The sequence below is a fragment of the Streptomyces abyssomicinicus genome, assembly GCF_008974245.1.
Lineage (GTDB): Bacteria > Actinomycetota > Actinomycetes > Streptomycetales > Streptomycetaceae > Streptomyces > Streptomyces abyssomicinicus.
This window is the reverse complement of record NZ_BBZI01000005.1, coordinates 1-56,375: the sequence shown is the minus strand read 5'-3', so window position 1 is coordinate 56,375 and position 56,375 is coordinate 1. Positions and strand designations below refer to the sequence as shown.

Sequence of the window (56,375 nt, the reverse complement as noted above, 5' to 3'; positions counted from 1 at the left end):
GCGGAGGATGTGGTCTGGCTCCGCGACCAGGAATCGTTCCCCGCCGCCGCCCGGATCGCGGCCGTGTCCGTGGCCCGGCGCATCGGCTTCGACGAACAGCGCTGTGCCGAGGTCGCCCTCGCGGTCAGCGAGGCGGCGACCAACCTGCGCCGGCACGCCGTCGACGGCGCGCTCCTGCTGCGCGTGGTGCGGACCCGGCACGACGCCGGCGTCGAGTTCGTGACGACGGACGCGGGCCCGGGCATGGCCGACGTGGCGCGCTCCCTGACCGACGGGACCTCCACGGCGGGCACCCTCGGGATCGGCCTCGGAGCGATATCCCGGCTCGCCGACACCTTCCGGCTGCACTCGCTGCCGGGGCGCGGGACCGTCCTGACGGCGCGCTTCTGGACCAAGGACGCGGGCCGGGGGCAGGCCGCCTCGGCGGCCCCGCTGGTCGAGGGCCTGACCCGCGCGATCACCGGCGAGGAGGTGTGCGGGGACTCGTGGGCGGCCCGCCTGGTCGGCACGCCCACGGCCGGGTCCAGTACCGCGGGTTCGCTGCCGGCCGACACCGCCGCCGAGGCCAGGTCCGATTCCTCCCGTGGCGTCCTGGGCTGGGCGGAACTCACCGGCCTGCGGCCCCCGCCGGAACACGCCCGCGCGCTCCCCGACCGGCTGACCGCGTACCGCGGCGGCCCGGACGCCGACGGGCGGGCGCTGATGGTCATGTGCTGCGACGGCCTGGGACACGGGCCGCTCGCCGGACGTGCCTCGCAGGCCGCGGTGACGGCCTTCCGCGCCTCGAAGGCGGAGGACCCGGCGGCGATGCTCGCCGACCTCCACAGGGCGCTGCGCGGCAGCCGCGGCGGAGCCGTCGCCGTGGCGCGGATCGAACCGGCCTCCCGGAGCGTGTACTTCTGCGGCGTGGGGAACATCAGCTCCTTCGTCGTCGACCCCGCCACCGGGGTCCGCCGGTCGCTGGTGTCCGCGCCCGGCATCGTCGGGCACCAGATGCCCACCCTGCGGACGGTCCGCCAGGACCTTCCGCCGGACGGCGCCGTGATCATGCACTCGGACGGTCTCACCGAACGCTGGCAGGCCTCGGACATGCCCGGGTTCCTCGACCACACCCCGCTGGTGGCCGCCGCCCAGCTGCTGCGCGAGGCGGGCGTCCGCCGCGACGACGCGGGCGTCGTCGTGGCGAAGGGGTCGTGGTGAGCATGGCCGCGGCGTGCGGGGCGGTGCCACTGGTGTCGCTCTCCCTCACCACCGAACAGGACGTCTTCGTGCTGCGCCGCAGCGGCAAGACGGCGGCCGAGGCGCTCGGCGTGGAGCCGCAGGACCAGATCCGGCTGGCGACCGCGCTGAGCGAACTGGGCCGTGACCTGGTGGGCTCCAGCGAGCTGTCCGTCTCCTTCGCGCTGGTGGGCGAGGGGCGCCAGAGCCTGCGGTTCACCCTGCTGTGGACGGACGGTCCCGGTCCCGGCGAGGAGGCGCTGCTCGCGGCGTCCCGGCTGGTGACGGTGGAGCACGCCAGGGTGGAGCGCACCGTCGTCATCGAGCAGCCGCTCGGGGCGCGGGCGCCGTCGGCCGAGGTCGTCGCGCGGACGCGGGAGGTGCTCCGGACCCACAAGGGGGCGACCGCCGTGGAGGACGCGCGCGCCCAGACGGTCGATCTCATAGCGGCGCTGGAGGAGTCGCGGGCGCAGCGGGAGGAACTGCGCCGCCTCAACGCGGAGCTGGAGGAGACCAACCGCGGGGTGATGGCCCTGTACTCCGAGCTCTCCGAGGAACTCGAGGAGACCAACCGGGGCGTGGTCGCCCTGTACGCCGAACTCGACGAGAAGTCGCGTCAGTTGCGGGAGGCGAGCGAGGCCAAGACCCGATTCTGGGCCAACGTCAGCCACGAGCTGCGCACCCCGGTGAACGCCGTGGTGGGCCTGGCGCGGCTGCTGCTGGAGTTCGACGTGGAGCGGCTCAACGAGGAGCAGCACCGGCAGGTGTCGCTGATCTCCGCCTCGGGTTCCACGCTGCTGGCGCTCGTGGACGAACTGCTGGACGTCGCCAAGGCCGAATCGGGCCGGCTGGAGCCCAGCTTCGGGCCGGTCGACCTGAGGGCGCTGCTCGGGCAGTTGCGGGGCACCCTGGGCGGGTACGCCCGGCACGGCGACGCGGAACTGGTCGTGGCGGAGCCGGAGATGGAGATCGTCAGCGACGACGTGATGCTCACCCGGGTCCTGCGCAACCTGCTCTCCAACGCGCTGAAGTTCACCGAGGCCGGCACGGTGCGGCTGGACGTCGCCACCGAGGCCGGGGACGGGGACGGGGACGGGAACGGCCAGGTGGTGTTCACCGTGACGGACACCGGCGTGGGCATACCCGAGGAGGAACAGCAGCAGATCTTCGAGGAGTTCTACCAGGTCCGGGGTCCGCACCAGCGGGGCCGTTCGGGCACCGGCCTCGGCCTGCCCTACGCGCGCCGGCTGACCGAGCTGCTGGGCGGCACGCTCAGCCTGACCAGCACGCCGGGGACGGGCACCCGGGTCACCGTGCGCCTGCCGTTGGACCCCCGCCGCGAGGAGCCCGGCGCGGCGGGCGGCCCGCTGGTCACCGTCCTGGTGACCGTCGACGACGACGACGTCTTCCGCGCGAGGATCCGGCCGCTGCTCGACCAGCTGGCGGAGCGGGTCGTGGAGGTGGACCGGGGCGACCGGGCGAGCCGGGCGGTCCGCGAGGAGCGGCCGGACGCGGTCCTCCTCGATCTGAACATGCCGGACGTGGACGGGTACGCGGTGCTGGGGGAACTCGCCGCGGACCCTGATCTCAGCGGCATCCCGGTGGTCGTCATCACCTCGGCGTCCCGGGACGGCCTGGACCACGAGCGGCTCCGCCACGCGCGGGCGGTGCTCGACAAGTCGGCCCTGTCGCTGTCGCAGCTGACGGCGGCCTTCGCGGGACGCGTGACACACGTGGTACAGGGGGCGAGCAGGAAGGATCCACGGCCGTGAGCCCCTGTCTCCAGCAGGACAGCGCCGTCGCCAAGGTGATGGTGCTCGACGACAACGACACCAAGCGGTACATCATCAGCAGCTGGCTGCGCCGGGCCGGCCACACGGTGGTGGAGGCCGCCGACGGCGCGGAGGGCCTGGCCCTGCTCGCCGGTTCCCCCGACGGGGAGCTGCCGGAGCTGGCGGTCGTCGACGTGAAGCTGCCCGACATGAGCGGTTTCGAGGTCTGCGAGCAGATCAAGGCGGACCCGCGGACCGCCTCGCTGCCGGTCATCCACATCTCGGCGCACGCCATCGAGGTGAGCGACCGCACCCAGGGCCTGCACCGGGGCGCGGACGCCTACCTCACGGACCCGATCGCCCCGGACGAGCTGCTGGCGACGGTCACCGCCGCGCTGCGCTACGCCCGGGCCCGCCGCCGCGCGGAGCGGCTCGCGGCGCGGGTGGCGGCGCTGAACAGCAGCACCCTGGCGGTCTACGGGGCGAAGGACGGCTGCTCGTTCGCCGAGGCGGCCGCGACCGGCGCGGCCACCTTGATGCAGTCGCCCGCGGTCGCGGTCGCCCTGAGCCCGGACAACAGCACCCTGCACATCGCCGCCGCGGCCCGGAACACGGAGCAGGGGGCGGCCCCGGCCGGCGTCGTCGCGCCGGTGAAGGTGTTCCGGTCGGAGCCGCGGCTGCTGGACCTGCTGGCCGGCCGGGTCCTCGGGGACGGCACCGGCACCGCCACCGTGCTGCTGTCCGCCGCCGAGTGGCGCGGCACGGTCTGCCGCGCGGACGGCGCCGAGGCCGACGTGTTCGCGGGCGAGGTCGCCCTGATCCTGGCCCGCACCAAGAAGGGCAGGCCCCCGGTCGCGCTCGCCGTGGACGGCGAGGCCCTCGCCCGGGTGGACGACCGTGATCTGCTCTCGCAGCTCGCCCAGGCCTGCGCGCTGGCGCTGGAGGCCCTGCGCTCGCGCAGCGAGGAGCACGCGCTGGTGCTCACCCTCCAGCGCACCTTCCTGCCGGACCGGCTTCCGGAGGTGGCCGGTGTGGACCTGGCGGTGCGCTACGAGCCGGCGGCCGACGACTCGGAGATCGGCGGCGACTTCTACGAGGTCATCGAGACCCCGGCCGGTCTGCTGCTGGCCATCGGCGACGTGGCGGGGCACTCCCTGAAGGCGGCGATGATCATGGGCGAGGTCCGGCACGCGTTGCGCGCCTACGCCATCGAGGGCCACGACCCGCGCACCCTGCTGGACCGGCTGGACGCCCTGCTGACCCGGCTGCGGCCGGCGATCACGGTCACCGTCTGCCTGGTCCTGGTGGAGCCCGGTGCGCGGCGCATCCAGGTCGCCAACGCCGGTCACATACCGCCTCTGCTGCGCTGTCCGGACGGCTCGACCCGCTACCTGACCGAGCACGGTCCCCTGCTGGGCCTGAACGTGCGGCATCCTCCGGCCACCGCCCACGACGTGCCGGAGGGAGCCACCCTCCTGATGCTCACCGACGGCCTGATCGAGGTCCCGGGAGTGGACCTCGGTGACAGCCTCGCCGCGCTCCAGGCCACCCTCGCCGACGCGCCCGGCGAGATCGGGGACCTGTGCGACCTGCTGCTGGAGCGGTACGGCAGGGAGAAGACGGACGACATCGCCCTCCTCGCGGCCCGCCTGAACGGGACGCCGGACACCGCCACCGCGGCCTGACGGGCAGCACCGGCCCGATGGGCACGGCCTGACGGACGGGTCGGCCCCGGTCAGGCGCCGCCGCGTTCGCGCCTGCGCCGCCGCAGCACGACCAGGAGGTCGAGCGCCGCCAGCAGGGCGATCAGCGCGCACACCACGGTGGTCCCGACCAGGGTGCCCCGGGTGGGGCTCTCCCCCGGGTCGGCGTCCGCCGCCCAGAGGGCGAAGTGGACGGTCAGCGCGACGAAGACCGGGACGAAGACGGCGGACAGGACCAGCCGCAGCCCGAGGGCGCTGCGCGCGGTGACCGGTTCCGTGCCCGTCCGGGGGGAACGGCGGCCGATCATCCCCGAGTTCCGCCGCGTCGTGGGCTCTGTGCCGGCACGGTCGCGCGGGCCGTCGCGGCGGGGGCCACTGCCGCGGGACCCGTCGCGGCGGGGGTCTTCGCGGCGGGACTCGTCGTCGCCGGTCATGACCTGTGTTCGCTCAGTATGCCGACGACCTCGTCGTCGCCGACCTGCTCGAAGTCCTCGTACCAGAGGCCGACCGCCTGGAAGTCCGTGGGCTGCCGGAGGCAGACCACGTCGTCGGCCTCGGAGCGCAGCGCGGAGACGGCCTCGGGCGCGCCGACGGGGACCGCGAGGATCAGCCGGGCGGGTTCACGGCGGCGCAGGTGGCGCAGGGCCGCGCGCGCGGTGACGCCGGTGGCCAGGCCGTCGTCGACCAGGAGCACGGTGCGGTGCTGGACGTCGGGCAGGGAGCGGTCGCCCCGGTAGAGCAGGGTGCGGCGTCTCAGTTCCTCCCGCTCACGGGCCACGTCCGGCGCGAGCCGTTCCTCGCTCAGTCCGAGCATCTCCAGGGACGCCCGGTCGAAGAGGGGCGGGTCGTCGCCCACGACGGCGCCGACGCCCACCTCGGGACGGCCCGGCAGGCCGATCTTCCGTACGACGAGGACGTCCAGCGGCGCCCCCAGTGCCCGGGTGACCTCGGCGGCCACCGGCACGCCGCCGCGGGGCAGGGCGAGCACGACGGGCTCGAAGAGTTCGCCTTCGGAGGCCCACTCCATCATCCGCAGGCCGAGTTCCTGGCCGGCTTCCCGGCGGTTGTGGAATCGCATGACGTGAGGTCTGCCTTTCCCTCGGTGGCGGTGGTCGGGCCCCGGGTGGTCCGGGTTCCGTGCCGGCCGGCGCCCGAAACGGCCCGCGCCCGGTCCGGCCCGCGCGGCCTCACCCGGCGGGCGGCCGGTGGTCCGTGAGGTGCTCCTGGAACCAGCCGGCGGCGGCCCGGGTGACCTCTTCCAGCGCTCCGGGCTCGGGGAAAAGATGGGTGGCGCCGGGGACGACGTGGATCCCGTGGACGGCCCGCAGCCGCCCGGCCGCCTGCCGGTTGAGGTCGAGGACGGTTCCGTCGTCGCCGCCCACCACGAGCAGGACCGGTGCGGTGACCTGGGCCAGGGCGTCACCGGCGAGGTCCGGCCGGCCGCCCCGGGAGACCACCGCGGCGACCCGTCCGGGCCGTTCGGCGGCCGCCACCAGGGCGGCCGCCGCCCCGGTGCTCGCCCCGAACAGGCCCACCGGCAGGTCCGCCGTGTCCGTCCGGGCCCCCAGCAGGTCGACGGCGTCGGCCAGCCGCCCGGCCAGCAGGGCGATGTCGAAGCGGAGCCGGGCGGTGGCGGTGTCCTCGAGTTCCTCGGCCGGCGTCAGCAGGTCCATCAGCAGCGTCCCGAACCCGGCCCCGCGCAGTCCCTCGGCGACCGCGCGGTTGCGGGGACTGTGGCGTGAGCTGCCGCTGCCGTGCGCGAAGAGGACGACGCCGCGGGCGTCGGGCGGGACGGCGAGATCACCGTCCAGCCGCACGCCCCCCGAGGGGACCTCGACGGATTCGGCCACCATGCCCGCTCATCTCCTCAGGCCGTCCGGCGCCCGGGGAGCGGGGCGGACCGCACCGGCCTCTCCCCCGGGCTCTGTCGTTCCTCCGGGTAGCCCGCGGGCCGTGGGGTCAATCGCCGCGCGCCGCCGGTGACTCCCCGGGCCCGGCCGGTGGCCCGGCGTTCGGGCCGCCAGGTCGCCACCAGCGCGCCGGCCAGCAGCAGCTCGGCGAGGTCCCCGCCGTAGTACATGATCTCGCCGCCCTGCCGGAGCTGGACGGCCGGAGCGTCGACCTGGACGTGGAACCCGCCGTAGAGGGCCTGGGAGACGAGGGCGTGCGCGGCGATCGCGACGCCGAGCCAGACCAGGCGGGCCCGCACGCCGGGGCGGGCGGGCGCCGGGTCGGGCCCGGCGATCACGTGGGCGAACAGGCAGCCGGAGGCGAGGAAGTGCAGGTGCAGCAGCCGGTGGCCGGCCGGGTGCGCCGTGGCCGCCTCGTACAGCGGGGTGAAGTAGACCAGCGCCAGCGTGCCCGTGCCGAGCAGGAGGGCCACCGCGGGGTGGGTCACCACCCGGACGGGCGGGCTGTGCAGTACGGCGGTCAGCCGGCGGGCGTGGGGTGCGGGGAGCGCGCGCAGCAGGAGGGTGGCCGGCGCGGCCAGCACCAGTGCGAGCGGCGCGTACATGCCGATGATCAGGTGCTGGGTCATGTGCGCGCGGAAGTCGGAGTGCGCGGCCGGTCCCAGCGGCGGCAGCAGCGCCAGGGCGAGCAGCGCGAGTCCGCCGAGGAACGACGCCGAGCGCCGGACGTTCCAGCCCTGGACGGGGTTGCGGCGCCGGGCCCGCCGCACGGCGAGCAGATAGCCGCAGGCGAGCGCGGCCAGGACGAGGACGGTGAGCGCCGGCTCCAGCAGGCTGGGGGCGCCGCCGCCGTGGTGGTGCTGCCCGTGGTCCATCAGGCGCGGCCTCCGGCGGCCCGCGCGGCACCGCGCGGGGCGCTCGGGTCGAAGGGACGGCCACCGCGCCGCAGCAGGTGGCCGGCGGTCACGAGCAGGACGCCGAGCACCAGGAAGCCGGCGTCCCACCACGCCTGGTGCTCACCGGAACGGACGTGGTGGATGCCGAGGATCTGATGGTTCAGCAGGCCCTCGACGATGTTGAACAGGCCCCAGCCGGACAGCACCCAGCCCCACAGCACCCGCGAGGTCCACACCGCCCGCCGCTCGTGCGTCACCCTCCCGTAGAGGACGGCCAGGCCCGCCAGGACCAGGACCCAGCACAGCGCGTGGAAGAAGCCGTCCCAGACCGTGTTCATCTCCAGACCCGGAACGGTCCTCGGGTCGTAGTACCTGACGCCGATGCGGTCGTGGTCGGTGCTGCTGAGCAGGTGGTGCCACTGGAGGATCTGGTGCAGGAGGATCCCGTCCACGAACCCTCCGAGTCCCGCCCCCAGCAGGATTCCCGGCAGCCGGAGGCTGCTGGGTGTCGCGGCGTGCGGCCGCGCGTCGTCTTCCGGGGCCATGGGTGTTTTCCGTCCGTTCCGTCGTCCGGGCGTGACCGGCGCTCCGGACACGGCTTCCCTCCCGGTCTTCTGCGAATCTCCCGCCCGCGCCCGGCGACCCGGACGGCCCAACTGCGCACGCGTCGGGGCGGACCTGCGGTGAGAGTGGGTCCATGGCAGACAACGGTGAGCGGCGACGCGCCTCGGCCACGGCCACCCGGCGCGCGCCGCGGGAACGCAAGGTCCGCACCGCGGCCGACGCGGCGCGATGTGCCGCCGACGGCCTGGCGGAACTCGTCCATCACCCCCAGGAAGGCGTGTCGGCGGTCCGCAGGACCGAGGACGGCGGCTGGACCGTCGTGCTGGACGTGCTGGAACTGGCCCGCATCCCCGACACCACCAGCCTGCTCGCGTCCTACGAGGTGGAACTGGACGCCGGGGGCCGGATGCTCCAGTACTGCCGCACCGCTCGCTACCGGCGCGGGGGCGCCGACCAGTAGGCGGCCGTACCCCCTTCCGAGAGGAACGCCACATGACCGTCGTGACCCCGTCCCCGTACGCCGACGAACTCGCCTGTGTACCGCGCGCGGGCACCCTCTACGACGTCCTGGACCTGATCCTCGACCGCGGCATGGTCATCGACGTCTTCGTCCGCGTCTCCCTGGTGGGCATCGAGATCATCAAGATCGACGCCCGGATCGTCGTGGCGAGCGTCGACACCTACCTGCGGTTCGCCGAGGCCTGCAACCGGCTCGACCTGGAGCGCACCTCGCGCAGCAAGACCGTGCCGGAACTCTTCGGCGGCGGCGGGGCGGTGGGCAGGACGGCCGCGAAGGCGGGCGCGCGCAAGGCGGGGCGGTCCCTCGGCGACAAGGTGCGCGGGGTCCTCGGAACCGACGGTGAGCAGGACCGCGACGACCGGGACGACCGGGACGCCGGGTACGCGGGGGACGAGCTCGGCGAGGAGGAGTACGCGTACGAGGAGAGCCCTCGGCCGCAGCGGCGCCGCCGGCCGGAGGAGGGCCGCCGCCGGCCGACGGGCGCCTCCAGGGACCGCGACCGCGGCCGCGATCGTGACCGCGACCGTGACCGTGACCGCGACCGCGACCGGCCGCGTGCCCGGCGCCGTTCGGAGGACTGACCGTGGCCACCGCACCCTTCGCGCCCCCCTCCCGGTCCTCCGCCGCCGGAGCGCCGGCCGGCACCGGGCCCCTCTACGTCTACGGCATCGCCCCGGCCGGCGTCCCGGTTCCCCTCGCCCGGGGTGTGGACGGCGCCGAGGTCCGGCTGCTGACCTCCTCGGGGCTGTCCGCCGCGGTCTCCGCGGCCCCCGCCGAGATCCGGGCCCGCCGCCGGCATCTGCTGGCGCACCAGACGGTGCTCGGCGAACTGGCCCGGCAGGGCCCGGTCCTGCCCATGCGGTTCGCCGTGCTCGCCCAGGACCAGGACACGCTTGCGTCGTACCTGCGGGAGCAACGTTGCCATTTCGAGGCGCAGTTGGACCGGATCCAGGGCTGCGTCGAGATGAATGTCAAGGGCACGACGGTGCCCGGCTGCTTCGAGGACCTGGTCCGCCGCGACGACAAGCTGCGGGCGCTGGCCCGGCGGACCCGCCGCCGTCCCGACTACGACGCCAACGTCCGGCTGGGCGAGGCGCTGTCCCGCGCGGTCACCAGGGAGGCGGAGCGCGCGGCGCGCGAGGTGCACTCCCGTCTCGCCACGCTGGCCACCCGCACGGCACGGGGCGAGGTGGACGACACCGTCGTGCTCAGCGCCTCCTTCCTGGTGCCCGCGGACGCGGAGGAGCGCTTCCGGCAGGCCGTGGAGGAGCAGGCACTGCGTCACGGCGCGCGGATCGCGCTCGCTCTGACCGGGCCGCTGCCCTGCTACAGCTTCGTGGACGCTCCCACGACCGCCGTCACCGCCCCGCGCGCCACCGTCACGTCCGCTCCCGGCTCGGCGGGGAGGTAGGGGCGTGGGACTTCTGACCGAGATCCTGCTGCTGCCCCTCGCCCCGGTCCGGGGGACGGTGTGGATCGCCGACCAGCTCGCCCGCGAGGCCGAGCGGCAGGCCCGTGACCCGCGTCTGGTGCAGGCGAGGCTGGCGGCGCTGCACCGCGCCCTGGACGAGGGCGCCATCGACGAGGCGGCCTTCGAGAAGGAGGAGGACCGCCTCCTGAGGCTGCTGGAGGACCCTGTCCGCCGCGTGGGCGGCCGCCCCACCACTCCCGCTCGCACCCGTACTCCCGAGGGACTTCGATGAACCAGAACTGCAAGGCGGCGATGGCCGCCGCCGTCGCCGGTGGATATCTCCTGGGCCGCACGAAGAAGGCCAAGCTGGCCCTGGCCGTCGGCACCTACCTGGCGGGGCGGCGCTTCAGCATGTCGCCCTCCCAGCTCGCCACGCAGGGCCTGTCCAAGCTGCGGGAGACCCCGCAGTTCCAGGACCTCACCGACCAGGTGCGCCACGAGGTGCTGAACGCCGGCCGCTCGGCGGTCACCGCGGCCGCCCGCCGCAAGCTCCTCGACCTCAGCGACTCCCTGCGTGACCGCGGCGAACGCCTGTCCGGCGGGGCGGGCCGCGGGGACCGGGACGAGGACGACGCGTACGCCGACGACGACTCCGCGTACGACGAGGAGCCCGTGAACGAGGCGGACGAGGACGACGAGGACGCGTACGACCGGGACGACGCCTACGACGAGGACGACGACGAGCCGGACGGGAAGCCTGCCGCGGGCACGCCGAGGCGGCGGACCTCGGCGGGGTCCGCGGGCCTGCGGTCGTCCGTGGCCGACCGGGGCACCGCGCGCCGGGCCACGGTCCGCCGCGCCGCGTCGACGGGTCCCTCGGTGGCCAACGCCGCGGTCAAGAAGAGAGCTGCCACCAAGTCCGGCTCCGGGTCCGGCACTCGGCGAGGGAAGTGAGCGACATGACGAACGGACGTCAGGAACGCGGCGGCGGCCGGGACCACCAGGACGAGGGGCTCCCGTTCGACGAACTCAAGGACGCCTTCGGCGAGTTGATCGGCGCCCTGGGCAGCAGTCTGGTCTCGAAGGCGGGCGACCGGCTCGGCGGCGTCACCGACCGCCTCCTCGACGCGGCGGACGGCGTGGGCGGCAAGGCCGGCAAGGCCGGCGGCCTGGGGGCCGTGGCCGGACGGGTGATCAAGGGAGAGTCCCCGGCGAAGGCCATGCTGTCGGAGAAGGCCAAAGGCGTGAAGGACACCGTCAAGGACAAACTCACGGGCGGTGGCGGTGGCGGTGGCGGAGGTGGCGGCGGGAAGGGCGGCGGCGGTGGCCTCAAGGCCACCAACATCGTCGAAGTCCTCGACGTGGCCGTCCCGTTGCGCACCGCGTACGACCAGTGGACGCAGTTCGAGGAGTTCAGCGGCTTCACCAAGGGTGTCCGCGGGGTGAGCCAGAAGGACGAGATCACCTCCGACTGGAACCTGAAGATCGGCCCGTCCAGCAGGAGCTGGAAGGCCACCGTCGAGGAGCAGATCCCGGACGACCGCATCATGTGGACCTCCGAGGGCGCCAAGGGCAGCACCCGGGGCGCGGTCACCTTCCACGAGCTCGCCCCTCGCCTCACCCGCATCGTGGTGGTGGTCGAGTACTACCCGGCCGGATTCTTCGAGAAGACCGGCAACCTGTGGCGCGCCCAGGGCCGACGCCTCCGTCTGGACCTCAAGCACTTCGCCCGGCACGTGACGCTCCACGGCGACGAGGAGCTGGAGGGCTGGCGCGGCGAGATCCGCGAGGGCGAGGTGGTCCGCAGCCACGAGGAGGCGATGGAGGACGAGGAGGCCCGCGAGGCGGAGGAGCGGGACGAGGACGAGGAGGACGAGGACGAGTACGAGGACGACGAGCCCTACGGCGAGGAGGACGAGGAGGAGGGCGAGTACGGCGACGACGAGGAGGACCTCGACGAGGACGAGGAAGAGGAAGAGGACGGGGACGACGAGGAGCCGCGGAACGCGGATCGCGACGACGGCCGTGGCGGCGGCCGGCGACGACGTCGCCGTGACCGGCGGGGAGCACCGTGACGGACGTGTCCGGTTGGGCGGACCCGGAGGACACGACCGTGTACGTCCCGGGCCCCAACAACAGCACCCTCGCCGACCTGCTGGAACGGATCCTCGACAAGGGCGTCGTCATCGCCGGCGACATCAAGATCGACCTGCTGGACATCGAGCTCCTCACCATCCGACTCCGCCTCTTCATCGCCTCCGTCGACACGGCGAAGAGAGCGGGCATCGACTGGTGGGAGACCGACCCGGCGATGTCCTCGCGTGCCGCGCGGGACGCCCTCACCGAGGAGAACGAGATGCTCCGCGAACGTCTGGCGGCCCTGGAGAGCCGCCTGGAGGGCGGGAGCGGCAGCCCGTCCACACCCACGACCAGGTCCACGCCCACGGAGAGCACCCCGGAGAACCGCGTCCGATGAGCAGCAGCGACACCGTCACCTATCTCTTCGCCCTGTGCGCCGCCCGTCCGCCGGACGAGGCGCTGTCCGCCGTCGCCGGGCACTCCGGCGGCGGCCCGCTGCGGGCCCTGCGGGCCGGGGCGGTGCACCTGATCGTGCAGGACGTCCCGGCCGCCGACTTCGACGAGCGCACGCTGGCCGACCGGCTCAACCGGCCGGGGGACCTGCGGCGTTGTGCCCTCGCCCATCACCGTGGCGTGGCGGCCGGGGCGCCCTGCGGGCCGGTCGTGCCGCTGCCGATGGCGACGGTCTACCTGAGCGACGACAACGCGGTCGCCGCCGTGGCCGCCCGGGAGGAGGCGGTCCTCGCGGTGTTCCGGCGGCTGACCGGCCGGACCGAGTGGGCCGTCAAGGTGCACGCCGCCCCCGGGGAGCCGGCCGGCTCCCCGGCGCCGCCCGCCGCCGCGCGCGCGGCCCCGGGCGGCACGGGCACGGGCGGCACCGGTGACAGCGGAGGCAGCGGCGCGGCCGGCGGCAGGAGCTACCTCAGCCGGGCGAGCGCACGGCAGCGGTCGCGGCGCGACCTGCACGAGACGGCCCGGGCCGTGGCCCGCACCGTCGACCTGACGCTGCGGAGGTACGCCGTCGACGCCACCGCCCACCGCCCGCAGAGCGAGCGGCTGACCGGCCGCAGGGCCCCCCAGCTCCTCAACGCGGCGTACCTGGTCGACGACGCCCGCCACCGCGAGTTCACGGCCGCGCTGGAACGCCTCCGCGCCGACGAACGCCTGCGCGAGGTGGAGATCACCAGCTCCGGACCGTGGATCCCCTACTCCTTCGCCCGCCTCGACGAGCCGGAGGCCATGGCGGTGGCCACGCCGGAGGCCACGGCCGGGGTGACGGCGGGCGCGGGTGTCGCCGGTGTCCCCAAAACGGGGGCGCCGTGATCCTGCCCGACGCCCGGGAGGACGGGCTGCCGCCCCCCGTTCCGTGGGACGGTGACGAGCCGTACGCCCCGATCGGGCTCCCCCTGGTCGACCTCCTCGACCGGGTGCTCGGCGCGGGCGTGGTGGTCAGCGGCGACCTGGTCCTGGCCATCGCCGACGTCCCGCTGGTGCGCGTCTCGCTGCACGCCCTGCTCTGCTCGGTCTCCTCGCGCGTCCCCTCCCCCTGGGCCGACAGCGGTCCCCTGTGAGGACCTTCGTGAACCCCCTGTGAGGACCTTCGTGAACCCACCGCCCGCCCCCCGCGACGGAACGCTCGACCTCGATCCGGAGAAGGTCGCCGACGGCCTGGCCCAACTCGTCCTCACCGTGGTCGAACTGCTCCACCAGCTCATGGAGAAGCAGGCGGTCCGCCGCTTCGAGGAAGGCACGCTCACTCCCGAGCAGGAGGACCGCCTCGGCACCGCCCTGATGCTCCTGGACCAGCGCATGGACGACCTCTGCGCCCGGCACGGCCTGACCCGCGACGACCTCAACCTGGACCTCGGGCCGCTGGGTTCGCTGCTCTGACCCCGTCGGCCCGCGGGCCGTCTTGTACGGCCTTTGTATGCCGGCCTCCTTCAATCGCCGGATCATCCCCACCACCACGGGAGGATCCATGGCGAGACGAGGATTCACCGCACGCTCCCTGCCCGCCGCGCTGGCGGGTCTGACGATGGTCACCGCCCTGCTCCAGGGCTCTCCGGCCGCCGCGGACGCGGACGCCGCCCGGCCGGCGTTCCGGATGCCGTTCGTCTGCGACCAGTCCTGGCGCGGCAGCAACTGGGACGGCCACAGTCCCGCCCACTCCATCGACTGGAACCACTACGACGCCGCGGGCAACCCCGACGACCTCGGCCGCCGGGTCCTGGCCAGCGCCGGGGGGACCGTGCTGTCCTCCTACTACGCCACCGACACCGGGTACGGGAACACCGTCGTGATCGGTCACGGCGACGGGTGGCGGACCCGCTACGCCCACCTCCAGAGCCGGGACGTGCAGAAGGGCGACACCGTCGACCGCGGGCAGCTGATCGGCAAGGTGGGGGCGACGTCCGCGCTGTACTCCCTGTCGCCGCATCTGCACTACGAGCAGATCCACGACGGCTCGGTCGTCGTCGCCGTCGTCCAGGGAGTCACCTGGAACGACTACCTGGTGCGCTACCAGACCAGTACGAACGGCTGCTGAACAGGGCCTCGCCCGCGGCCCTGAGGGCTTCGCCGGGGGCCACGCCGAGCTCGGCGGCGAGCAGCCGCCGCGCGTCGGCGTAGGCGACGCGGGCCTCGGCGGTGCGGCCGGCGCGGTCGAGCGCGCTCACCAGCAGCTGCCACAGGTCCTCGCGCAGCGGGTCGGCGGCGATCCGGGTGCGCAGCTCGGCGACGAGCGGACCGTGGTCACCGGTGACCAGCCGCAGGCGCAGCGACTCGTCCTGGACGACGGTCCGCAGCTGTTCGGCACGGGTCAGGACGGGGTCCCACAGCACACTGCCCGGCAGGTCCTGCAGGACGCCGCCGCGCCACAGGGAGAGCGCCGACAGGTAGCCCCGCAACGCGGCGGCGTGCTGCCCGGCGTTCCGCGCGGTCCGCGCCCGGTCCACGCGTCTCTCGAAGAGCAGCAGGTCGTGGTCGAGCGGGGGCACGTCGAGGACGTAGCCGCCGTGGCGGGTGCGCAGCCCCGTGGTGTCCACCCCCGCCGCGGCCAGCGCGCCGCGCAACGCGCGTACATAGGTGCGCAGGTTGGCGACGGCGGAACGCGGCGGCCGTTGCGGCCACAGCACTTCGGTCAAAGTGTCGAGCGAGACGAACGCGCCGGGACGCAGCAGCAGCGTGGCCAGGACGGCCCGCGGCTTGGGTCCTCCGAGCGGGACGCAGCTCCGCGCTGCGACGCCTCTGATCTGCAGCGGGCCCAATATGCCGAACGTCGGCTCCCTCATCCGCCTGCCCCCATGCCGCGCCCCCGGATCCTCCGTGACCGGGGCAGCGTAACGACGCCGGACACATCCGGAACAGGACTTCCCCGGCCGCGCTCCCCCAGCCTGTCTCAACATGCCATTGACGCTGCCCCCGCGCCCTCAGCAGACTCACCATCCCCACAAACGTACGCACCGGTTCCCCCCGGGCCGGTGCGCCGACCGAGCGGAGATCCTCCTCATGGGAAGCCGATCAGAACTTCCGTTATTCAAGGGTTTGTTGGGCAGGCGTGGACCCGAGCGCCGCCGCACCGGCGCCCTCGCCGCCGCCGCACTGGCCCTCACCACCACCGCCGCGGCGGTGGCCGCGCCCGAGGCCGAGGCCCCCGCCGTCCTGGCGTCGTCCGTTTCCGCGGCCGCGGCCTGCGGGGAAGGGTCCTACCAGGCCGAGGCCGTGCTCAACGGAAGCACCTGGACCGCCCGTCGGGGCTCCTCGACGGTGTACACCGGCAGCGATCTGCGCGCCGCCGTGCAGGCGGCCGTGAGCAGCCTCACCGCGAACCGCACGTACAAGGAGCGCGTGGTCGTCCGCGGCTCCGGCTCGATGTCGGCCGGCTCCCGCATCTCGCTGCCCAGCTACACCACCCTGGACGTCTGCGGCACCATCAACGTCACCGGCAGCGGTTCCGGCGACCAGGCGCCGGTGTACTCGCGCGGCACGAGGGACGTGGAGGTCCAGCACCTCAACGTGACCGGCGCCCCGCTGTACGGCATCTTCATGCGCAACGTGCAGAACGTGGTCCTCGGCCAGATCGACATGCGCCTGTCCTCCGGCCTGGGCGTGCGGATCGACAACCGGGGCGACACCAGCCAGTGGAGCCGCAACATCCGCATCGACAACGTCTACGTCTCGGGCGCCTCCAGCCACGCCGTCGAGACGTACGGCGTCGACGGCCTCACCGTCGGCACCGTCACCGCCCGCAACGTCGGCGAGTCGGGCCTGCTGCTCAACCAGACCATCAACGCGACGGTCACCAAGGTCGACGCGGAGAACGCCGGCACCGGCACCGGCTACGCGGCCTTCCGGATGGCCAACCGCAACGGCCGGGTGGGCAGTTCGTACCCGACCAACATCCGGGTGGGCGAGGTGGTGGCCCGTGGCGGCGGGCGCGGCGTCTTCTGCGTCTCGGAGAGCGGCGGCGCGGTCATCGACCGGGTGAACATCTCCAACACCGGCAACAACGCCGTGCTGATCGAGAACTGCTACAACGTGACCCTCGCCGCCCAGAGCGGCACGGTCAGCGGCGGCGGCGAGATCCGCCTCGCGGCGCGCACGGAGTTCCCGAACAACGCGGACATCTGGGTCCAGAACCTGACGGTGACCAACTCCGCGATCCGTGAGAGCCCTTGCGGCACCAACACGACGTTCCGCAACAACACGCTGGTCAACAGCAGCCAGTCCATCTGCTGACCGGACCGTCCCCCGCCGTCCCTCCCCGGTCACTAGGATCCGCGGGATGGACGGCATGGTGGACGGCCTGGAAGCACTCGTTCCGGCGGCGGGGCAGGCCGACATGGACGCCCTGCGGACGGTCGACGCGGGGGAGCTCGCGGCGTACGTCGCGCATCCCTCGCATCCGTGGTGGCGGCGCAGGGCCTGCGCCGCCGCCCTGGCCGGGCGGGTGCCCGACGCGCACGTCGCCGAACTGTCCGCCCGCGTCCGGGACACCGGGGACACCCCCGAGGTCCGCACCGCGTTGCTGGAGGTCCTGTCCGAACGGGCGGAGTTGCTGCCGTGGCTGTGCCATGAGGACCGGCTGCGGGAGACGGGCTACGGCATGTCCCCGGCGATCCTCCAGGCACGCGGACGGCTCGGCGACCTCTCGGCGGCACGCGAACTGGCCACCCTCGCGTTCGCCCCCGTCCGGCGGGCCGCCGGGGAGGCGGGGCTGGACGCGCTGGCCGCCCGGTACGGGGACGAGGCGATCCGGGCCGAGCTCGGCACCGAGCGGCCGGAGGACCGGGCCGCCCACCTCCGGATCCGGCACCGTGCCGGCGAGGACGTGTCCGACGGCATGGCGGACCCCGACCCCGGGGTGGCCTTCGAGGCCCAGGAGTACCTGACGGACCCCGAACGGCTTCGCGCCCACCTCCACCGGGCGCCCACGACCGACGCGAAGCTCTGGGCCGCGTTCGCCCTGTACCGCCTCACCGAGGACGTGGACGAGCCGCGTGCGGTCTACGAGTCGCTGGGGCGCCCGCGGGTGGAGGTGCCCGGCCTGGACGAGGAGATCCGCCGGGCGATCGTCCACCGGTACGCGCCCTGGCACTGCGAGCGGAGCACCGACCCCCGCTGGCGGCTGGAAGCCCTCTGCACCGCCCCGCCGCCCCCGGTCGACCACCGGGCACAGCTTCACCGCGCCGTGCGCGCCCTCACCGCGGCGGGTCTCGAGCCCGGCCGCCCGGTCTCCGCCGACGAGTACCACCAGCAGGGAGAGGGCACCTACGACCTGATCGATTGCGGCGACGACACCGTGCTCATCAGCACGCTCGGCCGCTTCGCCACCTCGGGTTCCGGGGGCGCGGCCGCCCCCGCCGCCCGCGACGCCCTGATGTCCGCCGGTTTCCGCTGGATCGACACGTCACTCGCCGCGATCCCGGTCACCGGCCTGTGCGTCTACTACTTCGGCAGCAGGAAGCCCCTGCCCGTCGACACGCTGCTCTTCCACTGGCAGGACTGAACCAGGCGCCCGGCCCTCTCAGTCGGAACGGCCCCGGCCCACCACGGCGACGAACCCGGCCCACGCGTTCCGCCCGAAGGCGACCCGGGGGCCGCCGCGCGCCTTGGAGTCCCGCACGTGGATCGCGGCCCGGTCGACGGCGACCTCGACGCATTCGCCGCCCTCGTCGCCGCTGTAGGTGCTTTTGAACCAGCGGAGCCCTGCGGGCTGTTCGGTGTTCATAGGTCTCCCAGCAACTTCTCGACAAGGCGCAAGGATTCGTGGGTGGAAAGCGCCTGCCCTCGGATGCTGCCATACTTCGCGGCCAGCACCCGGACCTCTTCGGGCTCGGTGACCAGCCGGCTGACGTGCTGGACCTCCAGGTATGCCATGCGCGGCCTGTCCTTGAGTTCGAGCATGGTGAACGGGCCGCCCATTCCCGCGTGTTCCTCGCTGCTCATCGGCATCACCTGGATCTCGACGTGCCGCAGGCCACCCACCTGCACCAGATGCCGCAACTGCTCACGCTGGACCGTGGGTCCGCCGAAGGACTGCCGCAGCACCGCTTCCTGCACCACGGCCGTCACCTTCGGCGGCGGCCACTTGGTCAGCAGTTCCTGCCGGGCGAGCCGTGCAGTGACACGCTGCTCGATGGTCTCCTCGTCGAAGTAGGGCTGACGGTTGGAGAAGACGGCACGCGCGTACGCCTCCGTCTGAAACAGGCCGGGGACGGCCTGATTGGCGAAGTAGCACAGCTCGACCGCCTTGCCCTCCAGCTCCGCGTAGTCGCGGAACCACTCCGGATGCCTCACCCGCCGACGCGTCTTCGCCCGCTCCACGTCCTCCGCGGCGACGGCCAGCAGGCCGCCGCAGCCGAGCAGTTCGTCCGCCGCCCGCAGGAACTCCGGCTGCGGTGTGCGCCGCCCGCGCTCCAGGGAGGAGATCTGTTCCTCGCTGTATCCCAGCCGCCTGCCCAACTCCCGCTGCCCCAGCCCCGCCCGCTCCCTCGCGGCCTTGAGCTGGCGGCCGACCGCCCGGAACAGGTCCGCCGCCTCGTCCGAGGCCGCCGGGTCCTCCGTGTTCACTCCGACTCCCGCTGCCATCCCTGCCACCACCTTGCTCCACTGATCACCGAGCGTGACGAACGGCAAGCACGCCCGGACACCCGGACAACCCGGCCGCCCGTCCGGACAGATCGCTCGGCGCCGCCGGACAGTGGCCGTCGGTACCGGCCCGGATGCTCCTCACAGTAGATCCATCACGTCACTCTCGGTGAGGTGAACGAGAAATCCGGAACCGCTGTCCACCGCCCCCGGCCGGCCGCGCGGCCGCCGCGCTTCGGCACGCTCTTCCCCGCCACCCCGCGCGGTGCGCACGCCGTGCGCCGTGCCGCCGAACGCTGGCTCGGCACGCACCTGCCGGCCGGTGACGGCCTGATTCCGACCGCCGCCCTGCTCGTCGCCGAACTCGCGGCCAACGCCGCCCTGCACGGCCGGGTGCGTGGCCGTGGGGCCCGGCTCACGCTCCTGCTGGACGCCGCCGAGCTCCGGATCGAGGTCACCGACGCCCGGGGCGACCGCCCGCCCGTGCCGCGGGCGGACCCGGACGGCACGTCAGGGCGCGGCCTGTTCCTCGTCGAGGCGCTGGCGGACGACTGGGGCGTCCGGCCGTACCATCCGGGCGGGAAGACGGTGTGGGCCACCCTCCGGTTGGGGGACACCCCGTCACGCGTCGTCCCGCACGGCCGGGAAGACCGTGTCGACGAGGTGGAGCACGGTGCGCGTCAGCATGACGTGCAGATCGCTGCGGCCGAGCGTGCCGCGCACCAGCCACTCGCGGGAGGCGGCCTTGAGCATGCCGCTGTGGGCGCGGATCATCGCCCGCAGCTTCTCCCGGCCTTCCACCACGTCGGTCATCATCGCCGCCTCGAGGACCCGGTCGGTGGCGATCTCGTCGGCCTCGAGCATGATCCGGTCGATCTCGGGGTCGTTGCCGAGGGCTTCCAGTCCGATCGCGGAGAGCCACATCTCCCGGTTGCGTTCGACGACTTCGAGCCACCGGTCGACGCAGATCGAGACCCGCTCCTCGGCGGTGGTGGGCGGCAGCCGCTCCGAGACGGAGGCCGGCACGACCATCATCTGCCGCACCACCTCCAGGTACAGCTGCCGCTTGCCGCCGAAGTAGTGGTTGATCAGCGCCCGGGCCACCCCGGCCCGGGCCGCGATGTCCGAGGTGGACACCGTGGCGTAGCTCTTCGCCCCGAACAGCCCGCGGGCGACGGCCAGGATCTCCGCCCGGCGGGCGTCCGGGTCCATCCTGCGTCGTGGTGCCTGGCGCCGACCGTCCATGCCCTCATCCCTCCCGTTGCCGTGTCCTCGGCGGCGAGGTGCCGCCGAGGACGGACCTACGTGTACATCGACTCGATCGTCGCGGCGTGCAGCCGGTCGATGTCCCGTCGCCGCAGGCTCAGTTTGGGCGTCAGCTCCCCGGACTCCGCGGTCCAGGGGCCGGCCAGCACGCGGTGCCTCTTCACCTGCTCCGGGCGGGAGAGCCTGGCGTTGGCCTCGGCGACCGCGGCGTCGACGGCGGCGAGCACCTCGGGGTGGCGGGCCAGTTCGTCCAGGCCGTCGGCGTCGATCCCGTGTGCCTCGGCCCACCGCGGGGCCGTCTCCTCGTCCAGCACCAGCAGCGCGGTGATGTACGGCCGCCGGTCGCCGACGGCGACGGCCTGGGCGATCAGGGGGTGCGCGCGCAGCAGGGATTCCACCCGGGTGGGGGCGACGTTCTTGCCCCCGTCGGTGATGATGATCTCCTTCTTGCGGTCGGTGACGGAGACGATGCCCCGTTCGTCCACCGCGCCGAGGTCACCGGTGGGCAGCCAGCCCTCCGCGTCGGTCGCCGGGTCGACGCCGCCCTGCGGGTTCAGGTAGCCGGGCACCACCACGGGGCCGCGGACGAACAGCTCGCCGTCCTCGGCGGCCTTGACCTCGATGCCGGGACCCGGGCGTCCGACGGCGCCCAGGGCGAACGCGTCGGGGACGCCGACCGTGGCCGCGCCGGTGGTCTCGCTCAGCCCCCACACCTCGTACACGGCGAGGCCGACGCTCGCCAGGAGTTCCAGGACGGCGGTGGGGATCGGCGCCGCACCGCTGAAGGCGCGGCGGCAGTCGTCGAACCCGACAGCGGCGCGGATCGAGAGCAGCACCTCCTCGTCGAGCCGACGCAGCGAGGCGGCGACGTCCTCGGGGACCCGCCGGCCCTCGGAGCGCAGGCGGAACGTCTCCAGCGCGAGCTTGCGCGCCTGCTCCACGGCCTCGGCCCGTTCCCCGGTCAGCGTGGCGAGCCTGGCCTCCAGGCCGGCGGCGAGCTTCTCCCAGACCCGGGGGACGCCGAAGAACCCGTGCGGGCGCACCTGGAGCAGTCCGGGCAGGAGCTGAGCTGGGTCCGGGCAGATCGTGACGTGGCCGGCGTTGCAGATCGGCAGGTAGATGCCGAGGACCCGCTCGGCGATGTGCGCCATGGGCAGGTACGCGAGGGTCCGGGGGTGCTCGGGGACGGCGACGAGCTGGTCCTGCATCAACGACTCGTGGATGACGTTGCGGTGGGTGAGCACCACGCCCTTCGGGTCACCGGTGGTGCCCGAGGTGTACACCACGGTCATCGGCTGGTCGGTGGTGACCGCTTCGGTGAGGGCCTCGAAGGCGGCCTCGTCGGGCTTCACCCCGCCGCGTACGGCCTGGTAGCTGACGAACCGCCCGTCGCCCTCCGGGGCGGCGCTCCAGTCGAGGACGACGACGGCCCGCAGATGCGGCAGGTCGTCCAGCACCGGACCCCAGCGCCGCATCTGCTCCTCGCCCTCGAGGACGAGGACGGTGGCCGCGCTGTGCCGCGCGACGAAGCGGATCTGCTCGGTGCTGAGGGTGTCGTACGTGGAACAGGACAGGGCGCCGAGATGGATGGCCGCCAGGTCGGCGACCCAGTGCTCGGCCCGCTTCGACATCGCGATGAGCATCCGCTCGCCCTGCCGGAGACCGAGTGCGGCGAGTCCGCGGGTGAGGGCGGCGACCTCGGCGCGCAGCTGGGACCAGGTCAGCGTCCCCTCCTCGGGGCCGATGCCTGTGGTGAGTGCGGGAAGTGCGGCGAACTGCCCGGCGTTGCGCCGCAGCAGCCTGGGAATGGTCAACCCCTCGACGGACTGTCGCAGTTGCTCTGCTGTGGCCACGGCGGGCTCCCTCCATCGCGAACCGTGAGCGGACTCCTCGAGCGGGGCCCACCGTGGACCCGTAGTTGGCCGGGTGTCAATAGGCCGCGCACGAACCGCCCGTGGGACGACGGGAAGAAGTCAACTCGCCCCAGCGACACGGCAGATGGTCGCCACGAATCCGTTGACAGGGCGCCAACGGACGGCCTGCTCCAGCCTCCCACCGGGCACGGCGGGCAGGGGAAAGTCCCCGGACGGGCCCACGGACGGGCCGACGGACGCCGGCGACAGAGCACCGGCGACGGCCGGCCCGCCCGCCTGCGGCGCCCGCCGCCCCGGCGCCCGCCCCGCCGCTAGCGCGGAGGCTCGAGCATCGGCACCAGGAACCGCCGGGCCACCTCGCGCATCCGCTCGTCGTCCTCGATGTCGACGACGTGGCTGGGGATGACCAGGAAGGACGCGGAGATCCGGACCATCATCTCGGCCACCAGATCGACGTCGACGCCCTCCGAGACGTTGCCGGCGAGCTGCTCCCGCCGCAGGCCGCCGGCGAGGAACTGCCGCACCGCGGCCAGCGTGCGGCCGCCGTCGCTGGTCATGGACGGCACCACGGCGTCCGGCTCGACGGTCATCAGGCCGCCGATGAGAGCGTTGCGGCGGATGGCGCGCAGCGAGCTGACGAAGCCGATCACGACCCGGTCGGCGACGGTCTCGGCGCCCTGGATGTCGTGGACGAACTGGTCGAAGTACCGCCGGAACTCGCGGCGCACCACCTGCTCGACCAGGACGTCCTTGCTCGCGAACCGGCGGTAGACGGTGATGCGCGAGACCCCCGCGAGCTTGGCCACGTCGGCCATCGTGGACCGCTTGATGCCCATGCGGCAGAACTGTTCGTAGGCGGCGTCGAGCAGGCGTGCGGCCGTCTCGTCCTCCGGGTCCGCGCCCTGGACGGCCTCGGTGAACGCGATCTCGAGCAGCGACGGGGCGTCCGGGGTGGTCATGGGGCCGACCGTACAGGGTGCACGCGCGCCTTCGCCCAGGCGCTCGGGTTCGCCGTGTCCACGGGTTCCTCCTTGGTGCTGTTGAACCTCTGGCGTTCCGGCCTCCGTTGTGCTCCTCTAGGGAGGTACACGGATACGCATCGTGTATCAGGATACCAAATCGGTGCGTGCGTGACCGCGGACTCGAGGAGGAGCTGGGAGTCATGGACGGACTCGGCAGACGCGGCGTGCTGGCCGCGGGCGGTGCCCTGGGGGTGCTGGGGGCGCTGGGCCTTGCGTCACCGGCGAAGGCCCGGTCCCTGTGGACCTGGTCGCCGGCCGGATCGGTGGCGGGCAGCGGGGCGGGCGTCGACCCCGAATGGGTGTGGGACGAGGAGGTCGACCAGCTGGTCGCCGCCGTGATCGACCGGGGCGACGTCCCCCGGGTGAACGAGGCGCTGCGGACGTGGACCCGCAACGACCAGCCGCTGCCCGCCGCGCTGCCGGCCGACGTGCGGGAGTGGATGGAGGAGGCCCGCCGGCTGCCCTCGTGGGCCGACCGGTCCAAGCTCGAGCTGGCGGCCGACTTCAACCGGCGCCGGGGCATCTACCTCAACCTGCTCAACGGCGTGGGCGGCGGCATGCTGAGCACCGCCATCCCCCGCGAGGCGCGCGCCGTCTACTACTCCAAGGGCGGCGCCGACATGGAGGACCGGGTCGCCAAGACCAGCCTCCTGGGCTTCGCCGTCGGCGACCTGAACGCCTACCGGCCCGACGGCAAGGTGGTGGTGGAGTCGGTCAAGACGCGCCTGGTGCACGCGGCCGTGCGGCACCTGCTGCCGCAGTCCCCCGGCTGGTCGCGGACCAGTGGCGGCCAGACCATCCCGATCAGCCAGGCCGACATGATGGTCACCTGGCACAGCCTGCCCACCTACGCGATGCGCAAGATGCTCGAGTGGAAGGTGCCGATGCCCGCCGCCGACAAGGAGGCGTATCTGCACCTGTGGCAGGTCAGCGCGCACATGCTCGGCATCCGGGACGAGTACATCCCCGCCACCTGGGCGGACGCGAACTCCCAGTACCGGCAGGTGCTGGAGCCGATCCTGGCCTCGACCCCGGAGGGCGTCGAGCTGACCGACATCCTGCTGGGCCAGCTCGCCGAGCAGACCAGCCCCGGCGGCATCGACCGCCCCCTGTGCGACGCCCTGGCCCGGTACCTCGTCGGCGACGAGATCGCCGACATGGACGGCATCCCCCGGGAGCCGTTCTGGGAGGGGGCGATCAGGACGGCCTGGCCGGCGCTGGTGGCCTTCCGCGAGAAGCTCATCCCGCTTCCGCTGGTGCCGCCGCTCGCCTGGACGGTCGACGAGGCCATCCGCCAGTACATCCTCTTCTACCTGACCAAGGGACAGGGCACGCACATCGACATCCCCGACACCAACCGCCCCACCAACCCGTGACAACCCAGGAGGCATGCACACATGGCTGACATCAACCGGCGCAGGTTACTGCTGGCGGGCGGCTCGCTGGGCGCCTTCGGCGCGCTGAGCCTGGCGTCCCCGGCCCGCGCCCGGTCCCTGTGGACCTGGTCCCCGACCGGGTCCGTGGCGGGCAGCGGGGCGGGCGTCGACCCCGAGTGGGTGTGGGACGAGGAGGTCGACGCGATCGTCGCCGACGTCATCCGGCGCGGCCAGGTCCCCATGGTCAACGACCTGCTGCGGGACTGGGTCCGCAACGACCAGCCGCTGCCCTCCGGGCTCCCCACGGACCTCGGGGTCTGGATGGAGGAGGCCCGGAAGATGCCCGCCTGGGCGAACCCGGCCAAGCTGCAGGCGGCGGTCGAGTTCACCCGGAGGAAGGGGCTGTACACCGGGGCCCTGTACGGCCTGGGCAGCGGCCTGCTGAGCACCGCCATCCCGCGCGAGGCGCGCGCCGTGTACTACTCCAAGGGCGGCGCCGACATGAAGGACCGGGTGGCCAAGACCGCCCAGCTGGGCTACGACGTCGGCGACCGGTACGCCTACCAGCCGCAGGGCGGCATGATCGCGACCTCGGTGCGGACCCGCCTGGTGCACGCGGCCGTGCGGCACCTGCTGCCGCAGTCCCCCGGCTGGTCGCAGACGAGCGGCGGCCAGACCATCCCGATCAGCCAGGCCGACATGATGGTCACCTGGCACAGCCTCCCCACGTACGTCATGAAGACCCTCCTGAAGTGGAAGGTCCCGATGACGACCGCCGAGTCGGAGGGCTTCCTGCACGTGTGGCAGGTCTCCGCCCACATGCTCGGCATCAAGGACGAGTACATCCCCGCGACCTGGGCGGACGCCAACGCCCAGTCCCGGCAGGTGCTCGACCCGATCATCGCCCGCACCCCCGAGGGCGTGGCGCTCACCGACGCGCTCCTGGGCATCATCGCCGAGGTCGACGCCGGGCTCACCGAGCCGCTGATCAACGCGTATTCCCGCTACATCGTCGGCGACGACGTGGGCGACAAGATCGGCCTGGACCGCGAGCCGATCCTGAAGCCGATCGTCGCGGCCGCGTGGCCGCTGGTGGTGGCCTTCCGCGAGGGCCTGATCCCGCTGCCGGGGATCCCGTCCATCGCCTGGGTGCTGGAGGAGGCGCTGCGCAAGTTCGTGCTCCTCTTCATGGCGGAGGGCCGGCCCATCCACCTGGAGATCCCGGACGCCAACCGCCCCTCCTGAGCGCCGGCCCGCTCCACCGCCGCCCGCTCGCCCGCTCGCCCGCTTCCACCGGGGCGCGGGGCTCCGCCGCCTCCACCGGCGGGGCCCCGCGCCCCGGACCGCCTCGCAGGGCACGACATCCCCACACGACGCCCCCTTGCCGCGCGCGTGGCCCCACGGCAAGGTGTGCGAGCCGCAACCGCCCGACCACGATGGGAACCTGACGACCATGTCCAGTGACGGGACCGCGACACCGCGAGACACGGCCGGTGGCCTCCACCGTCCGGCACGGCCGGAGTCCGGCCCGCCCGCCCTCGGACGGCGCCGCTTCCTCGGGTACGTGCTGGCCGCGCCGACCCTGGTGGCGGCCGCCGAACTCGCCCCCGCGGCACCGGCCCGGGCCGCCGGGACGTCCTCGGCGGGCGCGGCGTCCTCGGCAGGCGCGGCGGCGGGGATCCCCTCCCTGGAGATCACCGACCTGCTCGACCTGAACGACGCGATGACCATCGCCGCCCTGCCGACCTCGGGCCTGATCACGGTCGAGGTGCACACCGACGGCACCGTCTCGTTCGCCCTGCCGCGGGCCGAGGTCGGCCAGGGCATCACCACCTCCACGGCCATGCTGATCGCCGAGGAGATGGGAGTGCCGGTGGACCGGGTGCGCGTCACGCTGGCCGACGCCCGGCCCGAGCTGCTGTTCAACCAGCTCACCGGCGGCTCCAACACCACCATCTCGACCTACACGCCGGTCCGTGTCGCCGCCGCCGTCGCCCGGCTGCGGCTGCTGCGCGCCGCCGCCGCCGAACTGGACGCGCCCGTCGGTGACCTGCGCCTGGACGCGGGCGTCGTCACCGGCCCCGCCGGGCGGCGGATCGGCATCGGCGAGCTCTCCGCGAAGGCCGCCGCCCTGCGGACCGAGGCGGAGTCGGTAGAGCTCAAGGCGAGCGAGGAGTTCACCGTCGTCGGCCGCCCCCACAACCGCGTCGACGCGCTCGACGCGGTGACCGGGCGCAAGAGGTTCACCATGGACCTCCAGGTACCCAACGCCCTGCCGACCATGGTCTGCCGCCCTCCGACCATCAACGGCAAGGTCGGCTCGGTGGCCAACCTCGACGAGGTCCGCGCCATGCCGGGCGTCACCGACGTCGTGGTGATCTCCACGGGGGTGGCGGTCCGGGCGCGAACCTTCGGCCGGTGCGTCGACGCCGTCCGTGCCCTGCGGGTGACCTGGAAGCCGGGCACCGCCGAGGGCAAGTCCGACGCGACCGTCCTCAAGGAGCTGCGTGCCGCCGAGATACCCATCGGGCTGCCGCCGCTGACGCCGCACGTGGAGGGCGAGTTCACCTTCCACTTCCGCAGCAACAGCGCGCTGGAGCCCAACTGCGCGATCGCCGATGTACGGCCCGGCCGTGCCGAGATCTGGGCGTCCCTGAAGTCGCCGATCGTCGCCCAGGAGACCATCGCCGCCCGGCTCGGGCTGCCGGTGGGCGCGGTCACCGTCCATGTCACCGAGGGCGGCGGCTCGTTCGGCCGCAAGCTCTTCTTCGACGCCGCGCTGGAGGCCGCCGAGGTCTCCCGGAAGACCGGCAAGCCCGTCAAGCTGATGTGGCACCGCGCGGACGACTCCCGCCAGGGGCGCACCCATCCGATGGCGCGCTCGCGGGTGCGCATCGCCTACGCCGGGAACACCGTCCTCGGCTACCGGCAGCGGCACACCGGCGTCGCCACCGACCTCGGCCACGGTCTCGGTGAGCTCCTCACCGCCACGGTGGCGCAGCTTCCGGTCGGCGACGCCGCCTTCTCCCAGGTCTTCTTCCAGCTCTCCCAGTCGATGCCCTACGAGTTCGGCGTCAACAGCCGCCTGCTGAACGAGACCGACAAGGGGTTCAACACGGGCAGCATGCGCAACGTCTTCTCCCCGGACGTCACCTGCGCACGGGAGCTCATGGTCGACCGGGTCGCCGCGAAGATGGGCAAGGACCCCTACGCCTTCCGCCGTGACCTCCTGCGCGACGACCGCGCCCGGGCGGCGCTGGAGGCGGTCGCCGAGGCGGGGAACTGGGGCCGCGCCATGCCCGCGGGCACGGCGCAGGGCATCGCGCTGCACACCGAGTACCGCTCCGTCAACGCGGTGCTGGTGGAGATCGACTGCCGGCCGGAGACCGTGAACCGGCCGGTCCGCGACGGCGTGGCCGGCCCGCGCGTCACCAGGGCGTTCACCGCCGTGGACGTGGGCCTGGCCGTCAACCCGCGCGGTCTCGAGGCGCAGATGATGGGGTGCCTGATGGACGGCATCGCGCTGACCCTGACCTCCAGCCTGCACCTGCGCGACGGCCACTTCCTCGAGGCGAGCTGGGACAACTACTTCTACACCCGGCAGTGGAACACGCCGCCCGAGGTGGAGGTCATCGTCCTGCCGGACACCACCGGGAAGCCCGGCGGGGCGGGCGAACTGGGCGTCGCCGCCTCGATGGCCGCCGTGGCCTGCGCCTACGGCCGCGCCACCGGCACCATGCCCACCACCTTCCCGGTCAACCACGGCACCCTCTCCTTCGAGCCGAAGCCGACCGTCCCGCCCGTCCCGGCCTCGCCCACGGACGGCCTCGACCACGTCCGCTGACCCGGCCGCCCCGACCCGCCACGAGCCGCTCCGACCCGACCCGCCCCGACCCTTGGGAGAACCGAGAACCCATGCCCGAGCACACCTTCCGCCTGAACGGCGAACAGGTCACCGTCGACGTCGACGACGACGAGCGGCTGCTGTGGGTCCTGCGCGACGTGCTGGGCGTCACCGGGCCGAAGTACGGGTGCGGCATCAACGTCTGCAAGGCGTGCACCAGCCACCTCAACGGCCGCGCCGTGAACCCCTGCGCCGTCCCGGTGAAGGACCTCGCCCCCACCGACGAGATCACCACCATCGAGGGCCTCGCCGCCACGGTGGGCGCCGACCTGCACCCCATGCAGCGGGCCTGGCTGGACCAGGACGTGGCCCAGTGCGGCTACTGCCAGCCCGGCCAGATCATGGCCGCCGTCGCCCTGGTCCGCCGGGTCGCCGAGGAGGGCCGCGAGATCACCGAGGCCGACCTCGACGGCATCCGCAACATCTGCCGCTGCGGCACCTACCCCCGCATCCGCGCCGCGATCAGGGCAGGGGCCGCGGACATGTGACCCGCGGAGCGGGCGGGGGGGGGACCATGCACGGGGAGTACGCGTCCCGGCCTGTCGAGGACGCTGTCCGGCAGAGGGCGCGGCAGACCCCCGACCACCGTTGCCATGCGTCCGGATGGTCGGTGTCTCCACCCTCACCCGGCCCTGCTCCGTGAGCACCTCCACCGCAGGGCCGCCTTCGAGGCCCACCACGGCATGGGGTGCGCCGAAGCCGCCCAGCGCACTGCGGACGGCGCCCAGGGTGACCGCTGAGGCGGAGAGTTCGCGACGGAGACCAAGGCGGGGATCGTCTGCTCCGGGGACCTTGGCGGCCGCTCGGCGTACTGCCTCCACGGTCGGTCCATCGGTCCATACGACGCCGAGGCCGTCTGCCTCCGCGCGGAACTCGTGGCCCAGATGTATGCCCAGTGCTTCCGCTGCCCGCCGTGCGTCGCCCCCTTCGGTACCGCCCCTCCGCCGGCGTCGGATCTAGACAAAGCCACCAGCCCTTCCGTGACCTCTCAGTACTGACGCCGCAGCCGTTCGCGTACCTCGGCCACCACGTCGCCGAACCACTCGTCGTCCTCATCGGCTGACAACCGGGCAACCGACTCGGCCGTCAGCTCCCGCCCGAAGGCGTACGGGAACAGCGGGTCCTGGAAGCAGGAGCTCACCAACGGGTCGTAGCCCTCCTCCTCGCAGAAGTCGAGGAAGCCTTCCGAGATCCACCACGTGCTGCCATCGCACCAGAACACGCTGCTGGCCCAGTGAAGGGTCTCGCCGCTCTCCTTGTTGATGACGGTCGTGCTCACTTCGTCGTCGTTGCGTACGAGAGCGACGAGGTCGTCGGGGACGTCCCGGTAGAACATCTCCATGGTGGGGTAATCGTCCGAGGAAGGTGTGGTGTCCGCGAGCCCCTCATAGGTCAGCAACAGAACCTGCCGATCCGGGGTGAAATACCACACCACCCACTGCCCGATGCCTTGGTTGAACTCGTAGCGCTGCGCGCCGCGCAGCTCTCTGACGAAACGGGGGCCGAGCGTCTCGCTGACGGCCGCCACACGTCTGCGCACCTCGCTGGGCGGAGTGCCTCGCAGGGCCTCCCATGTCTCATCTGCCATGACCTAAGAGTAAGAAGTCGTGCAGGATGGCCCCAGCTCGACCGGCTCGACGTCGGCGAACGGCATGATGGCGGCGATCGCCTGGGCCCGCTGGAGACTGTCGCAGTCCAGCTGTGACGGATCGGTGATTCCCTCACGTCACCCGACGCTACTGCGGTCCTCACAGTGCGAGGACCTCAGGCCTCCCCCTGAACAGCAAGATTCCAGCCGGGCGCTCCGAGCGAGGACCGAGGACGGCACGACCGAGTAATCTGTCGTGCCGCCAGGTCCCGCAGTCACGGAAGCGGATCGGTAGGAGGGTGGGGCTGTTGAACGGCGAAATCGTGATCGCGGCAGGAAGCCTGGCAGTCGCTTTGGTGGCAGCCGGTTTCACCCTGTCCCAGGCTCGCTCCGCCCGGCAGTCGGTCCGCCGCTCCACCGACGCGATTCGTATCGCAGAGCACGCGAACCGACAGGTCGCCGATCTTCAGAAACGAGCCCAGCTCACCGAACTTCGGTCCGTTCTGCGCACTGCGCTCGCCGAAGTGCGGATGGCCGCCTTGAACCAGGCTCGTTGGCAGGGCGTGCACCTCCCCGAGGTTCGGGCGGCCCTGGCGGGACTGCACGCGCAACTGCCGCACTGCGCTGCGCTACTCACCGTGCCGCTGCCCGGTGTTCCCGCCCTCACCACCGCCATCGAGGAGACCACCCGGGTCGCTGAAGCCACCGCGGTGACGGAATCATGACCAACGGCGTCACCACCGGCCTCGTCGGCGCCCATGACGATTCGAGCGCCGAACGACGCTTCCGGGCCGGTCAACGCGCGCTGATCCAGGAGTTCAAGCCTCGGCGTGTGCCGCTGCTCGCCCGCGCAGTGACCGCGGACATCGTGTTTCCTCTGGTGCAGGACATGCGCGCGGAGGGCGGAGGCCTGTTGAGCGTCGTCGCCGACGCCGGTTCGGGCAAGACGGTTCTCCTGGGGCACCTGTACGAACTGCTGGGCAGCTCCGGGCCCTCGACCCCCGTCATGGTCCGCTGCGACCAGGTCCTCCTCCCGGAGTCGCCGCCGACAGCCGCGTCGGCGCCGTTGACGGGCCAGCTTCCCCTCGCCACGGCCCTGGCGTCCGAATCCCTGGACCAGGCCTTCGGCGCGGCGTCCGGCGCGGGCCGGCTCACCGCGGCGCTCGAGCAGTTCTCGGGCGAGGGCCGGGTCCTCCTGCTCGACACCCTGGACCTGCTGCTCTCCCGCCAGTGGGCCGACCCCCTGTGCGCCTATCTCTCGGAACTCTCCGCCACCGGCACCACGATCGTGCTGACCTGCCGCCCCCGCGAGTACAGCGCGTACTGCGGACCGCTGACCACGCTGGTGGACGAAGGCGGCCACAAGGCCGTCGTCAAGTCCGTGCCTGCCCTGGATCAGCAGGAGATCGTCGACTTCACCCGGCAGTATCTGACGGCCAAGGGCATCCGCCCGGCGATCGGCGAGGAAGAGTTCGGCCAACGGCTGATCACCATCTCGTCCGGCGGCGCGCACGTCGGGCTGCGCCGCCTTCTCAGCAGCCCGCTCCTGCTCGGGATGGTGTGCGAGATCTTCGGCGGCACCGACGGACACGTGCCCCAGGACCTCACCACCAGCGGTCTCTACGCCCGGTACTGGGCGGAGAAGGTGTCGAGCACCCGTTTGACCGGTTCCCAGGAGGCCATGGACGAACGGATCGAGGACAAAGAGGCCCTCTGCCGATACATGGCCTCGCTGCTGTGGCGGGAGTCCCGTACCCGATTCCAGGACCGGCTGACCAGGAACCGTCTGACGGGAACGGCCGGCGGTGGGCCCGCCGGGCTGGACACGGGCAGCGCGCGGCGCAGGGCCGCGCTCCAAGAGCTCTGCGACGACGGTTTCCTCAACGAGGTCGAACAAGGAGCGATGCCGATCAAGGTGGTGGAGTTCCGGCACCAGACCCTCGCCGAGTACGCCGTTGCCCACTGGCTTGTCGAACTCGACGACGAGCGGCGGGAGTTCTATCAGCGGCTCTGCAGCGACCCGGCGGGGTACGGGTTCGCGCTACCGGTCCTTCGGCACCTGCTGGGAATGGAGGACGTACTTCACCGGCTCGACGACGTGGTGCCCGAACTCCGCCTCGATGACCTCGGCATCTTCCGCAACACCGCCTTCGCCGTCGCCAACTGCGGCAACAGCGCTCACATCAGCGGCCTCGCCCAGGAGGCGACCGGACGGCTCGACCAGCGGATCGTCTCGCTGTGGGACGCACTGGAAGCGGTGACCGAACCCGGCCTGGACGCCGCTCGGGCCGTCGCCCTCGGCGGACTGCGCGACCTTCCGCATCAACAGGTCTCCGCCTCCGTCGCGTTGTTCGGTCTGTTGTCCGTCCGCCGACGGCCGGGGGACGATGTGGCCGACCTGGCCCCCGGCATCCGGGCGGTGCATGCGCGCAGAGCGGACTGGCCCCGGCGGGGGCCCACGGTCGTCCGGCAGCCGGACGAAGCTCTCCAGGACATGCTGGGGCCCGCGTTGGAGGTAGGCGCCCCGGTGTCCGTGGAAACCGTTCAAGCCGTCCAGGAGGACTTCGAGGCCGCGGGCCGCAAAGTCCGCGAGGTGTACATCCGTCTGGTGGGCACGCCAGGAACACCGGCCGGAAGCAGGAACACCTTCCTCCGGTTCCTCGTGGCGCTGCCCGACGACGTCTTCGTCCCCGCGGACGAGGGTGCCCGGTTCGTCGCCACGGCGCTCCTCGAGGCGGAACCGATGGCGGAACGCGTGCTGGACAAACTGATCACCGACACGGACACGTTTCCGAACTCCCGGTTGGCCCAGCACACGGCACGGCTCCTCGCCAGGGAACGGCCCGTACTGCGGGACGCCTTGTGGCGGTGTCTGGACGCGGGCTCCGGCGCTGTGGAAGTCCGGAAGCGCGCGGCGAACGTGCTGGGGGACCTGTGTTCCGAGCCGGACGTCGCCACGGAGGTCGCGACCTGGTTCCAGTCCCTTCCCCTCCCCTGGGACAAGACATATTCCGACGAAGTCCGAGCCGTCCTCTATGGGCTTGGACGACGTGTCTCCTCCTTCATCGCCTCCCCCGAGGAGAAGACCCGGCTGGATCGCCTGCTGGCGCGGACGGCCCCGCCGGAGCGGCAGCGGGGAACCGACCGGCTCCTGGAAGGCACCCTCGACCGCGAGACCGTACGAAGGCTTTCCCTGGACGAAGTGGTCGTCGTCTCGGCAGGTCACGCCCACGACGTCACCGCCCGGCAGGCGGCCAGCAGGCTGCCGCAGGCGTCCGGGAACGGCACGGTCCTCACCGCCGCGCAGTGGCGGCACCTGCTCTCCTCCCGGTGGAGCGGAACGCGCCGCGCGGCTCTCTCCATGCTGGACAAACTCCTGCGCCAAGGACACCGGCAGGCAAAGGACGCCACGCCCGCGCTCCTCGGCTGCACCGGACCGGACGCCACTCCCGGCGAGCGGCAGGCGCTGTACACCACCTTCGACAGTTGGCTCCGCGCCTTTCCTGACAACGCGGAGCCCCACCGTCGGGAATTGCAGGTGCTCCTGCGGAACGCGGCGCACAGCGGCGAATGCGCGGGGGAGCCCGCGAAGGCCTGGGTCGCGCTGGTGCGCACCTGTTTCGAATGCGCCTTGACCAGCCCTCCGGCCGAGCGCTGGGAACAGGCGCGCACGGCACTCGAGGTGTACGGAACGGGCGCCGCCTCCGGAGTCCTGCCCGTCCGGGGCCGAGGCAGGACTCTGGGAGAAATGCTTCTGGTCCGCGCGGTGGGAAAGGGCGTCACCACCCCGGAGGAACTGGTGGCCTTCATCGGCAAATGGCAGTGCGGTGGCCAGTGCGCCGCTGTGACGGCGTGCTCCCAGACCGCGTCCGAAGGCGCCTGGAATCCCCTCCTCCAGAATCTCCTGGAGGAGGGCGTCCTCTGCCCTGAGGCCGAGGCCCTCCTGCTGCAGCTGCGGGAGACGGAGTGAGCGCATCTCCACACCGAGCCGCTTCTGCCCCACCCCGTCCTCCTGCCGTACTGGTGCACTCCGCCCCGCCATGTCCGGCCGTCTCCTAGAACTGCACGTGGAGAACTTCCGCAGCCTGCGTGATGTGAGCATCCCGCTCGGCCCGCTCACCGTGCTGGTGGGTCCGAACGGCGTGGGGAAGTCAAACGTGCTCAATGTGCCCGGCGGCCATGCGCCCGAGGCTGTCCGTGATTCCGTCGTGCTTCTCCACGGCTTCGGTCGACGTGTAGGTCCCCATGACCTGCTGGAGCAGGTTCAGCCTGGCCTCGCGTGCCTCCCGCTGGGCCGCTGTCTCCAGTGGGGGGATCTGGGCTCCGCCTCGTCGTGGCCGTATCCCAGAACGGCTGACTCGAGGGCGTGCCCGAGGGCGTCGAAGCCGATCGGTTCAGGTCCGGCATGGTGACCCAGTCGCCCGCCGTCCGGGCCGTGAGGGGGTGCAGCCGGTTCTCCAGTTCCGCCCCGGGCAACCGGACGAAGGGAAGGCACGGCCGGCTCACGGTCCGCTCGTCGTCGTTGTTCTTGTCCCAGTCCAAGATGACCCACCCGCGAGGACCGTCGGCCTCCCGGTTCATCACCGCAAGCGCGTCCCGCTGACAGCCGGCGCGGGTCCTCGGGCGGTCGCCGCGAAGGCGTACACGTCCTCCACCAACGCACCAATCGGTCAAAGTCGACGACGCCATTCTCGGTCCCGGCCGTGCGCCCGGCACCTCGCAGGCGGGCGGCGGCGCGAACTTCAGCGGGCCTGCTCACTGGTCTTCGTCGCCGCGACCCGGGCGCGGGACAGCGTCGACGTCTTCCGGCACGGGGAGCCGAGCCCGTTCCTGTCGGGGTGACGCGGTCGCAGCCGCAGTGGGCGGCGCGGCCTCCGCCGCGCGGCTCATGGGCCGCTCGTACGGCCCCGGCACGGCTGCAGAGCCCCTGGCACGGCTGCGGAGCCCCGGCCACGGCTACGGAGCCCCCCGGGCGGCCCCGGGCAGCCGGTGCGTCGGGGCTCCGTACCCCTGGTCCGCCGCGTCGCCGAGGAGGACCGCGAGATCACCGGGCCGGCCCAGCGGCATCCGCGGGCATCCGCCGCTGCGGGACCTGACCGCGCATCCGGGCCGCGATCAGGGCGGTGGGGCGGCGGGGCGGCGAAGATGGAGCCCTTGGAGCCGGCTTCCGGCGGGAGGAGACGCTCCGAGCCGTCACCACGCCTCGCCCGGCCGGCTCGAATCCCGCACGACACTCGGTATGGTGGATGGTATGGCAACGAAGAAGTACACCGTCACGCTCCCTGAGGAGCTGGCCGAGGCCATTCGCGCCGAGGTGGGCCCCGGCGGGTTCAGCCGTTACGTCACCGCTGCCATAGAGCGCCGCCGGGAGCAGGACCGGCTGGGCGAGGCGGTCACCTGGTGGGAGAGGGAGTACGGAGAGGTCACCGAGGCGGAGCTGGCGGAGGCGGAGGCCGAACGGCGGGAGACCGAACGCCGGCACGCGGAGCTGGCCAGGGCCCAGGAAGCCGGCACGGGCGAGCCGGGCCTGCCGTCGTCCGGGCCGGGGCAGCGGGGGGCAGCGGCTTGAGAGGGGGCGCCGCCTACCTCCTGGACTGCGAGGGCCTGTCCCGGTGGGTACGCGGTGAGCGCCGCATGGGCGCCCGGATCAAGGAGGCGCATCGCTGCGGCATCCGCGTCATGACCACCTCCATGACCTTGATCGAGGCGTACGACGTGAGGACGTACACGCCGGCCTGGCACCGGGCGCTGTCCCTCATCCATGTCGAGCCGGTGACCGCGGACGTCGCCGAGGAAGCTGTCGGACTCCTCAGGGAGGCCGGTCTCCACGGGCACAAGTACGCCATCGACGCCGCGCTCGCCTCCGTGGCCCTGCGGCATCCGGGACCGGTCACCGTCTTCACCTCCGACGAGGACGACCTGCGCAAACTGTGCGGTGACGAGATCGTCGTCATCGGGCTGCGGTAGGCCCGCCCGGCGAGGCCCCGCCGCGCGGCCGCGGGCCTCGCCGGGCGGCGCCTCAGCCGGTGAAGCGCACCTCGGCGAGGCGGAGTTCCCCGCGCAGGGTGACGCGGACGTCCCGCACGCCCGACGCGGTGAACGGCGCGGTGAGGGTGGTGTGGTCGTACGGGCCGGCGGTGGGGGCGGCCGGGGAGAGCGTCGCCGTGGCCGGGGCCCCGCCGGAGGCCGGCGCGGCGGTGACCTCCACCGTGCCGCCGCCCGCGACGGTGACGGTGACCGAGGTGACACCCTCGCCGAAGTCACAGGCCCGGTAGAGGAGTTCGGCGCGGCCGTCCACCGGGGTGACCGCGTCGCCGGACGTCTTCGCGCGGTCCACGACCGCGGCCCCGGAGTGCTCGTCGAAGTCCGCCGCGGACAGCCCGGACACCCCGACCGGGCGCGGCGCGCCGGGCTCCCCCGGCAGGTGGACGACGGCGCGCAGCCGGACGTCCTCGCTGGACGCCCCGACGAGCAGCTCGTAGGGGCCCGGGGCCACCCGCCGGCCGCCGCGGGCCACGTCCCAGAACCCGAAGTCCGGCAGCGGCACGTCGAAGACCTGCTCGGCCGCCTCACCCGGGGCCAGCCGCACCCGCCGGTGCGCGGCCAGTTCGCGGCGCGGGCGGACCACCGGCGGCTCCACCGCCCGCGTGTACAGCTGCACCACCTCGTCCGCCGTGACCTCCCCGGTGTTGGTGACCGTGCAGGACACCCGCAGCGAGCCGTCCACGACGGCCGCCGACAGTCCGGTGTAGGAGAACGACGCGTAGGACAGCCCGTGGCCGAAGGGGAAGAGCGCCGCGCCCTCGAAGTACAGGTAGGTCTGGCGTGAGCCGATGACGTCGTAGTCCAGCAGGCCGGGCAGGTCGGCGTCGTCGGCGTACCAGGTCTGCGGCAGGCGGCCGGCGGGCGAGACGTCGCCGGCGAGCACCCGGGCGAGCGCGGTGCCAGCGGCCTGGCCGCCGTGGGCCGTCCAGAGCACCGCCGGCAGCGCCTCGGCCGGCACCGCGTAGGGGTAGGAGGAGACCAGGGCGAGCACGGTCCGCGGGTTGGCGGTGCGCGCGGCGTGCAGCAGGCGCCGCTGGTGGCCGGGGAGGCGCAGCGTGGTGCGGTCCTCGGTCTCGCGGCCGTTGATGTGGGGGTCGTTGCCCGCCACCACCACGACCGCGTCGGCCCGCGCGGCGGCCCGCGCGACGGCGTCGGCGCCGCGCTCCTCGACCACCACGTCGAAGAGTTCGGCGGCGTCCTCCCCCTCCGCGGCCACCCGGACCCCGTCCGCGTCGGCCACGACGGGGCGGCCGGTGCCCAGGTGTCGCAGGACGTGGGCGCTTCCCCGCGGCTCCAGGCGGAACGTCTCCCGCACGACCCAGCCGCCCGGTTGCTCGGCCGAGGCGCGCACCCGGCCGTCCTCCGCCGCCGACAGGTACCGCCCGTCCGGGGCCCGCAGCGTGAGCACGCCCTCGCCCCAGTCGGCGAGGTCCAGCACGGTGCCGGCGCCGCCGGTGACCAGCGGCGGCAGGTCGGTGCGGCCCGCCAGCAGCGCCGGGTCGAGCGCCCCCTGCGCGCCGCGGGCCTCGTCGCCGGCGTCGTCGGCCGCGGGCACCTCCAGGAAGGCGCCGTCCGCGGTGCGCAGCCGTACCCGGTCCACGCCCTCGGCGAACTCCACGTGCTCCGCCCCGAAGCGCTCACGCAGTCCCTGCAGCGGGGTGGAGCGGTGGAGGAGCGTGCCGCTGTACCAGTCGAGCTTGCACTCGTCGGCGAGGAGTCCGACCACCGCGAGCCGGGTTCCCGGCGGCAGGGGCAGCAGGCCGTCGTCGTTCTTCAGCAGCACCACGGCCTGCTCGGCGGCCTCCCGGGCCAGTTCCCGGTGGGCGGGGGTGTCGAACGCGGCGGTGCGGGCGTGCGGGTCGTCCCCGGGGTCGAACTCGCCGAGCCGGAAGCGGACCGACAGGTGGCGGCGGGCCGCCCGGTCGATGTCGGCCTCGGTCAGCAGGCCCTTCTCGAGGGCCCGGGTGATGCGCCCGGTCATCACCGAGCTGTCCGTACCGTGGTCGGTGAAGCTGTCGACGCCGGCCCGCAGGGCGGCCGCGGTGGCCTCCTCGTGGGTGTCGAAGTAGTGCTCGGAGTCGACCAGGTTGGACGGCGCCCCGGCGTCCGAGCACACCAGCAGCGGCTCGTCGGTCCAGGTGCGCAGGTGCTCCTCCAGGTAGGGGGAGACGTGGTTGGGGCGGCCGTTGACGAGGTTGTAGGCGGGCATCACCCCGGCCGCCGTCCCGGCCCGCACGGTCTCCTCGAAGGCGCGCAGGTCGTACTCGTGGAGCACGCGCGGGGGGACGGAGGAGGAGGTGACGTCGCGGCCGGTCTCGTTGTTGTGCGCGAGCCAGTGCTTGAGCACCGGGGCGGTGCGCCAGTACACCGGGTGGTCCCCGCGCAGCCCCCGGGTGTAGGCGGTGGCGATCGCCGAGGTGAGCCGCGGGTCCTCCGAGTAGCCCTCCTCGTTGCGGCCCCACAGCGGGTGGCGCAGCAGGTTCACCGTCGGCGCCCACACGTTGAGGCCGACCCTCTCGTCGCGGGCGCGCATGGCGCGCGCCTCGCGGGAGACCGCCTCGCCGACGCGGCGGACCAGGTCGGTGTTCCAGGTCGCGCCGAGCCCGACCGCCTGGGGGAACACCGTCGCCGGGCCCATCCAGGCGACGCCGTGCAGCGCTTCCTGGCCGGTGCGGAAGGCGGCGACGCCGAGCCGGTCGACGGCGGGCGCGAACTGGTGCAGCAGGGAGATCTTCTCGTCGAGGGTGAGCCGCCCGAGAAGGTCCTCGACGCGCTTCTCGAACGGCAGCCGGGGATCGCGGAACGACGGTGCGGGGGGCATCGCTGCGGTCACTTTGGTGGTCCCCTTGCAAGGCGGCGGCGGAAGGCTTTCGAAGCGCTTCGATGCTGGTTTCGGGAGGGGGTCCTGTCAAGCCCGTAGGGCGGCCGGGTCCGCCTTCCCGCCCTTTATTCCGAGACATTCCCGGTGTTTCGCGGGTTCCGGGGCCCGTTGAGGAATCTTGGCGACGGACCTTGTGCACCCCGAAGTGTTCACCTAACCTCGCCTCCAGCTTCGAAGCGCTTCGACAGAGCCGCCGCAGTCGATGGGCCCGGGTGTCCGGGCGCCCCACGAAGGGTTGACGCAATGACGCCGAACGCCGCCCCCGCCCCCGCCGGCGCGAGCCGGAGAACCTTCCTCGCCTCCACGGCGGTCGCCGCCGTGGCGGTGGCCGGCGGGACGCCACTGCTCAGCGCCTGCGGCGCCTCGGACAGCGGCGGCCAGGGAGGGTCCTCCTCGGACAAGGGCGCGAAGAAGCTGCTGCCGTCCTACGTCGCGAACAACGTTGTCACCCCCGACATCCCGTCGAAGAACGGTTCGGCGGTCGGCTTCACCGCCGAGCTCGACCTCGCCACGCTCAAGACCTCGGTGCCCGAGAAGCTCGGCAAGGGCAACAAGGTCACCGTGATGTCGCCCTTCTGGGGCTCGCCGCCGAAGCAGGACAACGCCTACTACAAGGCGATGAACGACCTGATCGGCGTCGACGTCGTCTGGCAGAACCAGGACGGCAACACCTACGACCAGAAGCTCGGCGCGGTCCTCGCCTCCAGCGCGATCCCGGACGTGGTGGTGGTGCCCGGCTGGAACATGGGCGGCAAGATACCCACCGCCCTCACCAACAAGTTCGCCGACCTCGGCCCGTACCTCTCCGGCGACAAGGTCAAGGACTACCCGAACCTGGCCGCGATCCCGACCGACGCCTGGCAGCGGTGCATCATCGGCGGCAAGCTCCGCGGCCTGCCGATGCCGTCCTCGTACGTGCCCAACAACGTGCCCTTCTACCGGCAGGACATCTTCGAGAAGGAGGGCTACGAGATCCCGCGTTCCTGCGCGGAGTTCGAGGCCCTCTGCAAGGAGATCACCCGCCCCGCCGCCAAGCGCTGGGCCTGCCTGGACATGAAGTGGACCGCGTTCAGCGCCTTCGGCGTGCTCTCCGGCGGTGAGAAGCCGCTCGCCTGGAACCTGGTCGACGGCAAGCTCGTGCACCGCACCGAGACCGACGAGTTCCTCGAGGCGCTGGAGTGGACCCGCAAGCTGTTCGCCGCCGGGTACGTCCACCCGGACGCCAAGCTGGGCAAGAACCAGCCCGACCCGGGCCCGAAGTTCGCGGCCGGCGAGTTCCTCATGTACAACCAGGACATCTCGCAGTGGTGGAGCCGCACCGCCGAACAGGCCGTGCAGAACCCGGACTTCAAGATCTCGGGGTTGGACTTCTTCGGTCATGACGGGGGCGACCCGCTGCTGTGGGCGACCCAGCCGGCCAACATCTTCGCCTTCGTCAACAAGAAGGCCTCCGAGGCCGTGGTCCGTGACGTCCTCGCGGTCGCCAACGTGACCGCCGCGCCGTACGGCACCAAGGAGTACATGGCCGTCAACTACGGCGTCGAGGGCACCCATTACGCGGTGAAGGACGGCGTGCCCGCCAAGAACGACCAGGGCAACAACGAGGTGATGAACGCCTTCGTGATGATCGCGAGCCCCTCCGCCACCATCGCCCACCCCGACTTCCCCGAGGTCGCCAAGGCGCAGGTGGAGTGGCAGCAGCGGATGGGCGCCTTCACCAGGAAGTCCAGCTTCTACGGCCAGATGATCACCGAGCCGTCGCGCTGGGCCGACCTCGGCAACGACTTCGAGCAGCTGGAGGACGACATCGTCCGCGGCCGCAAGAAGGTGTCCGACATGCAGCAGGCCGTCTCCGAGTGGAAGAGCAGGGGCGGCGACGAACTGCGCGACTGGTACCGCAAGCTCCTGGACGAGAACGGCTCGGCGGCCGGCTGACCCGGCCCCACACAGGCGAGGAGAGGGCCGTGTCCCACAGCACGGCGCCCCGGAGCGACACCGGGGCGGCGAAAGAGCCGGAGACGACCCCGGTGGTGTCCGGCGACACCACCGGGGGCACCGGCGGCGGCCGGCGGAGCACCGCCGGTCCTCCCGAGGGGTCGCGGCTGCGACTGCGGCTGCGCTGGCGGCGGGACCGCGCGCTGCTGCTGATGTCGGTCCCGGCCGTGGCCCTGATCCTGGTCTTCAACTACCTGCCGATCCTCGGCAACGTCGTCGCCTTCGAGGACTACGACCCCTACATCAGCGACAACGGCGTCGTCTCGATCCTGAACAGCTCCTGGATCGGCCTGGAGCACTTCGAGCAGCTCTTCGGGGACCCGGCCTTCTGGCACGCGGTGCAGAACACGCTGATCCTCTTCCTGCTCCAGCTCCTCCTCTACTTCCCGGTGCCCATCGCGCTGGCCCTGCTCATCAACAGCGTGGTCAGGCCCCGGGTGCGGGCGGTGTCCCAGGCGATCCTGTACCTGCCGCACTTCTTCTCCTGGGTGCTGGTCATCGCCGTCTTCCAGCAGCTGCTCGGCGGCGCCGGGCTGCTCTCCCAGCTGCTGCGGCAGCACGGGTTCGACGGCATCGACCTGATGACCGATCCGGAGACCTTCAAGTACCTCGTCACCGCGCAGAGCGTGTGGAAGGACGCCGGCTGGGGGATCATCGTCTTCCTCGCCGCGCTGGCCTCGGTCGACCAGGAGCTCTACGAGGCCGCCGCGATGGACGGCGCCGGACGGTGGCGGCGCATGTGGCACGTCACACTGCCCGCGCTGCGTCCGGTGATCGCCCTGCTGCTGGTCCTGCGGGTGGGCGACGCGCTGACCGTGGGCTTCGAACAGATACTGCTGCAACGCGACGCCGTCGGTCCCGAGGCCTCGGAGGTCCTGGACACCTTCGTGTGGTGGTACGGCGTCCGCAACCAGGACTTCGGCTACGCCGCCGCCGCGGGCCTCGTCAAGGGCGTGGTCAGCATCGGTCTGGTCCTCGCCGCGAACAAGGTCGCCCATCTCATGGGCGAGCAGGGGGTGTACCGCAAGTGACGACCGAACTCGCCGAGGCGCCCGCCCGGCAGCGGTGGTGGGCGGCGCCGCCGCGCCCCGTGTGGGAGGAGCCGCCGGGCCGTGCCGGCCTCGCGGGCAAGGGCCTGGTGCTGACCTTCGCCTGCCTGGCCATCCTCTTCCCGCTGTGGATCGTCGTCGTCACCAGCCTGTCGTCGCGGAAGACGATCGACGAGGCGGGCGGTCTGGTGATGGTCCCCCAGGACATCACCTTCGTCGCCTACCGGGAACTGCTCAGCGGCGGGCAGGTCAGCCGGGCGGCCGTGGTCAGCGTGCTGGTGACGCTGGTCGGCACGCTCTTCTCGATGGCGGTGTCCGTGCTGTGCGCGTACGGCCTGTCGCGCAGCGGCTCGCTGGGGCACCGCTGGATCCTGATGACGCTGATGGCGACGATGTTCTTCAGCGCGGGCCTGATCCCGTCGTACCTGCTGGTGCAGTCGCTGGGCCTGATGGACACCTACCTCTCGCTGATCCTGCCGAGCGCGGTCAGCGTCTTCAACATCCTGGTGCTGCGCGGGTTCTTCATGGGCATCTCGCAGGAACTCGTCGACAGCGCCCGGATCGACGGTGCCGGGGAGTTCCGCATCCTGTGGCAGATCGTCCTGCCGCTGTCCCGGGCCGTCGTCGCGGTGATCACCCTGTTCTACGCCGTCGGCTACTGGAGCGCCTGGTTCAACGCCTCGCTGTACCTGAACGACCAGGACAAGATGCCGCTGCAGAACGTCATGATCCAGCTGGTGCAGAAGCAGCAGGCGCCGGTGGGGCTCGGCCAGGCGATCAAGACGGGCGAACTGTCGGGCCTGGCGGTCCAGATGGCCGTGATGGTGCTGGCTCTGCTGCCGGTCGCCGTGCTGTCGCCGTTCGTCCAGAAGCACTTCAGGAAGGGCATGCTGACCGGCGCGGTCAAGGGCTGACCGTCCGCTGCCTCCCGCGGTCCCTCCCGTCCGCTCCCTTCCCGTCCGTCCCGTACGCGTAGGCACACGACAAGGCAGGCGCCCATGGACCGGCCCCGAGACCCCGTACTGGCCGACGCCGCACGCGGCCGCATCCTGTTCGGCGGCGACTACAACCCCGAGCAGTGGCCCGAGGAGACCTGGCACGAGGACGTCCGGCTGATGAAGGAGGCCGGGGTCAACACCGTGACCCTCGGCGTCTTCTCCTGGGCCCGGCTGGAACCCCGGCCCGGAGCGCGGGAGTTCGGCTGGCTCGACACCCTGATGGACCTGATGCACGACAACGGTGTGGGGGTCGTGCTGGCCACCCCGACGGCCTCTCCCCCGCCCTGGATGGGCCGCCTGCACCCCGAGACGCTGCCCCGGGACGCCGACGGCCACGTCGAATGGTGGGGCGGCCGGCAGCACTTCTCGCACTCCAGCGCCGTCTACCGCCGCTACGCCGCCGCCATCACCGAGGACCTGGCCGCCCGGTACGGCTCCCATCCGGCCCTCACCCTGTGGCACATCAACAACGAGTACTGCACCTTCGACCACGGCGACGAGGCGGCGGCCGCGTTCCGGCGCTGGCTGCGCGACCGGTACGGCACCCTGGACGCCCTCAACGACGCCTGGGGCACGGCTTTCTGGAGCCAGGGCTACGACTGCTGGGACGGCGTCCTGCCCCCGCGTCGGGCCCACTACCTGAACAACCCCTCCCAGGTGCTGGACTTCCGCCGCTTCACCTCCGACATGCTGCTGGAGTGCTTCACCGCCGAACGCGACATCGTCGCCCGGCACACCCCGCACATCCCGGTGACCACCAACTTCATGCCGCTGTGGACGGGGCAGGACGGCTGGCGGTGGGCCGAGGAGGAGGACGTGGTCTCCGTCGACCTGTACCCGGACGCCCGCGACCCGCTCGCGCCCCGGTCCGCCGCACTGGTCCAGGACCTCACCCGCTCGCAGGCCCGGGGCCCGTGGATGGTGATGGAGCAGGCCGCAGGCGGCGTCAACTGGCGTGCCGTCAACCAGCCCAAGCCGCGGGGCCTCAACCGCCTCTGGTCGCTGCAGGCCGTCGCCCGCGGCGCCGATGCCGTCTGCTACTTCCAGTGGCGCCAGTCCCGGCAGGGCGCCGAGAAGTTCCACTCCGCCATGCTCGGCCACGCCGGTCCGCGGGGCCGTGCCTTCCAGGAGGTGAAGCGGCTCGGCGCGGACCTGGCAAGGATCGGCGCGGAGGTCGCGGGTACGGGCATCCGGGCGGACGTCGCCGTCCTGCACGACTGGCACGCCTGGTGGGCCGGCGACCAGGACGGCCGCCTCTCCACCGAGGCCGGGGCCGACTACCCGGCAGTCCTCTCCGCCTGGCACGGCGCCCTCTGGGAATCCGGCGTGACCTGCGACTTCGCCCATCCCGAGCACGACCTGTCCGGCTACCGGATGGTCGTCGCACCCCAGCTCTACCTGCTCACCGACGCCGCCGTCGACAACCTGCTGGCCTACGTGCGCGGCGGCGGCACCCTGGTCGCGGGCTTCCTGACCGGCACGGCCGACCAGGACGACAGGGTCCGGCCCGGCGGCATGGACGTGAGGCTGCGCGAGCTGTTCGGCGTCCGCGTGCTGCACGAGTGGTGGCCGCTGCCGGCCGGTGAGCAGGTGGACTGCGAGGGGTTCACGGGGATCCTCTGGTCGGAGGAGATCGAGGCCGCGGACACCGTCGACGAGGTCCTCGCCTACCGGGGCGGGGAGCTCGACGGCATGCCCGCCGTGCTCCGCAGGGACCGGGCCTGGTACTTCTCGACGCTCCCGGAACCGGAGGCGCTGCGCGCCCTGCTGGCGCGGATCGCCGCCGGGGCGGGGGTCCGCCCGGTGCTGGACGGACTGCCCCCCGGGGTGGAGGCGGTGCGCCGGGGCGGCCTGCTGTTCCTGCTCAACCACGGGCGCGCCCCCGTGACCGTCCCGCTCCCCGGCCGCCACCACGACCTGCTCGGCGGGGCCGCCGTCACGGACGCCGTCACCCTGGACCGCTACGGGGCGGCGGTGCTGCGGTCATGACCACCGGCCCCGTGCACGGCACCTGGGAGCCGTCACCGGCGGCCCGCTGGGAGGACGCCTTCCTCACCGGCAACGGCCGCCACGGCGCCCTGGTGTTCGGCGACCCGGACGACGACCGGGTCGTGGTCACCCACCACGCCCTGGTCCGCCCCAACGGCAGCGCCGAGGCCGGGCCGCCCGCCCTGGCCGGCGCCCTCCCCGCACTCCAGGACCGGCTGCTCGCGGGGGACCTCACCGCCGCCGAGGAGTTCACCGACGGACGGCCGCTGCACTGGGTGCAGCCCTTCCACCCGGGCTTCCGGGTCCGGCTGCGGTCCGCCGGCGGTGACGGACGCGCCTCCCCGATGCGCCGGTCCGTGGACTTCACCACCGGGGAGGCCGTCACCGAGCGCGGCGGCCGGCGCTCGCGGGTCTTCGTCTCCCGGGCCGACGACGTGATCGTCCACCAGGTCACCGGGCCCGCGCCGGATCTGCGCGTCGAGCTGGACCACCGGCTGCCGGGCGCCCCGGAACACCTGCGCGTCGGCCACCGGGTGCGGCTCACCCGATCGGGCGCCGTGCTCGGCCTGACCGCCCGTCACCCGGGCGGCGACCTCGGCTACACGGGCGTCACCCTCGTCCGGGTCACCGGCGGCCGCGTCGAACCCCTCGCCCGCGGCCTGCGGATCACGGGCGCGGACTCGGTCCTCCTGCTGACCCGGGTGCGGCGCCACACCGGGGAGGCGGACCCCGTGGCCGAGGCGCGGGCGCTGCGCGACCTGCTCGCGACCGGGACGTACGACTCCCTCCTCGCCCGCCACACCGCCCTGCACCGCACGGCCTACCTGCGGGCCGGACTCGACCTGGCGGCCGACCCCGCCGAGCGCGCCCTGCCCGGCTCCGCACTGCTGCGCCGGCCGGACAGCGCCGCCCTCCTGGAACGTCTCTTCGCGGCGGGCCGCTACCACCTGCTCTCGGCCGCCGGCCTGCTGCCTCCCCGGCTCACCGGCCTGTGGACCGGCGACTGGGACACCGCCTGGTCCGGGGCCGTGACCACCAACGCCAACGTGAACCTCCAGACCGCCTCGGCGGGCGCCGCGGCCCTGCCCGAGGTCACCGGGGCGCTGGCCGCCCTGGTCGAGCGGCAGCTCCCGGACTGGCGGGAGAACGCGCGCGCCGTCTTCGGCGCCCGCGGCGTCGTCGCCCCCTCGCACACCGACGGATGGTCGGGACTGACCCGCCACTTCAGCCGCGAGTACCCGCTCCACCTGTGGACGGCCGGGGCGGACTGGCTGCTGGTCCCCCTCGTCGAGCACGACGACATCCACGGCGTGGCCACTCCCGCGACGGCGGCCGCGCTGGCCGAGACCGCCCTGTTCTACGAGGACTTCCTCACCCGCACCGACGACGCGGGCCACCTGGTGGTGGTGCCCTCGTACTCGCCGGAGAACCGTCCCGCGGGCGGGAGCTGGGGCGCGCTCAACGCGGCCATGGACCTCTCCGCCGCCCGGCACGCCCTGCTCACCGCCGCCCGCTACCATCCGGGTGCCGACGCCGACCGCTGGCGCGCGCTCGCCGGCCGGCTGCCGCCGCACCGCGTCAACGCCGACGGCGCCCTCGCCGAATGGGCCTGGCCCGGTCTCGGCGACACCTACGACCACCGGCATCTCAGCCACCTCTACGGCGTCTGGCCGCTCGACGAGATCAACCCCTACGACACCCCGGCCCTGGCGGCGGCCGCACACCGGGCGCTGGAACTGCGCGGCGCCGAGAACGACTCCGCCCACGGCCACCTGCACCACGCTCTGGTCGCCGCCCGGCTCCGGGACGGCGAGCGGGTCGCCCACGCGCTCGGCCGGGTCCTGCACGGTGACTACTTCCACGCCTCGCTGATGAGTTCGCACTACCCGCGCCGCGACGTCTACAACGCCGACGCCGCCCACGCCCTGCCCGCCGTGCTGATCGAGGCGCTGGCGCAGTCCACGCCCGGCAGGCTGGTCCTGCTGCCCGCGCCGCCGCCGGGGTACCCCAGGGGCTCCCTGCACGGCGTGCGCACCCGCTTCGGCGCCGTCCTCGACCTCACCTGGAGCCCGGACGGCGTCACCGCCGTCCTGCACCCCACCCGCACGCTCCGGATCGAACTCAGGACTTCGGCCGGCGCCGGGTTCCTCGACCTGGTCGCCGGTGAAGACCGCGTCCTCACCCTGACGGCGCGGTGACCTCGTGATTCCCCCCACCCATGGAAGGAACACCATGGCAACAGGCACCCTCCGCAGCATCGCCCGGGCCCTGCTGGCGCCCGCCCTCGCGCTGGGCATCACCACGGGCCTCGCCACCGCCCCCGCCCAGGCGGCCGTGTGGAACTCCTGCGACCAGTGGGGCAACACCAACCTCAACGGCTACACGCTCTACAACAACATCTGGGGCTCCGGCGCGGGCAGCCAGTGCGTGTGGGCCAACTCCGGCACCAACTGGGGGGTGTGGGCCAACCACCCGAACACCGGCGGCATCAAGTCCTACCCGAACTCCAAGAAGGTGGTGAACCGCACCATCTCCTCGCTGCGCACGCTCACCAGCAGCTACAGCGTCAGCGTGCCGTCGGCGGGCGCGTACAACACCTCGTACGACATCTGGGACACCGACTACGACTACGAGATCATGCTCTGGGTCAACCAGTACGGGCCGGTCGGCCCGCTCGGATCGTCCCAGGGCACGGTGACGCTCGGCGGCCACACCTGGAACGTCTACAAGGGCGACAACGGCTCCAACCAGGTCTTCTCGTTCCTGCGCACCTCCCGTTCCACCTCCGGAACGGTCGACATGCTGCCCATCCTGCGGTGGATCAAGGACACCAAGCGCTGGATGGGCGACGAGACCATCGGCGACGTGCAGTTCGGCTACGAGATCACCTCGTCGTCGGGCGGCCTCGACTTCCGCACCGACAACCTGACGGTCACGGCCAACTAGGGTCCGCCTCATGAGTGGATCAGGGTCCGCCGTGAGCCACTCGTGGAGCGTGGAGGTCTGACGGGCGGGCGACGGACCGGGCCGGAGGCGCTGTTGCCGGCGGGCAGGAAGCCGGGGCGGCCTCCGGTCCGGTCCGGGCGGCAACCGGTCCGGTCCGGGCTGCGACCGATCCGGTCAGGGTTGACGGCTACCGCATGGCCCTGTCGAACTCATCCTGGTCCAGGGCGTGCTGGGGAAGCGGGGTGGGCCGGGCCCGGTCGTGACGCAGACCGTCCAGGACGAGGGTGAGGTAGCGCGTCCACAGCTCGGGGCGGACGTCACGGCTGTGCTGGGTGACCGCCCCGAGCATGAGCTGGATGAGCGGGACGTCGGTCGGGGTGATGTCGTCACGCAGCCGGCCGGATTCCTGGGCCCGTGCGATGACGGCGCCGACCGCGGGTGTGAGACGTTCCCGGGCCGCGGCCGACCGGTCCTTGGCGCCCGTGCCCTCCAGCAGGATCTCGCGCAGACCGCGGTCGTCGGCGAAGTGCCGGCCGGTGGCGAGGAACATCTGCACCAGCCCCTCCCAGGGGTCTTCGTGGGAGAGCGCTTGTTCCGCCAGGCCGATCATGCGCTGCAGCGTGCTCTCGAACACGGCGTCGATCAGTTCGTCGCGGTTGGCGAAGCGGCGGTAGGCGGTGCCGACGCCGACTCCCGCGTGGCGGGCGACGTCGTCGAGCGTGACGTCGAGCCCACGCTGGGCGAAGACCTCCTGAGCGGCGGCGATGAGGCGTTGCCTGTTGCGTTCCGCGTCCGCTCGCAGCGGGCGCTCCGGAGGGCTCTTCGGATACGGGGTGGAGGCCGCCTGTCGGGTCATGGCATCCAGGTTACCCGGCCAAGTGGAGATGTCATCTCCGATTAGCTGCTAGCGTGGGACCCGTAAGTGGAGATCCGATCTCCACTTGATGGTCCCTGCCCGGGGGAGTCATGAGCGCCTGCCTCGGTCCCACGGCCCTGCCGGGACGCGCCCGGCGGGCATCGGAGAGCAGAAGGAGACAGACCCGTCATGAGATCCCCCCGCGCCCTGATCGTCGGCATGGGCATCGGCGGCCTCGCCACCGCCATGCGCCTGCACGAGATCGGCTGGGAACCCGTCATCGTCGAACGCGCCGAGCAGCGACGTCCGGCCGGCTACTTCATCGGCCTCTTCGAGACCGGCCGTGCCACCGCGCAGCGGATGGGAGTCCTCGACGCCATCGGCAACCGGGCCGGCGCCGACAGCATCACCTACGACGTGGAGCGCTCCGGCAAGCGCCGTCCGGGCCTGGGGTACGGCGATCTGCCCGGCGACCCGCGCCTGATCCTGCGAGGAGACATCGAGGCCGCCCTCCACGACGTCGTCGCGCCCCGGACCGAGATCCGCTACGCGACGACACCGGTGGCCCTCGACGAGGCCCCCGACGGCGTGGACGTGACGCTGCGCACCACGGGCGGCGCCGCCGCCGGGACCACAGAGACCACCGAGACCACCGAACGGTTCGATCTCGTGGTCGGCGCCGACGGCCTGCGTTCCACCGTGCGCCGCCTGGCCTTCGGCCCCGACGCCCGGTTCATGCGACCGCTGAACCACATCATCGGTGCCACCATTCTCAAGGAGCCGGTCCCCGGGTTCCGGCCCCACGACGGGATCGTCCTGGCCGAACCGGGCCGCTCCGCCTGGACCTTTCCCTTCACCGACCACAATCCCGGCCTGCTGTTCAGCTACCGCACCGACGACGAGGACGCCCAGTTCCGCCGCCCGCCCATCGAGTCCCTGCGCCGGGCCTTCGGCCCCGAACCCACCGGGCCCGTCCTGGAACACCTCCTGGAGCAGTTCGAACAGGCCGACGACCACCTCTTCGACTCCGTCCACCAGGTGGAGATGGAGAGTTGGCACACCGACCGCGTCGTCCTGCTCGGCGACTCCGCGTGGTGCCTGACCCTCTACTCCGGCATGGGCGCGTCCACCGCCCTGGCCGGTGCCGACCTGCTGGGCACCCTGCTGCAGCGCAACGGCGACGGCATCCCCCGTGCGCTGCGCGAGTGGCAGCAGAGGCTGAGCCCGTTCATGGCCGCTCAGCAGCGCAGCGGCCGTACGCAGGGCCTGACCATGTTCGTTCCGCAGAACCGCAAGGACAAGGCCCTTCGGACGATCATGCAGTCGCTCGTGAGCCGTCCGCTCGGCAAGCGCGTGATGACGGCCCTTGCCGCCCGGCAGTTCAAGGAGAAGTCCGTCGACATCGCCGCGGTCTGACCGCCGGCGCGTGGGCCGCCCGCGTCCGCGCGGGCGGCCCCTCCCGGCCTCAGGACTCGCGGACCGGCAGGCTCGCCCCGTCGCGCAGGAACAGCGGGATGCGGTCCAGCGGCGCCTTGACGGTCACCTCCGCGCCGCCCTCGTACTCCTCGTCCGTCCACGCGTCCGTCCAGCGCGCGCCCGCGGGCAGGCGCACCGTCCGCGCCGTGGCCCCGGCCTCGAGCACCGGGGCGACCAGCAGGTCGTGGCCGAAGAGGTACGCGTCGTCCACCGACCAGGCCGCCGGGTCCCCGGGGAACTCCAGGAACAGCGGCCGCATCACCGGCAGCCCCTCCTCGTGGGCCTCGCGCATGACCTCCATGACGTACGGCTTCAGCCGCTCGCGCAGCCGCAGGTACTTCTCCAGGACGGCGCCGGCCTCCTCGCCGTACGACCACACCTCGTTGGGGCCGCCGGTCATGTCCGGGCCGAGCGGCATGCCCGGGTCCCGGTAGCCGTGCAGCCGCATCAGCGGCGACAGCGCGCCGAACTGGAACCAGCGCACCAGCACCTCCCGGTAGGCCTCGTCGTCCGGGTCGCCGCCGTGGAAGCCCCCGATGTCCGTGTTCCACCAGGGGATGCCGGACAGCGCGGTGTTGAGGCCGGCGGCCAGCTGGCGGCGCAGCGTCGCGAAGTCGGTGCCGATGTCGCCGGACCACAGGGCCGCGCCGTGCCGCTGGCTGCCCGCCCACGCCGACCGGTTCAGCGTGATCACCTCGCTCTCGCCGGCCGCGTGCAGCCCCTCCTGGAAGGCCCGGGCGTTCTCCCGCGGGTACAGGTTGCCGACCTCCAGGCCGGGGCCCGCCCAGTAGCGCAGGTTCTCCGGGAAGCCCGGCTTGAGCTCCGGTTCACCGGCGTCCAGCCAGAACGCCGTGATGCCGTAGGGCTCCAGGTAGTTGTCCTTGATCCGGGACCAGACGAACTCCCGTGCCTCGGGGTTGGTGGCGTCGTAGAAGGCGACCTGGACGGTCGAGGCGACCTCCTTGTCGGGCCAGTCGGCGTGCGCCAGCGGCCCGTACTGGGTGCCGATGAAGTATCCGCGCTGCTCCATCACCGGATGGTTCTCCGACAGCGGCGAGACCGACGGCCAGACCGAGACGACCAGTTTGACGCCGAGTTCCTCCAGCTCGCGGACCATGGCCGCCGGCTCGGGCCACTCCTTCGGGTCGAACTTCCACTCGCCGAGGTGAGTCCAGTGGAAGAAGTCGCAGACGATCGCGTCGAGCGGCAGGCCCCGGCGCCGGTACTCGCGGGCCACGGCGAGCAGTTCGTCCTGGGTGCGGTAGCGCAGCTTGCACTGCCAGAATCCGGCGGCCCACGCGGGCAGCATCGGGGAGCGGCCGGTGACCGAGGTGTAGGCGCGCTGGGTGTCCGCCGGGGCGCCGGCGGTGATCCAGTAGTCGATCTGCCGGGCGGAGTCGGCCACCCAGCGGGTGCCGTTGCCCGCGAGCTCCACCCTGCCGATCGCCGGGTTGTTCCACAGCAGCGTGTAGCCGCGGCTGGAGGTCAGGACGGGGATGCTCACCTCGGCGTTGCGCTGCACCAGGTCGATCACCAGGCCCTTCTGGTCCAGCCTGCCGTGCTGGTGCTGGCCGAGGCCGTACAGCTTCTCGTCCTCGTAGGCGGCGAAGCGCTGCTCCAGGCGGTGGTGTCCGTTGCCCACGGCCGTGTAGAGCCTGGGGCCCGGCCACCAGAAGTGGGCGCGTTCCTCGGCGAGGAGTTCCGCGCGGTCGTCCGTGCGCAGGAACCGCAGCATGCCCTGGGCGTCGACCTCGACGGTGAGCGTGCCGACCGTCAGGGTGGCGGTGCCGTCACCGATCCTGACCGTGGCCGCGGCGTCGGGCGCGGTGTCGAGCAGCGCTCCGGGCAGCCCGTCGAGGACGGGGCCGCCGAGCCTGGCCCGGACCCGGACCGCGTCCGGGCCCCAGGGCTCGACGCGGACGGTCTCCTGCCGTCCGCTCCACTCCAGGCCGCCGTCGCGCTCCCGCAGGACGCCGACGGTGGGTGAGGACTGGGCGAGGCCGACCTCGGGAGGTGTTCCGACCGGCTGGTTCACGTGGCGTGCTCCTTACGAGTGCGGACGACGGGCCGACCGGGATGCCCCGGGCAGCGTGGGGCCGGCCGGCGGCCTCAGGGGGCCACGGGCGCCGGCCCGGTGCTCGCGCGGACCACCAGTTCCGGCGCGAGCAGCACGATGTCTTCGTTTCCACGCCCCTCGAGCTTGGTGAGGAGGTGTTCCACGGCGCGCCGGCCCATCTCCTGCGCCGGGATGGCCACCGAGGTGAGCCGCACGGACGCCTGGACGGCGACCTGGTCGGGGCAGACCGCGACCACCGACACGTCCTCGGGGACGGCCCTGCCCTGCTGGCGCAGCAGGGCGAGCAGCGGTTCCACGGCGGACTCGTTCTGCACGACGAAGCCGGTGGTGCCGGGGCGTTCGTCGAAGACGCGGGCGAGGGTGACGGTCAGGGCGTCGTAGCCCCCCTCGCAGGGGCGGTGCAGGACCCGGACGCCCAGCGCCCGCGCGCGGGAGCGGAGTCCGTCGAGGGTGCGCTCGGCGAAGCCGGTGTGCCGCTCGTAGACGGCCGGCGCCTCGCCGATGACCGCGATGTCACGGTGCCCGAGCATCGCCAGGTGCTCCACGCACAGCGCGCCGGTCGCGGTGAAGTCGAGGTCGACGCAGGTCATGCCGGTGGTGTCGGCGGGCAGGCCGATCAGCACGGACGGCTGGTCGGCCTCACGCAGCAACGGGAGCCGCTCGTCGTCGAGTTCGACGTCCATGAGGATCATGGCGTCGGCCAGTCCGCTGCCGGTCACCCGGCGCACCGCGTCGGGGCCCTCCTCGCCGGTGAGCAGCAGGACGTCGTAGCCGTGGAGGCGGGCGGTGGTGGCCACCGCGATGGCGATCTCCATCATGACCGGCACGTACATGTCGGTGCGCAGCGGGATCACCAGGGCGATGATGTTGGACCTGCTGCTGGCCAGGGCGCGGGCGCCGGCGTTGGGGTGGTAGCCGAGCTCGCGGATGCTCTGCTCGACGCGCTGCCGGGTGGTGGCCGAGATGGACCGTTTGCCGCTGAGGACGTAGCTCACCGTGCTGGCCGAGACTCCGGCGTGCTGGGCAACCTCAGCGAGGGTGACCATCCAGCTCTCCAAGGTTGTGAAGCGCTTCGACAGTGCGCTGTGCCGATTTGTGCGAGTCAGATCGGGTCGACAGTAACTGCACCACGCCCGGGTGTCCATAGGTGTCGAAGCGCTTCGACAGCCTTTCTCGCCATGGATGTCACGGAGGCGGAATCCCGCGCCTTCGGCCCGCCGGCCGGGGGTACCCGGGGCGGTCACGGAAGGGCGGGTGCGGATGTCGGTCGACCTCGCGGGCTTCGTCGGTGTGGTGCTGGTGGCGTACATGGTCCCCGGTCCGGACTTCCTCGTGGTGCTCCGGTCGGCGGCCGGGCATCCGGCGAGGGGGCGGGCCGCGGCGCTGGGCGCGCAGACCGGGCTCTGCGTGCACATGCTCGCCGCCGCGGTCGGGCTGTCCGTGGTCGCCGCCCGCTCACCGGCGGTGTTCGACGCCGTGCGGCTGCTGGGCGCGGCCTACCTCGTGCACCTGGGCGTCCGGGCGCTCCTGGCCGCCCGCCGCGCCGCGCGACGGGCGTCCGGCGGCTCCGGGCGGCCGGGGGCGCGGCCGGCCACCGGCGAGCGGGAGTCCGCCCGCGGCCGGTGGCGGCAGGGCTTCGCCGAGGGCCTCGTCACCAACGTGCTCAACCCCAAGGCGGCACTGTTCTTCCTGAGCGTGCTGCCGCAGTTCGTCCACGGCGGCGGCTCCGTGACGCGGCAGATCTTCCTCCTCGGCACCCTGGACGTCCTGATCGGCGTCGCCTACTGGTTCGCGCTGGTGGCCGTCGCCGGGCGGCTGCGCGTGTTCCTGGCCCGCCCGGGGGGGTCCGGCACCGGTGGGAGGTGGCCACCGGCTGGCTCTTCATCGCCATCGGCGCCGGCGTCGCCGTGGCGGCGTGAGCGGTCTGCGCGGCGTGAGCGGTCTGCGCGGCCCGTGTCCGGGCTGCCCGCGGCCCGCGGTCGGGGCGGCCGCCGCCCCGGTGCCGTGCCCGTGCTCAGCCGCGGTGCTTCCCGTGCAGGAAGCGCCGCAGGCGCGGCAGCGGCCAGGTGTTGATCACCTCGTCGGCGGTGAGCCAGCCGCGCCGGGCCGTGCCGACGCCGAAGCGCAGGTGGGACAGGTCGGGAACGGAGTGGGAGTCGCTGTCGATCGCGAACCTGACCCCGTGCCGCCTGGCCCGCAGGATGTCCTCGTCGCGCAGGTCGAGGCGGTTGGGGTGGGCGTTGATCTCCATGGCGGTGCCGGTGCGCGCGCACGCGGCGGACACCTCGTCGAGGTCGAACTCGATCCCGGGCCGCTTGCCGAGGATGCGGGTGGTGGGATGGCCGATGATGTCGACGTACGGGTTCTCGCAGGCGCGGACGAGCCGGCGGGTGAGTTCCTCGCGGCTCTGGTGGAAGTGCGAGTGGATCGAGGCGACGCACAGGTCGAACCCGGCCAGGAACTCCCCCGGCCAGTCCACCTCGCCGTCGGGGCCGATGTTCAGCTCGACCCCGTGCAGCAGCCGCATACCGCCGCCCTTGCCGGTCCTGCCCCGCCTGCCGAACGCGCCGTCGAGGGCGCGGACCTCCTCGCGCTGGGCCAGGATCCGCTCCTCGGTCATCTGCTGCATGGACAGGTCGGGGGCGTGGTCGGTGATCGCGTAGTAGGCGTGGCCGAGCCTGGCGGCCTCGGCGGCCATCCGTTCCAGCGGGGCGAGGCCGTCGGTGAGGTCGGTGTGGGTGTGCAGGTCGCCGCGCAGGTCGGACTCCTCGACCAGGTCGGGCAGTTCACCGCGGCGCGCGGCCTCGGTCTCGCCGCGGTCCTCCCGCAGCGGCGGCGGGATCCAGGGCAGGCCGAGCCGGGCGTAGACCTCCTCCTCGGTCGCGGAGACGATCTTCTCGCCGCTCTCGGCGTCGAACAGCCCGTACTCGGAGAGTTTCAGCTTCCGGTGCACGGCCGTCTCCCGGATCCGGATGTTGTGCGCCTTGGAGCCGGTGAAGTACAGCAGGGCCGCGCCCCAGGAGCCGGGCGGGACCACGCGGAGGTCGACGGCGAGACCCCGGGCGGTGCGCACCGAGGTCTTCGCGGGGCCGCGGGCGGTCACCTCCGAGACGTCGGGCAGCGCGGTGAAGGCCCGCATGAACGGCTCGGAGTCCTCGGCGGCGATTAGGACGTCGACGTCGCCGATGGTCTCCCTGCCCCGGCGCAGCGATCCCGCGTACGCGCACCGCAGGCAGCCCTCGATCTCCGACAGGCGGGCGACCACCTCCTCGGCGAGGTCCAGTGCGGTGCTGATCAGCACCCGGTCCCCGGAGGACCGCAGCAGTTCCACGCCGTGCCGGATGTTCTCCTCGGTCCTGGGCCCGAAGCCCTTGAGGTCGCGCACCCGCTCCTCGCGGACGGCGTCGAGGAGTCCGTCGACGGAGGAGACGCCGAGTTCCTGGTGGAGGGTGTACGCCTTCCTGGGGCCGAGCCCGGGGACGGCGGTCAGCCGGCGCACCCCGTCCGGGATCCTCTCCCGCAGCTTCTCGACCGCGGCGACGGAGCCGGTGCCGAAGTACTCGGTGACCTTCTCGGCGATCGATTTCCCGACCCCCGGGATCTCCTGGAGCCCCTTGACGTCGAGCGTGGCGACGTCGGCGTGGTGCCCGCCGATCGCCCGGGCGGCCTTCTCGTAGACGCGTGCCTTGAAGGCGTCGCCCCCGGTGATCGCGATCAGGTCCGCGTACTCCTGCAGCAGGGCGGCGACCTCGTCGTTGGACCTCGGCATGGGGGACGAGTGGGCAGATCCCCGCCCTTCATGCCTACCGCCCGACTCCACCGGGGTGGGCAGCGCGTCTTGCGTTCGGTCCGGACACCCGGCAGGTCGGGC

Annotated in this window: 50 protein-coding genes and 2 pseudogenes (1 of these 52 running past the window's edge); 34 read left to right on the top strand and 18 right to left on the bottom strand. The window is 72.8% G+C overall.

Annotated features, from left to right (window positions below; genetic code table 11):
• The 3 genes in view from GBN72_RS00275 to GBN72_RS00265 are tightly spaced (at most 38 nt apart) and all read left to right on the top strand, a layout consistent with a single transcriptional unit that may run on beyond the window.
• Nucleotides 1-1,200, top strand: partial view of an ATP-binding SpoIIE family protein phosphatase gene (locus GBN72_RS00275; protein ID WP_151769571.1) — the 3' portion only. The gene continues 30 nt to the left of window position 1, outside the view; the window shows 1,200 of its 1,230 coding nt (coding positions 31-1,230); its start codon lies beyond the left edge, outside the window; its stop codon occupies nucleotides 1,198-1,200.
• A 2-nt stretch (nucleotides 1,201-1,202) separates the two neighbouring features.
• Entirely contained in the window at nucleotides 1,203-2,990 is a 1,788-nt protein-coding gene (locus GBN72_RS00270) for an ATP-binding response regulator (protein ID WP_246212321.1), read from the top strand.
• Between the two features lie 38 nt (nucleotides 2,991-3,028).
• Nucleotides 3,029-4,675 (top strand): fused response regulator/phosphatase, encoded by a 1,647-nt coding sequence (locus GBN72_RS00265; protein WP_151770850.1) that lies wholly within the window; start codon nucleotides 3,029-3,031, stop codon nucleotides 4,673-4,675.
• Between the two features lie 50 nt (nucleotides 4,676-4,725).
• On the opposite strand, the gene GBN72_RS00260 is transcribed toward GBN72_RS00265, so the two are convergent.
• The 5 genes from GBN72_RS00260 to GBN72_RS00240 form a co-directional block, all read right to left on the bottom strand.
• Complete coding sequence (locus tag GBN72_RS00260; protein WP_151769569.1) at nucleotides 4,726-5,001, bottom strand: DUF6343 family protein; 276 nt, start codon at nucleotides 4,999-5,001, stop codon at nucleotides 4,726-4,728.
• Between the two features lie 122 nt (nucleotides 5,002-5,123).
• Nucleotides 5,124-5,771 (bottom strand): phosphoribosyltransferase, encoded by a 648-nt coding sequence (locus GBN72_RS00255; protein ID WP_151769568.1) that lies wholly within the window; start codon nucleotides 5,769-5,771, stop codon nucleotides 5,124-5,126.
• A gap of 109 nt (nucleotides 5,772-5,880) precedes the next feature.
• On the bottom strand, nucleotides 5,881-6,546 hold the full coding sequence (locus GBN72_RS00250; protein WP_151769567.1) for a dienelactone hydrolase family protein: 666 nt from the start codon (nucleotides 6,544-6,546) through the stop codon (nucleotides 5,881-5,883).
• Between the two features lie 14 nt (nucleotides 6,547-6,560).
• A complete protein-coding gene (locus tag GBN72_RS00245; protein WP_151769566.1) occupies nucleotides 6,561-7,478 on the bottom strand; it encodes a cytochrome c oxidase assembly protein in 918 nt (305 codons plus the stop codon).
• On the bottom strand, nucleotides 7,478-8,044 hold the full coding sequence (locus tag GBN72_RS00240; protein WP_151769565.1) for a DUF2243 domain-containing protein: 567 nt from the start codon (nucleotides 8,042-8,044) through the stop codon (nucleotides 7,478-7,480). Before GBN72_RS00240 ends, GBN72_RS00245 begins: the two co-directional genes overlap by 1 nt.
• 152 nt (nucleotides 8,045-8,196) lie before the next feature.
• Here GBN72_RS00240 and GBN72_RS00235 point away from each other — a divergent pair, with 152 nt between their 5' ends.
• From GBN72_RS00235 to GBN72_RS00185, 11 genes are all read left to right on the top strand, one after another.
• On the top strand, nucleotides 8,197-8,523 hold the full coding sequence (locus GBN72_RS00235) for a gas vesicle protein GvpO (RefSeq protein ID WP_151769564.1): 327 nt from the start codon (nucleotides 8,197-8,199) through the stop codon (nucleotides 8,521-8,523).
• A 32-nt stretch (nucleotides 8,524-8,555) separates the two neighbouring features.
• Nucleotides 8,556-9,164, top strand: a complete 609-nt coding sequence (gvpJ, locus tag GBN72_RS00230) for a gas vesicle protein GvpJ (protein WP_164540294.1) — start codon at nucleotides 8,556-8,558, stop codon at nucleotides 9,162-9,164.
• Nucleotides 9,165-9,166: 2 nt separating this feature from the next.
• On the top strand, nucleotides 9,167-9,994 hold the full coding sequence (locus tag GBN72_RS00225) for a GvpL/GvpF family gas vesicle protein (protein WP_151769563.1): 828 nt from the start codon (nucleotides 9,167-9,169) through the stop codon (nucleotides 9,992-9,994).
• Nucleotides 9,995-9,998: 4 nt separating this feature from the next.
• Nucleotides 9,999-10,286 carry a gas vesicle protein GvpG gene (locus tag GBN72_RS00220; protein ID WP_151769562.1) on the top strand — a complete coding sequence of 96 codons (288 nt, stop codon included), beginning with the start codon at nucleotides 9,999-10,001 and terminating at the stop codon, nucleotides 10,284-10,286.
• Nucleotides 10,283-10,948 carry a hypothetical protein gene (locus GBN72_RS00215; protein WP_151769561.1) on the top strand — a complete coding sequence of 222 codons (666 nt, stop codon included), beginning with the start codon at nucleotides 10,283-10,285 and terminating at the stop codon, nucleotides 10,946-10,948. Before GBN72_RS00220 ends, GBN72_RS00215 begins: the two co-directional genes overlap by 4 nt.
• Before the next feature lie 5 nt (nucleotides 10,949-10,953).
• Nucleotides 10,954-12,069, top strand: a complete 1,116-nt coding sequence (locus GBN72_RS00210; protein ID WP_151769560.1) for an SRPBCC family protein — start codon at nucleotides 10,954-10,956, stop codon at nucleotides 12,067-12,069.
• On the top strand, nucleotides 12,066-12,470 hold the full coding sequence (locus GBN72_RS00205; protein WP_439959719.1) for a gas vesicle protein: 405 nt from the start codon (nucleotides 12,066-12,068) through the stop codon (nucleotides 12,468-12,470). The genes GBN72_RS00210 and GBN72_RS00205 overlap by 4 nt, the downstream gene beginning before the upstream one ends.
• On the top strand, nucleotides 12,467-13,396 hold the full coding sequence (locus GBN72_RS00200; RefSeq protein WP_151769558.1) for a GvpL/GvpF family gas vesicle protein: 930 nt from the start codon (nucleotides 12,467-12,469) through the stop codon (nucleotides 13,394-13,396). Before GBN72_RS00205 ends, GBN72_RS00200 begins: the two co-directional genes overlap by 4 nt.
• Nucleotides 13,393-13,644 (top strand): gas vesicle protein, encoded by a 252-nt coding sequence (locus GBN72_RS00195; RefSeq protein ID WP_174887051.1) that lies wholly within the window; start codon nucleotides 13,393-13,395, stop codon nucleotides 13,642-13,644. The genes GBN72_RS00200 and GBN72_RS00195 overlap by 4 nt, the downstream gene beginning before the upstream one ends.
• Before the next feature lie 31 nt (nucleotides 13,645-13,675).
• Entirely contained in the window at nucleotides 13,676-13,963 is a 288-nt protein-coding gene (locus tag GBN72_RS00190) for a gas vesicle protein K (protein ID WP_151769557.1), read from the top strand.
• 88 nt (nucleotides 13,964-14,051) lie between these two features.
• On the top strand, nucleotides 14,052-14,618 hold the full coding sequence (locus GBN72_RS00185; RefSeq protein ID WP_246212183.1) for a M23 family metallopeptidase: 567 nt from the start codon (nucleotides 14,052-14,054) through the stop codon (nucleotides 14,616-14,618).
• On the opposite strand, the gene GBN72_RS00180 is transcribed toward GBN72_RS00185, so the two are convergent.
• Nucleotides 14,566-15,363, bottom strand: a complete 798-nt coding sequence (locus GBN72_RS00180; RefSeq protein ID WP_151769556.1) for an AfsR/SARP family transcriptional regulator — start codon at nucleotides 15,361-15,363, stop codon at nucleotides 14,566-14,568. The genes GBN72_RS00185 and GBN72_RS00180 overlap by 53 nt on opposite strands.
• 256 nt (nucleotides 15,364-15,619) lie before the next feature.
• Here GBN72_RS00180 and GBN72_RS00175 point away from each other — a divergent pair, with 256 nt between their 5' ends.
• Nucleotides 15,620-16,810, top strand: a complete 1,191-nt coding sequence (locus GBN72_RS00175) for a hypothetical protein (protein WP_151769555.1) — start codon at nucleotides 15,620-15,622, stop codon at nucleotides 16,808-16,810.
• 46 nt (nucleotides 16,811-16,856) lie between these two features.
• Nucleotides 16,857-18,080: a hypothetical protein gene (locus GBN72_RS00170; protein ID WP_246212182.1), complete on the top strand. Its 1,224-nt coding sequence runs from the start codon at nucleotides 16,857-16,859 to the stop codon at nucleotides 18,078-18,080.
• An 18-nt stretch (nucleotides 18,081-18,098) separates the two neighbouring features.
• On the opposite strand, the gene GBN72_RS00165 is transcribed toward GBN72_RS00170, so the two are convergent.
• The 3 genes from GBN72_RS00165 to GBN72_RS34925 all read right to left on the bottom strand — a co-directional run bounded on the left by GBN72_RS00165 (nucleotide 18,099) and on the right by GBN72_RS34925 (nucleotide 19,549).
• Nucleotides 18,099-18,302: a DUF397 domain-containing protein gene (locus GBN72_RS00165; protein WP_151769554.1), complete on the bottom strand. Its 204-nt coding sequence runs from the start codon at nucleotides 18,300-18,302 to the stop codon at nucleotides 18,099-18,101.
• Entirely contained in the window at nucleotides 18,299-19,162 is an 864-nt protein-coding gene (locus GBN72_RS00160) for a helix-turn-helix domain-containing protein (protein ID WP_151769553.1), read from the bottom strand. The genes GBN72_RS00165 and GBN72_RS00160 overlap by 4 nt, the downstream gene beginning before the upstream one ends.
• Before the next feature lie 141 nt (nucleotides 19,163-19,303).
• Complete coding sequence (locus tag GBN72_RS34925) at nucleotides 19,304-19,549, bottom strand: hypothetical protein (RefSeq protein WP_246212181.1); 246 nt, start codon at nucleotides 19,547-19,549, stop codon at nucleotides 19,304-19,306.
• Between GBN72_RS34925 and GBN72_RS00155 the strand changes: the two are divergent.
• Nucleotides 19,439-19,702 (top strand): annotated as a pseudogene (locus GBN72_RS00155) (ATP-binding protein); the annotation flags it as partial. The gene GBN72_RS34925 and the pseudogene GBN72_RS00155 overlap by 111 nt on opposite strands.
• Before the next feature lie 81 nt (nucleotides 19,703-19,783).
• Here the strand turns inward: GBN72_RS00155 and GBN72_RS00150 are convergent.
• The 3 genes from GBN72_RS00150 to GBN72_RS00140 all read right to left on the bottom strand — a co-directional run bounded on the left by GBN72_RS00150 (nucleotide 19,784) and on the right by GBN72_RS00140 (nucleotide 23,261).
• The gene (locus GBN72_RS00150) at nucleotides 19,784-20,407 is read right to left on the bottom strand and encodes a TetR/AcrR family transcriptional regulator (protein WP_246212180.1); all 624 of its coding nucleotides are present in this window, start codon (nucleotides 20,405-20,407) and stop codon (nucleotides 19,784-19,786) included.
• Nucleotides 20,408-20,463: 56 nt separating this feature from the next.
• Nucleotides 20,464-22,281, bottom strand: coding sequence for an AMP-dependent synthetase/ligase (locus GBN72_RS00145; RefSeq protein ID WP_151769552.1), 1,818 nt, complete (start codon nucleotides 22,279-22,281; stop codon nucleotides 20,464-20,466).
• Between the two features lie 332 nt (nucleotides 22,282-22,613).
• Nucleotides 22,614-23,261, bottom strand: a complete 648-nt coding sequence (locus GBN72_RS00140) for a TetR/AcrR family transcriptional regulator (RefSeq protein WP_151769551.1) — start codon at nucleotides 23,259-23,261, stop codon at nucleotides 22,614-22,616.
• 203 nt (nucleotides 23,262-23,464) lie between these two features.
• Between GBN72_RS00140 and GBN72_RS00135 the strand changes: the two genes are divergently transcribed.
• From GBN72_RS00135 to GBN72_RS00120, 4 genes are all read left to right on the top strand, one after another.
• A complete protein-coding gene (locus GBN72_RS00135; protein WP_151770844.1) occupies nucleotides 23,465-24,700 on the top strand; it encodes an oxygenase MpaB family protein in 1,236 nt (411 codons plus the stop codon).
• A 21-nt stretch (nucleotides 24,701-24,721) separates the two neighbouring features.
• A complete protein-coding gene (locus tag GBN72_RS00130) occupies nucleotides 24,722-25,945 on the top strand; it encodes an oxygenase MpaB family protein (RefSeq protein WP_151769550.1) in 1,224 nt (407 codons plus the stop codon).
• A gap of 208 nt (nucleotides 25,946-26,153) precedes the next feature.
• Nucleotides 26,154-28,544: a molybdopterin cofactor-binding domain-containing protein gene (locus GBN72_RS00125; protein ID WP_151769549.1), complete on the top strand. Its 2,391-nt coding sequence runs from the start codon at nucleotides 26,154-26,156 to the stop codon at nucleotides 28,542-28,544.
• A gap of 71 nt (nucleotides 28,545-28,615) precedes the next feature.
• The gene (locus tag GBN72_RS00120) at nucleotides 28,616-29,092 is read left to right on the top strand and encodes a (2Fe-2S)-binding protein (RefSeq protein ID WP_151769548.1); all 477 of its coding nucleotides are present in this window, start codon (nucleotides 28,616-28,618) and stop codon (nucleotides 29,090-29,092) included.
• A gap of 500 nt (nucleotides 29,093-29,592) precedes the next feature.
• On the opposite strand, the gene GBN72_RS00115 is transcribed toward GBN72_RS00120, so the two are convergent.
• Entirely contained in the window at nucleotides 29,593-30,192 is a 600-nt protein-coding gene (locus GBN72_RS00115) for a hypothetical protein (protein WP_151769547.1), read from the bottom strand.
• Nucleotides 30,193-30,500: 308 nt separating this feature from the next.
• Between GBN72_RS00115 and GBN72_RS00110 the strand changes: the two genes are divergently transcribed.
• The 5 genes and pseudogenes from GBN72_RS00110 (at nucleotide 30,501) to GBN72_RS00085 (ending at nucleotide 36,159) form a co-directional block, all read left to right on the top strand.
• Nucleotides 30,501-30,917: a hypothetical protein gene (locus GBN72_RS00110; RefSeq protein WP_151769546.1), complete on the top strand. Its 417-nt coding sequence runs from the start codon at nucleotides 30,501-30,503 to the stop codon at nucleotides 30,915-30,917.
• Nucleotides 30,914-34,162 carry an NACHT domain-containing protein gene (locus tag GBN72_RS00105; RefSeq protein WP_151769545.1) on the top strand — a complete coding sequence of 1,083 codons (3,249 nt, stop codon included), beginning with the start codon at nucleotides 30,914-30,916 and terminating at the stop codon, nucleotides 34,160-34,162. Before GBN72_RS00110 ends, GBN72_RS00105 begins: the two co-directional genes overlap by 4 nt.
• Nucleotides 34,163-34,232: 70 nt before the next feature.
• Nucleotides 34,233-34,361, top strand: a pseudogene (locus GBN72_RS00100) (AAA family ATPase); the annotation flags it as partial.
• Nucleotides 34,362-35,443: 1,082 nt separating this feature from the next.
• Nucleotides 35,444-35,761, top strand: coding sequence for a hypothetical protein (locus GBN72_RS00090; RefSeq protein WP_246212179.1), 318 nt, complete (start codon nucleotides 35,444-35,446; stop codon nucleotides 35,759-35,761).
• Nucleotides 35,758-36,159, top strand: coding sequence for a hypothetical protein (locus tag GBN72_RS00085; protein WP_151769543.1), 402 nt, complete (start codon nucleotides 35,758-35,760; stop codon nucleotides 36,157-36,159). The genes GBN72_RS00090 and GBN72_RS00085 overlap by 4 nt, the downstream gene beginning before the upstream one ends.
• 52 nt (nucleotides 36,160-36,211) lie before the next feature.
• Here the strand turns inward: GBN72_RS00085 and GBN72_RS00080 are convergent, their stop codons facing one another.
• A complete protein-coding gene (locus GBN72_RS00080; protein WP_151769542.1) occupies nucleotides 36,212-39,070 on the bottom strand; it encodes a glycoside hydrolase family 3 C-terminal domain-containing protein in 2,859 nt (952 codons plus the stop codon).
• Between the two features lie 291 nt (nucleotides 39,071-39,361).
• Between GBN72_RS00080 and GBN72_RS00075 the strand changes: the two genes are divergently transcribed.
• The 6 genes from GBN72_RS00075 to GBN72_RS00050 all read left to right on the top strand — a co-directional run bounded on the left by GBN72_RS00075 (nucleotide 39,362) and on the right by GBN72_RS00050 (nucleotide 48,095).
• Complete coding sequence (locus GBN72_RS00075) at nucleotides 39,362-41,053, top strand: extracellular solute-binding protein (protein WP_151769541.1); 1,692 nt, start codon at nucleotides 39,362-39,364, stop codon at nucleotides 41,051-41,053.
• Nucleotides 41,054-41,082: 29 nt separating this feature from the next.
• The gene (locus GBN72_RS00070; protein WP_151769540.1) at nucleotides 41,083-42,144 is read left to right on the top strand and encodes an ABC transporter permease; all 1,062 of its coding nucleotides are present in this window, start codon (nucleotides 41,083-41,085) and stop codon (nucleotides 42,142-42,144) included.
• Nucleotides 42,141-43,076, top strand: coding sequence for a carbohydrate ABC transporter permease (locus tag GBN72_RS00065; protein ID WP_151769539.1), 936 nt, complete (start codon nucleotides 42,141-42,143; stop codon nucleotides 43,074-43,076). The genes GBN72_RS00070 and GBN72_RS00065 overlap by 4 nt, the downstream gene beginning before the upstream one ends.
• Nucleotides 43,077-43,160: 84 nt before the next feature.
• Nucleotides 43,161-45,149, top strand: a complete 1,989-nt coding sequence (locus GBN72_RS00060; RefSeq protein WP_151769538.1) for a beta-galactosidase — start codon at nucleotides 43,161-43,163, stop codon at nucleotides 45,147-45,149.
• Nucleotides 45,146-47,347, top strand: coding sequence for a glycosyl hydrolase family 95 catalytic domain-containing protein (locus tag GBN72_RS00055; RefSeq protein WP_151769537.1), 2,202 nt, complete (start codon nucleotides 45,146-45,148; stop codon nucleotides 47,345-47,347). The genes GBN72_RS00060 and GBN72_RS00055 overlap by 4 nt, the downstream gene beginning before the upstream one ends.
• A 34-nt stretch (nucleotides 47,348-47,381) precedes the next feature.
• Nucleotides 47,382-48,095, top strand: coding sequence for a glycoside hydrolase family 12 protein (locus GBN72_RS00050; protein WP_151769536.1), 714 nt, complete (start codon nucleotides 47,382-47,384; stop codon nucleotides 48,093-48,095).
• Nucleotides 48,096-48,282: 187 nt separating this feature from the next.
• Here the strand turns inward: GBN72_RS00050 and GBN72_RS00045 are convergent, their stop codons facing one another.
• A complete protein-coding gene (locus tag GBN72_RS00045) occupies nucleotides 48,283-48,951 on the bottom strand; it encodes a TetR/AcrR family transcriptional regulator (protein WP_151769535.1) in 669 nt (222 codons plus the stop codon).
• Nucleotides 48,952-49,140: 189 nt separating this feature from the next.
• Between GBN72_RS00045 and GBN72_RS00040 the strand changes: the two genes are divergently transcribed.
• On the top strand, nucleotides 49,141-50,367 hold the full coding sequence (locus GBN72_RS00040) for an FAD-dependent monooxygenase (RefSeq protein ID WP_151769534.1): 1,227 nt from the start codon (nucleotides 49,141-49,143) through the stop codon (nucleotides 50,365-50,367).
• Nucleotides 50,368-50,416: 49 nt separating this feature from the next.
• On the opposite strand, the gene GBN72_RS00035 is transcribed toward GBN72_RS00040, so the two are convergent.
• Nucleotides 50,417-52,462, bottom strand: coding sequence for a glycoside hydrolase family 31 protein (locus tag GBN72_RS00035; protein ID WP_151769533.1), 2,046 nt, complete (start codon nucleotides 52,460-52,462; stop codon nucleotides 50,417-50,419).
• Nucleotides 52,463-52,536: 74 nt separating this feature from the next.
• Complete coding sequence (locus tag GBN72_RS00030; RefSeq protein ID WP_151769532.1) at nucleotides 52,537-53,550, bottom strand: LacI family DNA-binding transcriptional regulator; 1,014 nt, start codon at nucleotides 53,548-53,550, stop codon at nucleotides 52,537-52,539.
• A gap of 214 nt (nucleotides 53,551-53,764) precedes the next feature.
• Between GBN72_RS00030 and GBN72_RS00025 the strand changes: the two genes are divergently transcribed.
• Nucleotides 53,765-54,577: a LysE family translocator gene (locus GBN72_RS00025; RefSeq protein ID WP_246212178.1), complete on the top strand. Its 813-nt coding sequence runs from the start codon at nucleotides 53,765-53,767 to the stop codon at nucleotides 54,575-54,577.
• On the opposite strand, the gene polX is transcribed toward GBN72_RS00025, so the two are convergent.
• Complete coding sequence (gene polX / locus GBN72_RS00020; protein WP_151769531.1) at nucleotides 54,519-56,273, bottom strand: DNA polymerase/3'-5' exonuclease PolX; 1,755 nt, start codon at nucleotides 56,271-56,273, stop codon at nucleotides 54,519-54,521. The two genes, GBN72_RS00025 and polX, sit on opposite strands and share 59 nt — an antisense overlap.
• Between the last annotated feature and the right edge of the window lie 102 nt (nucleotides 56,274-56,375).

Bases quoted from the DNA above. Each gene is read 5' to 3' on its own strand.
- GBN72_RS00270 (WP_246212321.1), top strand. From the start codon at position 1,203: ATGGCCGCGGCGTGCGGGGCGGTGCCACTGGTGTCGCTCTCCCTCACC.
- GBN72_RS00265 (WP_151770850.1), top strand. From the start codon at position 3,029: ATGGTGCTCGACGACAACGACACCAAGCGGTACATCATCAGCAGCTGG.
- GBN72_RS00260 (WP_151769569.1), bottom strand. From the start codon at position 5,001: ATGATCGGCCGCCGTTCCCCCCGGACGGGCACGGAACCGGTCACCGCG.
- GBN72_RS00255 (WP_151769568.1), bottom strand. From the start codon at position 5,771: ATGCGATTCCACAACCGCCGGGAAGCCGGCCAGGAACTCGGCCTGCGG.
- GBN72_RS00250 (WP_151769567.1), bottom strand. From the start codon at position 6,546: ATGGTGGCCGAATCCGTCGAGGTCCCCTCGGGGGGCGTGCGGCTGGAC.
- GBN72_RS00245 (WP_151769566.1), bottom strand. From the start codon at position 7,478: ATGGACCACGGGCAGCACCACCACGGCGGCGGCGCCCCCAGCCTGCTG.
- GBN72_RS00240 (WP_151769565.1), bottom strand. From the start codon at position 8,044: ATGGCCCCGGAAGACGACGCGCGGCCGCACGCCGCGACACCCAGCAGC.
- GBN72_RS00235 (WP_151769564.1), top strand. From the start codon at position 8,197: ATGGCAGACAACGGTGAGCGGCGACGCGCCTCGGCCACGGCCACCCGG.
- gvpJ (WP_164540294.1), top strand. From the start codon at position 8,556: ATGACCGTCGTGACCCCGTCCCCGTACGCCGACGAACTCGCCTGTGTA.
- GBN72_RS00215 (WP_151769561.1), top strand. From the start codon at position 10,283: ATGAACCAGAACTGCAAGGCGGCGATGGCCGCCGCCGTCGCCGGTGGA.
- GBN72_RS00210 (WP_151769560.1), top strand. From the start codon at position 10,954: ATGACGAACGGACGTCAGGAACGCGGCGGCGGCCGGGACCACCAGGAC.
- GBN72_RS00200 (WP_151769558.1), top strand. From the start codon at position 12,467: ATGAGCAGCAGCGACACCGTCACCTATCTCTTCGCCCTGTGCGCCGCC.
- GBN72_RS00185 (WP_246212183.1), top strand. From the start codon at position 14,052: ATGGCGAGACGAGGATTCACCGCACGCTCCCTGCCCGCCGCGCTGGCG.
- GBN72_RS00180 (WP_151769556.1), bottom strand. From the start codon at position 15,363: ATGAGGGAGCCGACGTTCGGCATATTGGGCCCGCTGCAGATCAGAGGC.
- GBN72_RS00170 (WP_246212182.1), top strand. From the start codon at position 16,857: ATGGACGGCATGGTGGACGGCCTGGAAGCACTCGTTCCGGCGGCGGGG.
- GBN72_RS00165 (WP_151769554.1), bottom strand. From the start codon at position 18,302: ATGAACACCGAACAGCCCGCAGGGCTCCGCTGGTTCAAAAGCACCTAC.
- GBN72_RS00160 (WP_151769553.1), bottom strand. From the start codon at position 19,162: ATGGCAGCGGGAGTCGGAGTGAACACGGAGGACCCGGCGGCCTCGGAC.
- GBN72_RS00150 (WP_246212180.1), bottom strand. From the start codon at position 20,407: ATGGACGGTCGGCGCCAGGCACCACGACGCAGGATGGACCCGGACGCC.
- GBN72_RS00140 (WP_151769551.1), bottom strand. From the start codon at position 23,261: ATGACCACCCCGGACGCCCCGTCGCTGCTCGAGATCGCGTTCACCGAG.
- GBN72_RS00135 (WP_151770844.1), top strand. From the start codon at position 23,465: ATGGACGGACTCGGCAGACGCGGCGTGCTGGCCGCGGGCGGTGCCCTG.
- GBN72_RS00130 (WP_151769550.1), top strand. From the start codon at position 24,722: ATGGCTGACATCAACCGGCGCAGGTTACTGCTGGCGGGCGGCTCGCTG.
- GBN72_RS00125 (WP_151769549.1), top strand. From the start codon at position 26,154: ATGTCCAGTGACGGGACCGCGACACCGCGAGACACGGCCGGTGGCCTC.
- GBN72_RS00120 (WP_151769548.1), top strand. From the start codon at position 28,616: ATGCCCGAGCACACCTTCCGCCTGAACGGCGAACAGGTCACCGTCGAC.
- GBN72_RS00115 (WP_151769547.1), bottom strand. From the start codon at position 30,192: ATGGCAGATGAGACATGGGAGGCCCTGCGAGGCACTCCGCCCAGCGAG.
- GBN72_RS00105 (WP_151769545.1), top strand. From the start codon at position 30,914: ATGACCAACGGCGTCACCACCGGCCTCGTCGGCGCCCATGACGATTCG.
- GBN72_RS00090 (WP_246212179.1), top strand. From the start codon at position 35,444: ATGGCAACGAAGAAGTACACCGTCACGCTCCCTGAGGAGCTGGCCGAG.
- GBN72_RS00075 (WP_151769541.1), top strand. From the start codon at position 39,362: ATGACGCCGAACGCCGCCCCCGCCCCCGCCGGCGCGAGCCGGAGAACC.
- GBN72_RS00060 (WP_151769538.1), top strand. From the start codon at position 43,161: ATGGACCGGCCCCGAGACCCCGTACTGGCCGACGCCGCACGCGGCCGC.
- GBN72_RS00055 (WP_151769537.1), top strand. From the start codon at position 45,146: ATGACCACCGGCCCCGTGCACGGCACCTGGGAGCCGTCACCGGCGGCC.
- GBN72_RS00050 (WP_151769536.1), top strand. From the start codon at position 47,382: ATGGCAACAGGCACCCTCCGCAGCATCGCCCGGGCCCTGCTGGCGCCC.
- GBN72_RS00045 (WP_151769535.1), bottom strand. From the start codon at position 48,951: ATGACCCGACAGGCGGCCTCCACCCCGTATCCGAAGAGCCCTCCGGAG.
- GBN72_RS00040 (WP_151769534.1), top strand. From the start codon at position 49,141: ATGAGATCCCCCCGCGCCCTGATCGTCGGCATGGGCATCGGCGGCCTC.
- GBN72_RS00030 (WP_151769532.1), bottom strand. From the start codon at position 53,550: ATGGTCACCCTCGCTGAGGTTGCCCAGCACGCCGGAGTCTCGGCCAGC.
- GBN72_RS00025 (WP_246212178.1), top strand. From the start codon at position 53,765: ATGTCGGTCGACCTCGCGGGCTTCGTCGGTGTGGTGCTGGTGGCGTAC.
- polX (WP_151769531.1), bottom strand. From the start codon at position 56,273: ATGCCGAGGTCCAACGACGAGGTCGCCGCCCTGCTGCAGGAGTACGCG.